Here is a 52,686-nt window from a genome sequence, read left to right on the forward strand (position 1 = left end):
GTCGATGTAACGGCGGATGAGCTCGATGGGCATGCCCACGCCCCGCAACCTGGTGCACACCTGGATCCAATGCAGCTCCGCGGCGTGATAGCGACGGCTCCCCCCGCTCGTGCGGCGCGGCGGCTTCGGCAGCATCCCGGAACGCTCGTAGTACCGCAGCGTGTAGACGGTCAGGCCGGTGCGCCGGGCGGCCTCGGCGATCGAGAGCCCTCGTTCCGGCACGGGCTGTGTGGAATCGGCGACGGACACTGCTATCCCCCGTCCTGTCCGGGTGGGACGTGATGGATTCGAGAATTACCACTTGATTTACAGCGCACTGTCAATCGTAGCGTCGATCTCATGACGAACACCGCGAGCGAACCGCTCACCTTCGAACCCCTCACGGTGGCACAGCTCAGGGACCGGGCCAAGGCACTGCGCGCCGAACTCCCGGACAGTGCCGCCGATGTCGACGCGCGCAACGTCGACGCGACGGACGGGATGCGCCGTCTCCAGGAGGCAGGCCTGTTCCGATATCACCTGCCCATCGAATACGGCGGAATCAGCGACGCCGACCCGACCAGGCACGTCGAGGACTTCTTCGAGATCATCTGCGATGTGATGGCCGGCGACTCCAGCGCGGGAATGAACTATGTCGTCCAGACGCTGGTGACGCTCCAGATCTTCGATCCCGGCAACGGTCTGCCCGAGAGCACGAGGCGCGAGATGGCCCGCCTCATCCTCGAGGACGGCGTCCGGTTGGTCGCCTCCAATTCCGAGACCGGCAGCAGGACAGGGCCGGTGACGGGACGGCCGGTGGACGGCGGCATCCTCGTGAACGGGACCAAGACGTTCAACACCAACAGCGGCGGCGGTGGCTGGGCGCTGGTCGGCCTCGCCCTGGAGGGAAAGAGGGAGCGCCGGCACGCGCTGGTACCGCTGGATCAGGACGGGGTGACCTGCCGGCACGACTGGGATGTCATGGGGCAGCGTGGAACACACAGCCAGACCATCGACTACCGCGACGTGTTCGTGCCCGACGGATACTACTTCGGCAGCGTCATGACGCCGATTCTGGTCACCTATGTCTACCTCGCGCACTCGGCGATCATGCTGGGCCCCGGTTACGGGGCGTTCGACGCGGCGGTGCAGTACGTCCGCGGCCTCGACCGGGCGAGCCTGCCGGAGTTCGCGTCCGCGACCGAGGATCCGCTGATTCGAAAGCGCATCGGCGAGTTCGCCGTTCGGCTCGACTGCGCGCGGGCGTTCCTGCTGCGCTGCGCCAAGAAATTGGAGACCTGGCAGGAGTCGTTCGGATCCGATACGGAGGCCTCGATCGAGGCGTTCTCGGTCAAGGTCGCCTGTGTGCAGGCCGCCCTCGAGGTGACCAGCGGCATCTTCGATCTGACCGGCGCACGCAGCACCTCGTCGAAGTACCGGTTCGACCGGTTCTGGCGCAATGCGCGAACCTTTTCCCTGCACGACCCGACCGATGCCAAGGACGTCTGGATCGGTGACTGGTACCTCAACGGCAAGGAACCGCCGGTCGTCGCGATGCTGCGCGTCTGACGTCCGATCACCGCGTCGGTCGCTGCCGGATCGCGCTCAGGCGTCCAGGATTTCACGCAACAGCACCTTGTCCGGCGCTCGGGTCGCGACTGTTCGCGCGAGGCGCTGCCCATGGTTCGCGCCCTACGCATCCGCTGTCGAATACGTTGCCGCTCACTCTCATCGGCGTGATGATGTGAGCGGCGGCGTTCAGTCTGCCGTGATATCGCGTAGGAGCGCTTCGCCCCGGGCCTGAGCGCGTTCGACCACACCGCGTCCCGGGGCGGAATGCACACGGCCCGCCTCGATCGCGGCGATCGCCTCCTCGGCCACCTGGCGCGGGGACAGGATGGCCTCCGGAGGTGCGAAATCCCGCATGGATCTGCCGGTGTTCGCATCGGCCCGGATCGCGCCCAGCGCAGCCGAATTCGCGCCCAGCGCGGTGTCGACCAGGCCCGGGCACAGCACCGTCGCGCCCAGTTCGGCCGACACCTGTTTCAGCTCCGCGTCCAACGTTTCGGTCAGGCCGACCACCGCGTGCATGGTGCCGGTGTACGGTGTGCGGCCGGGCAGCGGGGCCAAGCCGCCGGAGGAGGCGGTGTTGAGGATGTGCCCACTGCCCCGCGCGATCAGCAGCGGCGCAAAGGCTTTCACGCCGTGGATCACGCCGAGCAGCTTCACCGAGATCATCCGCTGCCAGGTGGCCGCGTCCTGCTCCCACATCGGGGCCGCCGGGCACACCACACCGGCGTTGTTGCAGACGATGTCGACGCGACCGTAGGCGTCGAGGGTTCGCTCGGCCAGCAGCCGAACCGAATCCTCGACGCCGACATCGGCTTTCACCGCCAGCACCTGCGCACCGCGGTCCCGCAACATGGCCTCGGCCGAGACCAGGCCATCGGCGCGGATATCGGAGAGGACCAGCCGCACATCGCGTTCGGCCAATGCCTCGGCCAACCCGTAGCCGATGCCGCTGGCACCGCCGGTGATGACCGCGACCTGTCCCTTCTCGATGTGCATGTATTGCTTCTCCCGTCGATATCCTGCACAGACTCCGTGGTTCCCACGCAGCCGCCTCGCGATTCCCACAGACCGACCGGTCATTCCCGCGCGCTCGTGGCAGGAATCCACCTGACGCACAGGCTGTTCCGGTGGATCCGGCCACAAACGCGCCGGGATGACGAGGCCGTGTACTCGGTCAGGACGCGGGTTTCACTCCGGCGGCGTGTTGCGCCTGGAGTTGGTTCCACTTCTGCGTACCCGCGACGAGACCCACCGGGATGGCCATCGCGGTGCCGACCGCGATCGCGCCGACGCCGCCGACCGCGATCGCACCCAGGGCACACCCGCCGACCATCGCGGGCACGGTCAGCGTGCCGAGCGAGACGATCGTCATCAGGGTGCCGCCGGTGACGACGCCCAACGGGCAGCCGATGACCATGCCGCCGACCGAACCGATCGCCGTGCCCGCCGCCATCGCCGCGCCCATCGGCCCGTTGGCCGCTTCGATCGACTGACTCAGGTCGGACATGGGGTCACCGCCCGCTACGGGGGCGGCGGGCGCCGGTGCGGTGGTCGCGGCTGCCGTCGCCGGAGCGATCCCACTGCTGTCCGCGGTGGCGGTTCCCGTGGCGACGGCGACCGAGGCGGCGGTCAGAACGCCCAGGGCAATGCTCTTACTGGAGAGGTTCATGGCTGGCTCCTATCGTCCCGTGGCCTGGCTCGGCACCGGGGCGGCGATGAATCCCTCGGCGTGCAACTGGGTGTACTGCTGCTGCATGGCGGTCGCTATCGCGGGTGAGCCGCTTATGATGCTGCCGACCGTGCCGCCCACGAAACCCAGTCCGGCGGCGCCGATGATGCAGCCGCCGACGATGCCGATCGGCGTCAGCGTGCCCAGGCTGGCCACCGTGGCCAGCGAACCGCCGGTCAACGCGCCCAGCGGGCAGCCGATCACCATTCCCGCGCCCGTGCCGATCACCCGACCGAGGGTCGAGTCGTTGGCGAACGCACCGGACACCGCGACGAAGGCCTGGGTGTAGGCCGTGACCGGATCCGTGGCGGCGGGCGGCGCGCTCGGCGCCGCGGCGGCAGGGGCGGGGTTCTGCTGCGGTGTGGCGGACTCGGCGGCGGCCGTACCGGCCGCCAGCGTCGTGGCCATCACGGCCATCGCGGCCACAGCGGCCGCACGGGGAAGGTGATGCATCGTTGCTGCCCTCATCACTAGAATCGGAATCTGTACATCGAGAATGATATTCTCTCGCAGTGAGAGAATAGAACGCGTCGGGGGTCGCGGCGTAGAAATTCACAAAGGGTATGCCCCCCATATCAGGGCGGCATGGATCGGCGGACCGCCCACCGACGCTACCGCGACCAGTACGCAACAGCCTTCACCCAGGCCCTCGACCAGCGACCCACGCGGGGTGTATCGTCGATCACACAGCATGAGAGTGACATTCTCGTAAATGGAGACTGCTGATCTCATGCGATCGCATACGGGCACCGCATCCGGTTCTCACGAGTAGCGAGGAGTGACGTGAACATCGATGACCTGATCCTGGTGAGCATCGACGACCATGTGGTCGAGCCGATCGACATGTTCGACGGGCGGCTGCCACAGAAGTGGGCAGACCTGGCCCCGAAGGTGATCGCCGACGAGAACGGCATCGACCGGTGGGTCTATCGCGGCAAGCCGACCGGTGTCACCGGTCTCAACGCGGTGGTCTCCTGGCCGGCCGAGGAATGGGGCTACGACCCGGCCGGATACGCCGAGATGCGCCCCGGCGTCTACGACATCCACGACCGCATCCGGGATATGAACGCCAACGGCGTGTTCTCCTCGATGTGCTTCCCCACCTTCGCCGGTTTCAGCGCCGGGCACCTGAGCCAGTTCAAGGACGAGATCACCGTCGCGATGATCCAGGCGTACAACGACTGGCATCTCGAGGGCTGGTGCGCCACCTATCCCGGCCGGTTCATTCCGAACGCCATCCTGCCACTGTGGGATCCGCAGTTGGCGGTGGCCGAGATCCAGCGCGTCGCCGAGCGGGGCTTCAAGGCGGTCACGATGGCCGAGCTGCCGCATCTGCAGGGCAGCCCCAGCTATTTCGACGAGACCTACTGGGGTCCGGTGTTCAGCGCGCTCAACGAGACCGGCCTGGTGATGAATCTGCACATCGGCACCGGATTCGCCGCGCTCAAGCTGGCGCCCGACGCACCGATCGACAACCTGATGTGCCTGGCGCCCACCGTGTCCCAGATCACCGTCCAGGATCTGCTGTGGGGCCCGGCGTTCCGCAACTACCCGAACCTGAAGGTCGCGTTGTCGGAGGGTGGCGTCGGCTGGATCCCGTTCTTCCTGGATCGCGCGGATCGCCACTACACCAATCAGCGGTGGCTCAAGCGCGATTTCGACGGCAAGATGCCCAGCGAGGTCTTCCGTGAGCATGTGATCGCCTGCTACGTCACCGATCCGACCGCGATGACCTATCGCGACAAGGTCGGCATCGACAACATCGCGTGGGAGTGCGACTACCCGCATTCGGATTCGCTGTGGCCGGACGCACCGGAATTCGTGCTGCAGGAACTGAACGCCGCCGGCGCGTCGGACGAGGAGATCGACAAGATCACCTGGCAGAACGCCGGCCGCGTCCTGAACCTCGATCTGTTCGCGCACACGCCCAAGGAGCAGGCGACCGTGGGCGCGCTGCGGGCGCTGGCGAAGGGCTGGGACATCTCGACCAAGACCCGCAAGGAATACGCCGAGGCCTACGCCGCGCGGGCGCACTGACCAGGAGTACGAGAATGCAGACACTGATGGTGATCTCCCGTCCGCTTGCCGGACGGGAGGAGGATTTCAACACCTGGTACCGGGACGTGCACGTGCCCGACATGCTGGCGATCGACGGGGTGAAATCGTGTACGCGCCAGCGCCTGCTGCTCAGCGACGGCAAACCCGCAGAGCACACCGAGTACGTTGCGCTGTACGAGATCGACGGCGACGCACAGGCAGTCATGCAGGAGATGTCGGCCCGGGTCCGGGACGGCCGGGCCACGCTCAGCGACGCCATGAACCCCGCTGGCGCCAAAGTCAGCGTCTGGGAAACGATCTGAGGGTCGTCGACCATGCCCGGGCCGCGAGGCCCGGGCACTGACGAGAAGTGTGAGTGACGAACAGCATGCTGACCATGACCGACGGAACGTCGATACCGCTGATCGACGCCAGTGTGCATGTCTTCTTCCGATCCGACAGTGATTTCCGCGGCCACCTGCGCGAGCCCTATCGCAGCCGCGGCATCCCCGATGTCGAAATGGACTGGTACGGCGCGCCCGGCGGCGAATACGCCCCGGGCACGACCGGGCCCAAAGGGCAGTACCCCGGATCGGACCCGCACCTGGTCGGACGCCATCTGTTCGAGCAGCGCGGGGTCGATATCGCGCTCCTGCATCCGATGTCGCGCGGAGTCCTGCCCGACCGGCACCTGAATTCGGCCGTCCTCGCCGCGCACAACGAGATGATGGTGAGCCGCTGGCTCGAATCAGGCCGCTACGCCGAGCGTTTCCGGGGCACCATCCGCGTCAACCCGGACGATGTGACCGGGGCGATCCGGGAAATCCGGCGCTGGCAGGGCAATTCGCAGATCGTGCAGATCGGCATCCCGCTGCAGTCACGGGAACTGTACGGGAAACCACAGTTCTGGGCGTTGTGGGAGGCCGCGCAGGAGGCGGGCTGGCCGGTCGCGGTGCACATCGAGACCGGCTCCGGCGTGGAACTTCCGCCCACGCCGTCCGGGCACACACGCACCTATGAGCAGTACGCGGCGTTCATGCCGCTCAACTACCTCTACCACCTGATGAACATGATCGCCGAGGGCGTCTTCGAACGATTCCCGGCCCTGCGGTTCGTCTGGGCCGACGGCGCGGCGGACATGCTCACTCCCTTCATGTGGCGGATGGACACCTTCGGGCGCCCGCACCTCGAGCAGACCCCGTGGGCGCCGCGCATGCCCAGCGAGTATCTGCCCGGCCACGTGTATTTCGTGCAGGGCCGCATGGACGGTCCGGGCGATACCGACTTCGCCGGGGAATGGCTGGATTTCACCGGCAAGCAGAACATGATCATGTTCGGCTCGAGCTACCCGCACTGGCAACTCGCCGACCCCTCGCGGCTTCCGGAGACATGGTCGCGCGAGCAGCGCGAGCGAATCTGCTGGCGCAACGCCGCCGAACTCTACGGCCTGGATGTCGCCGTTCCGGCGGCGGGCTGAATTCCGAACGGAGGCAACCGATGACACAGGTGAGAACCGTCGAGCGCACTCCCGCGACGGATCTGGTACCCGTCCGCGTGGTCGACTCGGACGTACACCCGGTACCCAAGCCGGGGCAGCTGCTCGAGCATCTGCCCGAGCCGTACCGCAGCAAGGTGATCTCGCACAAGGTCGGCAACATCATCACCTACGACGCACCGGATTTCGCGCACGCGTTCGCCATGCGGACCGACACGTTCGGCGCCAACGGCGAGTTCCCGGGCAGCGATCCCGAGTTGGCGTTCCAGCAGCTGATCATGGAGGCGGGCTCCGACATCGCGATCCTCGAGCCAGGATTCAAGGCCGAGCGATTGCCGGAGTGGTCGCAGGCCATCTGCGCCGCGCACAACCAGTGGCAGGCCGAGCAATGGCTCGGCCCCCGGCCCAACTGGCATCAGCGCTGGCGCGGATCCATCTGCGCGGCGGCCGAAGATCCGGCCGGGACGGTCCGCGAGATCGAGAAGTGGGCCGGACATCCGTATATGGCGCAGATCCTGATCCGGGCCGAACCGCGTCCGGCGTGGGGCGACCCGATGTACAACCCGGTCTGGGCCGCAGCGGTGAAGCACGACATCCCGGTCAGCTGTCATCTGTCGCGCGGGTTCTACGAAACACTGCCGATGCCGCCGGTCGGATTGCCCAGCTACAACCACGATTTCATGGTCACCTACTCACTCCTGGCCGCCAACCAGGTGATGAGCCTGGTGTTCGACGGCGTCTTCGACCGGTTCCCGACACTGCGAATCGTGCTGGTGGAGCACGCCTTCACCTGGATCCTGCCGCTGATGTGGCGGATGGACGCCATTTACGAGGCACGCAAATCTTGGCTGGACATCAAGCGCAAGCCGTCCGAATACGTCAAGGATCACATCAAATTCACCACCCAGCCGTTCGAAACCCCCGAGGACCGCAGCGAAGTGACCCGGGCGCTGGAATGGATGGAGTGCGAGAAGATCCTGCTGTTCTCCTCGGACTACCCGCACTGGACCTTCGACGATCCGCGCTGGCTGATCAAGCACCTGCCGCCCGCGTCACGCGAGGCGGTCATGTACCGCAACGGGATTCAGACCTACAAGCTGCCCGAGGCGGTGCCCGCGCTGCCCGGGCAGACCAAGGTCTGGTGACATGGATCTACCTCTCGGGCCGGAGGCGCCCCGGCTGGCGCCGGGCCGCGAGCACGTGGTGGCCACGGTGGACGAGATTCCGCCCGGCACACATAAACTCGTGCCGATCGGCCGCTACGGCGTGGGCGTGTACAACGCGGGCGGCGAGTTCTACGCCATCGCCAACTACTGCCCGCACGAGGGCGGGCCGCTGTGCTCCGGGCGGGTGCGCGGGCGCACGATCGTCGACGAATCCGTACCCGGCGACGCGGTCACGGTCCGCGACGACGAATTCGTCTACTGCCCGTGGCATCAGTGGGGCTTCGAATTGGCCACCGGCACCACGGCGGTGAAGCCGGAATGGAGTATCCGCACCTATCGGGTACGGGTCGACGGATCCGACATCCTGGTCACCGCCTGAGCGGCCCGAAACACCAAAGGAGCAACGATGCCCACGGTCGAAATACACGGCGGCGATATCGTCTACGAAATCCTCGGCGACGCCGGGGAATTGATCGTGCTGACCCCGGGCGGCCGGTACAGCAAGGACTTTCGCGGCGTGCGCCCGCTGGGCGAGGCCCTGGCGGCGGGCGGCCACCGGGTCCTGCTGTGGGACCGCCCCAACTGCGGCGCCTCGGACGTGCAGTTCTTCGGGCAGACCGAATCTCACATGCGCGCCGAGGTCCTGGCCGGGCTGCTGCGAACCCTGGACACCGGACCGGTGATCCTGGCCGGCGGGTCCGGCGGCGCCCGCGACTCGATGATCACCGCGATCGAATATCCCGAGCTGGTTACCCGGATGATCCTGTGGAATATCGTCGGCGGCGTCCAGGGCCTGTACAACCTCGGCTCCTACTATGTGCTGCCGAATCTGATAGCATTGCGCGGCAAGGGGATCGAGTCACTCGTCGAGCTGCCCGAGTGGCAGGAGCGGATCGCGCAGAATCCGAAGAATCGCGACCGGCTGCTGGCCCTGGACCGCGCGGAGCTGACCCGGCTCCTGCTGCGCTGGCTCGACGCCTACGTACCCAAGCCGGGCCAGACCATCCCGGGCGTGCCCGACGAGTTGTTCGCCGACATCACGATTCCCACACTCATCATCCGCGGCGGCAAGAACGATCCCGACCACCCCAAGCGCACCTCCCTCGAAATGCAATGCCTCATCGAGGGTTCCACGCTCATCGACCCGCCCTGGCCCGAGGACGCCTGGGAGCGTTCGTTCGAGGCGCGGGCCCGCGGTGAGGATGTCGGCGGCTTCGACACGTGGGTGCTGGCCGCGCCGCCGATCCTGGATTTCCTCGCACGCGAACCTGCCGCCGGGTGAACGTCACACTCGCGGTCACCCCGTCGGCGGCTCAGCTCGCGACGAGCCGAACCTCGCAGTTCAACGCCGCCTCCAACGCGGTGAGCACCCGGCTTTCGGGGATCCGCGACAACTCGTCGATCGCGACACGCACCGTGACGATGTCGAATCCGGATCCGCTGTCCGTGCGCGAAATCCGGCCGGCGAGACCGAACTGCGCCAGCACGCCGTGTGCGTCCTCGTCGGTGCCGCGGCTGAGAAAGGTGACGGACCCCAGAACCGGTGCGCTGCCGTACGCCCGCGCGCACAGCGCCGCGACGGTCTCCCGCGCCGTCGCGGCATCGGACGCGCCGACTTGCACCCGCAACTCACGTTCCGAGATGCTGGTGACGTCGATTCCGGCGCCGGCCGCCGCCGCGGCGAGGCTCGCGCCCGCCGCGCGCAACTGCTCGGCGGACAGTTGCCCGGTGGTGTCGACTGTGACTCGGATAACCGCGGTCCGCATGATCACGAGTCTACCGTGCGGTTACGATCCAGCAATACACGAATCAAGCTCTGCCCCAACATATTCGACACGATCGCAGGAGGAATTCCCATGCGTCCACCCCGCGCCCGCCGCTCCGAACTGGCGACGCCCGCGAGCAGCGCGGCCATGGCCCGCAACGCGGCCGCCTCGGACGCCGACCTGGTATTCCTCGATCTCGAGGATGCCTGCGCCCCGTCCATGAAGGAGGCCGCGCGCGATATCGTCATCGAGGCCCTCACGGAATTGGATTGGGGTCGTACCGTCCGGGCGATCCGGGTCAACGGCCTGGACACCGAGTGGTGCCACGACGACATCATCTCCGTGGTCACCGGCGCGCGCGAGGCTCTGGACGTGATCATCGTCCCCAAGGCCCGCTCGGCCCGCGACGTGTGGTGGGTCGATGTCCTGCTGACCCAGCTGGAGGCCAAGCTCGGCCTCACCCGCCCCATCGGCCTCGAGGTTCTCATCGAAGAGGCGGAGGGCCTGGCGCACGCCACCGAGATCGCCACCGCCAGTCCGCGCATGGAGGCGCTGATCTTCGGCGCGGGCGACTTGTCGGCGTCACTGCATGCCCGCGTCGACGGCAACTTCCAGCCACTGGGCGCGTACCCAGGCGACTTCTGGCACTTCGCGCGCCTACAGGTCCTCACCGCCGCCCGCACCGCGGGCATCGACGCCATCGACTCCCCCTACACCGCCTACCAGGACCCCGACGGCTACCGCACCCACGCACAGCACGCCGCCCTCCTGGGCTTCGACGGCAAATGGGCCATCCACCCGAGCCAGATCCCCCTGGCCAACGAGGTCTTCGCCCCCACCGACGCCGAGATCGCCGAGGCCCGCGCCGCGATCGCCACGTACAAGCAGGCCGAGGAGTCCGGCGTCGGCGCGATCGGCCGCGACGGCAAACTAATGGACGCCGCCCACCTGCGCCACGCCGCGAACGTCCTGGACCGCGCCGCCCTCATCGGCGTGGACAGCGCGACGGTGAGTTCGTAGTCGCGCGGCATCACTCACGTCATTCGGTCACTCGTCATCCCGGCATTCGTCATTCCGGCACGTTTTTGGCCGGAATCCATATACACCGACACCATTGGATCCCGGCCAAAGCGTGCCGGAATGACGAATGGCCGCAAGTCGGGATGCCGAGTGACCGTCGGCGGTCACCGCACCTCGTCGCCCAGCAACTCCTCTAGCAGCCCCCGCAACAAGACTGTGCGGTCGACAAGACGGTCGACCAGTACGTGCTCGTGTTCCGCATGCGCCCCGCCGCCGACGGCGCCGAGCCCGTCCAGGGTCTGCGTGCCGACACCGGCGGTGAAGTTGCCGTCGGAGCCGCCTCCGACGGCGGCGTGGGTGAGTTCGGGGAGTCCGAGTCGTCCGGCGATCTTCCGTGCGCGTTCGTACAGCGGCAGGGACGCGGATTCTGGTAGCGGCGGGCGGTTGATTCCGCCGTTCACCTGGATGCGCGCGTCCGGGAGGACGGGTCTCAGGGCGCGGATGGCCGTGTCGACTCGGTCCTGCTCCTCGGACGTCCATGCTCGGACGTCGACCGAGAACCTGGCCGACGCGGGCACCGTGTTGCGGGTGGTCCCCGCCCGGGCCGCGGTCGGGGTGACCGTCGTCCCGGCCGCCGGAGCGTCGAGCCCAGCGATGGCCAGGATCTGATGTGCCTGTTCGACGGCGGCGTTGACGCCCTTCTCGGGTTCCAGTCCGGCGTGCGCAGCGCGGCCGACGATGTCGATCTCGTAGTGCGAGGTTCCCTTGCGGGCCGTCTTCAGTGCCCCTGCCTCGGCGGAGGCCTCGAGCACCAGCGCGGCCGACGCCTGACGCGCTTCGTCCTCGATCAGCCCGCGCGAGGTGCCCGCGCCGAGTTCCTCATCGCCGGTGACCAGCAGCGTCACACCAGTGCGATCGGCGAGTCCGGCGATCGCGTGCAACGCCATCGCCAGTCCCGCGAGCATATCGAAACAGCCAGGGCCGCGGAGTATCCCGTCGGTGACGGAGAAGGGGTGCCGGGTCAGCGTTCCGATCGGCCAGACGGTGTCGTGGTGCGCCAGGACCAGCACCCGCGGTCCGCCGAAGCGCCAGCGCAGGTGGTGGACGCCGTCCAGCACGATCCGTTCCGGGGCGATGCCGAGCCGGCGCGCGCCGAGCCACGCCACCAGGTCGGCCGAACGCTCGATCGCGGCATGGTCGTCCGAGGGCGATTCACACTCCACGAGTTCTCGCAGGTCGGCCACCAGCGCGTCCAATGTGGCGGTCGACGGATCGGCGGGGCCACTCGTGGTCATGAACCACCGATCTCTCACTCGTCGAACACACTGCGGGCCTGTGATTTCCAGACCGCACAGTCCAGAGTGGCAGAAATGGGCCCTACGTGCCGAACAAGCGCACGACCACGGGGGCGAAGGCGTCGATCTGCTTCTGCTGGATGCTGATGTAGTTCGCCCCGAGCGTCTCGCGGTTCTCGTACAGCCGCTCGGCGATCTCATCGGCCGTGCCCACCAACACATTCGGGTGGTCGGCAAGCAGTTCCGGTGCGGTGCCGAGGACCTCCGCGAGGCGCGCCAGCGCGCCCGCCGAATCGTCTGTCACCTCGGTGAAAAACGGTGAGCTCTCGATGTCCAGGAGTCCGAACCGATCTCCCGCGGCCCGGCGCACGTAGTCCAGGCGTCGTGCCGCCTCCTGCCTCGGGGTGAGTCCATCGGCATTCACGGCGTCGAACGGCACGGTGTTCATGCTGACGATATCCGCCTCACGCCCCGCCAGCGACAGCACTCGGCGGCGGCCGCCGCCGATCATGATCGGGGGATGCGGCCGCTGCACCGGCTGCGGCAGGCCGGAATATCCGGTGGCCGTGACGAATTTGCCCTCGATGTCCAGCGGCTCCCCCGACCAGTGCGCCTTCACGAGCTCGATGACCTCGATCAGCTTCGAGATGCGCTCCCCCGGTGGCGCGAACTCCAGTCCCATCGCCCGGTACTCCGGCGCGCTCCAGCCCGCGCCGATACCGAATTCGAGCCGGCCGTCCGACAAAAGATCCAGCGTGGCCGCCTCCTTCGCGAGCACTCCGGGCACGTGGTAGTCCATGCAGAACACCCGGCACCCGACCCGCAGCGTGGTGGTCACCGCGGCAGCGGTCGCCATCGCCGCGATGGGCGCCAGATACTGTGGCGGATAGCCTGTTTCGCGCCCGGCCGGGCCGGGGCCGAGGTAGTGATCGGCCAGGGAGAGGGTCGAATAACCTAGATCCTCGATCCGGCAGGCCAGTTCGCGCCACTCGGTGGCAGATTTCGCCCTCGTGGCCTGAACACCGAAACGGAAGGGGCGCGTTGGCGCACCGGAAAGAGTCATTCTCGTACTCCACTGCCGAGATCATTCGGACTGTTGCGATAGATGCGTTGGGCATCTGCCCAATAAACTAGACGGACCATGAATAACACCGAGCGTCGGCACACGTCAAGGTCTGGCCGGATCCGGCGGGTCGATCGACCGGTCACCCGCCGCGGCCGCGGCGGCGTCCCCGACGCCGAGCCCGCCGAGCACGTGACCGACCCGCGACCCCGGCGCACCCTCGAAGTATCGCACCAGGTCCTCGGTGAATTCCGCCAGCTCGCGGTGCCCCAGGGTGATGCCGAGATCGGCCTCCATGATCAGGGTGCGGGCGTTGCTCGCCAGCAGCACCGAGACCAGTACGGGCGGGACGGTGTCCAGATCGACGCCCCGCGCACGCAGCACGAACGTCAACGCGGACAGCTGCCCCTCGCGAAACCGTTCACTGTATGCCGCGAGTTCATTGCGAATCTCCTTGCGATGATTGGCCAATGCCATGAATTCCAGCAGCAGGGCGGTGCCGTGCGGATCGATCGCCTGCTGCCACAGCGCGCGTACCGGCTCGTCGGACTGCATCGCCTGCCGCTGGCGCTCCAGGTTGGCCTCGGCGCCCCGCCGGAACACGGCCAGGAACAGCTCGTCCATGGTCGGGAAGTAGTAGTGCACGAGCGCGGGATTGACCCCGGCCCGGGCCGCGACCCGCCGCGAGGTGGCCGCGGCGTACCCCTCCTCGAGCATCACCGCTTCGGTGGCGGCGATGATCTGGTTCCGCGTGTCGGTATCGTCTCCGCGACGACGCCGCGGCGCGCTCGTGCCGGTCATATAGTCAATCTATCATTGGGCACTCGCTCAAATCAGTCGTGGCGTCCGACCTATGAGAATGATATTCTCCTCAATGGCGAGCGATGCTCTTGCCTGGCAATTTCACAAGATCATGGAGCGGTGGTACGCAATGGGCGGATCGGTATCGGGCAGGCTGGCCGGGAAGGTCGCCGTGATCACCGGCGCCGGTTCGGGCATAGGCCGAGCCAGCGCGTTGCTGTTCGCGGCCGAGGGCGCACGGGTCGTATGCGCGGATCTGAGCGGGCACGAGAAGGAGACCGCCGCCGAGATCGGCGACGCGGCCCTGGCCGTGCATGCGGATGTCGCGCGCGCACAAGATGTTTCGGCCATGATCGACACGGCCGTCGCACATTTCGGCCGCCTCGACATTTTGTTCAACAACGCCGGGCTCAGCGGCCGGCGCGGTCCGGCGGCCGAGCGCGACGAGGCGGATTTCGACCACGTGATCGGCGTGAACCTCAAGGGCGCGTTCCTCGGCATGAAATACGCGATCCCCGCGATGCTCACCGGCGGCGGCGGTTCGGTGATCAGCACCGCCTCGGCCGCGGGCCTGGTCGGCTGGAAGGATCTGGCGCTGTATTCGGCGGCCAAGGGCGGGGTCGTGCAGCTCACCAAATCCGTCGCCCTGGACTACGCCCGGCAGAACATCCGGGTCAACGCGATCTGCCCGGGCATGACCTGGACCGGCCTGGCCGGGGGCAACCAGAGCCCGACGCCGCCGCCCGATCTCATCCCGCCGCAGCCCGTGCACCGCTGGGGTATGCCGCACGAACTCGCCGCCGCCGCACTGTTTCTCGCCAGCGACGAGTCGTCGTTCATCACCGGCACGGCCATTCCGGTCGACGGCGGTTACGTCGCACGCTGAACGATCCAACCATTCATACAGTTCCACCATCCCGCCACCGGATACCGCCGTCGATACCGGTCGGCTGGACCGAGCCTCTCGCCTGCGGGGCGTAGCTTCCCATCGAAAGGCAGGCCCCGGATCGGGTGCCTGCCTTTCGCATGTGCCGACCGGTCCCGCGGCGCCTTCCCCGCCCATACAAGTGGCCGGGGTCCACCTGTTCCACAGGTGAACCCCGGCCACTTCGGGCGCGAGGAGACTACGTGACCGCGCCCGCGGCCTTCAGCGCGATGATCCGATCCCAGTCCAGACCCAGTTCCAGCAGTACTTCCTCGGTCTGGGCGGCGAACTCGGGTCCCGGACGCAGCTGCGGCGCCGTCACATCGAACTGCACCGGGCTGGCCACCAGTCGCAGCGAACCCGCCTGGCGCACATATTCGTTGGCGCGCACCTGCGGATCGTCGAGCACCTGCAGCGCGTCCTGCACCGGCGCCCACGGTCCGGCCAGGGTGCCGAAGCGTTCGGTCCACTCCGCGAGCGTGCGCTCGGCGATCGCCTCACGCAGGATCGCCACGCCCGCTTCGGTGTTCGCGGCGATCGCGGCGGCGTCGACGAAGCGCGGATCCTCGGCCAGTTCCGGCCGGTCGATGTGGCGGCACACATCGGCCCAGAACTTCCCCGGCTGCAACATCACGAACGACAGGTAGCGGCCGTCCTTGGTGACGTACAGACCCGACAGCGGATTGGTCAGCGCGCCGTGCGCTCCCACGGGCGGGGCCTGCAGAGCCTCTCCGACATACGCGGACAGCGCGATGGTGTGGCCCATCGACCACAGTCCGCTACTGAGCAGCGACACGTCGACGACGGACGTCTCCCCGGTGCGTTCGCGCTTGAGCAACGCCGCGGCGATGCCTCCGGCGAGATTCGTGCCGGAAATGGTGTCGCCGAACGCCGGTCCGGGCGGATTGATCACACCATCCACATTGGGCGGGGTGACCGTCGCCGCGACGCTGCCGCGGCACCAGTAGGCGGTCATGTCGTAGCCGCCCTTGTCCGCCTCCGCGCCACGCGGACCCAGCCCGCTGCCGCGCGCGTAGACGATCGACGGGTTCACCGCGCGGATATCGTCCACGTCGATGCCGAATTTGGCACGCGCGGAGGGCAGGAAGTTGGTCAGGAACACATCCGCGGTCTTGGCCAGCTCGAGGATCAGCTCACGGCCCTCGTCGACCGAGAGGTCCACCCCGACGCTGCGCTTGCCCCGGTTCGCGTGCTCCACATTGGGATTGGGGTCGCTCTCGACCTTGAACTTGCCGATCTGCCGCAGCCCGCGCTGCGGATCCCCCGTCACCGCGTGCTCGATCTTGATGACGTCCGCGCCCCAATCGGACAGCACCGCACCGGCCGAGGGCACGAAGCCGTACATCGCGACCTCGAGCACTCGAATTCCATCCAACGGCAAACTCATTGGACCACCGCCGCGGCGAACGTCTTGCACTCCAAGAACTCTTCCAAGCCGGCCACACCCATCTCACGCCCGATACCGGACTGTTTGAACCCGCCGAACGGCGCGTCGGCACTGAAGTAGTTACCGCCGTTGATGCTCATGGTTCCGGTGCGGATGCGCCGAGCCACGGCCAGCGCACGGGACTCGTCCGCGCTGAACACCCCACCGGACAAGCCGTACATCGAGTTGTTGGCGATGCGCACCGCGTCGTCCTCGTCGTCGAACGGGATCACCGCGAGCACCGGCCCGAAGACCTCCTCCTGCGCGATCTCGCTGTCCGGGTCCACATTGGCCAGGAGTGTGGGCTGGTAGAAGTATCCGGGCTCCACCTTCTGCCCGCCGAAGGCCAGGCTCGCTCCCGCGGCCACCGCACGCTGCACCATGCCGTCGACCTTGTCCCGCTGCCGCTCGCTGATCAGCGGTCCCATATAGGTTTTCGGGTCGCCCGGGTCGCCGACGCGCACCCGGCCGAAGTTCTCGGCGACCAGCGCGACGATCGCGTCGTGATCCTTGCGCGGCACCAGCAGCCGGGAGGTGAGCGCGCAGCCCTGACCGGCATGGCTGCAGATCGAGAAGGCGGCGAACATCGCGGTGCTGGCGTAGTCGGCGTCGTCCAGCAGGATCATCGCGGACTTGCCGCCGAGCTCCAGGAATACGCGCTTGAGGGTGTCGCTGGCGGCGGACATGATCTGCTTGCCGACGGCGGTCGAGCCGGTGAAGGTGACCAGGTCGACGTCCGGGTGGGTGGTCATCCGCTGCCCCACCGAGATATCCGAGGAGGTGAGCACGTTCACCACACCGGCGGGAATGTCGGTCTGCGCCAGGATCTCTCCGAGGGCCAGCGTGGACAGGGGGGTGTCCGGTGCGCCCTTGAGCACCACCGTGCACCCCGCCGCGAGCGCGGGCGACAGCTTGGCCAACGCCAGCTGGTGCGGATAGTTGTAGGCCGCGATCGCCGCGACGACGCCCGCGGGCTCCTTCTCTATCCAGCGACGGTGGGTCTGGCCGCGGATTTCGACGTCGTTCAGGGGTTCGGTGAACGAGTACTTCGGCAGTAGATCGGCGTAGTAGCGCACGATCTCGAACGGGACCTCCAGCTGATTGCCGTAGGTGGACTGCCGGGTGGCGCCGACCTCGGCGATGCTCAGCTCGCGCAGTTCTTCCACGTTGTCCCGCAGGGCTTTGTAGAACTGGTCCAGACAGTGCTCCCGCAGCGCGGCATCCCTGGACCACTCCGTGGTGTCGAACGCGCGGCGCGCGGCGGCGATGGCGGCGTCGGTCTCGGCGAGCCCGGCCTCCGGCGCGTAGCCGTAGACCTCGCCGGTGGCCGGATTGAGCGAGGGCGACCTGCCCTCGGTCTCGACCAGCTCACCGTCGATGAGTAGCCGACGCGTGACGCCGGCCACCTGTTGTTGGGTTGACATCCCATCTCCTCGCTGAGCGAAAACTTCATTCTCTCTATTGGAGAATGATACATTCACAAAGGGTGGTCAACAGTCACATTTCGCGGACCGCATCCCGTGCGACGCGCTGCGTGCCCAGGTCGGATCCGAGTAGCCCACATCATGATCAGTCCGGCTCTTGCGCGCCTATCCGGCGCGAGAGTACGGTTCTCACTAATCGCAAAGGAGATTCTTTTGCACGCTAGCGCCCAGGAGACGAGATGACGGCGGCGGTTGTCACGGGAGGCGGCTCCGGCATCGGCCAGGGCATCGTCGAGCGGCTGCGAGCGGACGGGCTGCAGGTGGCAATCCTAGACCTCGTCCCGCCCGCCGACGATAAATTGGCCTACACCGCGGACGTCTCCCGGCCCGATCAGATCGACGCGGCGATGAGTGAGATCCGCGCGGCGTTGGGACCGGTGACGGTGCTGGTCAACGCCGCGGGCATGGAGAAGTACCGTCGATTCAAGAACCTCAGCTTCGAGGAGTGGCAGCGCATCATCGATGTGAATCTGCACGGCGTCTTCCACATGACACAGGCCGTCCTGCCGGACATGCTCGAAGCCGGATGGGGCCGCATCGTCAACATCTCCTCCTCCAGCACTCATTCGGGTCAGCCGTTCATGAGCGCCTATGTGGCGGCCAAGTCCGGGCTCAACGGGTTCACCAAATCCCTTGCGCTGGAACTCGGTCCGTCCGGGATCACGGTCAACGCGATCCCACCGGGCTTCATAGACACTCCCATGCTGCGCCGCTCGGAGGAGAAGCAATTACTCGGCGGCACCATCGCCGATCACGTCCAGCGCACACCGGTGCGCCGGGTCGGCCGCCCCGCTGATATCGCCGCGACCTGCGCGTTCCTCATCTCCGAGGACGCCGGGTACATCACCGGTCAGATCATCGGCGTCAACGGCGGCAGAAATACCTGATAGTCAGTTAGGAAGGAACAGCCATGGGTCGCGTGGAGGGCAAGGTCGCCTTCGTTACCGGGGCCGCCCGAGGTCAGGGCCGCAGTCATGCGGTGCGCCTGGCCGAGGAAGGCGCGGACATCATCGCGGTGGACATCTGCCGCGACATCGAGTCCATCAAATACTCTCTGTCCCGGCCGGAGGATCTCGAGGAGACCGCGCGTCTGGTCGAGAAGACCGGTCGGCGCATCGTCGCCGAGCAGGGCGATGTGCGCGATCGCGCACAGCTGGCCGCGGTGCTCGAACGCGGTGTCGCCGAACTGGGCGGACACCTGGACATCGTCGTCGCCCAAGCCGGCATCGCCGGGATGAAGGGCGAGCCGCCGTGGCAGGCGTGGACCGACGTGATCGACACCGACCTGCTCGGAGTGATCAACGCGGTGCAGGCGTCGCTGCCGTATCTGGTGGACGGCGCCTCGGTCATCGCCACAGGCTCGACCGCGGCGCTGATGGATGTGTCCAAGGTGGACCAGGTGGGCAAGGATCCCGGAGGCGTGGCCTACATGGTCGCCAAACGCCTTCTGTCCCAATATATTCACGAGTTCGCGACGCATATCGCGCCGCGTCGCATTCGGGCCAACGTGGTGCACCCCACCAACACCAACACCAACATGCTGCAGAGTGAACCGATGTACCAGTCGTTCCGGCCGGACCTCGAGCATCCCACCCGTGCCGATGCCGAACCCGCGTTCCATGTGCAGCAGGCGATACCCGTGCCGTGGGTGGAACCGGCGGATATCAGCAATGCCGTGTTGTTCCTGGCCTCGGACGAATCCCGTTTCGTCACCGGCACACAACTGCGTGTGGACGCCGGAGGCTACCTAAAGTGGTACGACTACCACGTCTGAAAGGTTAAGTGACCGTGAAGGTTCAAGTCGACGCAGACCGATGCCAGGGCCATACGCTCTGCGCGATGATCGCACCGAAGGTGTTCGAACTCAGTGAGATCGATGGCCATTCCTCGCCGATCAGCGAAGAGGTGCCCGCCGACCAGCAGGACAACGTGCGCGAAGCGGTACGTTCGTGCCCCGAACGCGCGATCTCGATCAGCGAGTGAGGAACTCATGACCGACAGCATCACCGACGCCGAACGGCGCCAGCCGGTCTTCCACTTCGACCGGCATACCCCGCAATACCGCGAACAGTTCCTCGACATCACCACCGAGATGCAGAACGCGTGCCCGGTCGCCTGGTCCGAGACCTACGAAGGGCACTGGGTCGCGGCGGGCAACCGGGAGGTCTTCGAGCTGGCGCGCAGCCCGCACATCTCGAACGATCACGATCCGCACGGGGAACGCCGTGGCTACAAAGGGATTTCGATTCCGACGCCCAAGCGCAGCAACGGCATCCGGGGCGGAATCCTGGAGATGGATCCGCCCGAGCAGAAGGAACTGCGTTCGGTACTCAATCCGTACCTGTCCCCCGCCGCGGTGCAGCGGTGGATCCCGTTCGTGGACGAGATCGTGCGCGCGGCCATCGACGAGCAGATCGAGAGCGGCAGCATCGATTTCGTCGACGAGCTGGCCAATATCGTGCCCGCCGTGCTGACCCTGGCGATGTTGGGCATCCCGCTGCGTAAGTGGGCGATCTACAACGAGCCCGCCCACGCCTCGGTGTACACCCCGCCCGATTCGCCGGACGTCGCCCGTGTCGCCGAGATGCACCAGCAGATGGGCACGGATCTGTTCACCAACTATATGGAGATCAAGCAGGCACCGCGCCCGGGCATGATCCACGCGGTCTCGCAATCGACCTTGCTCGGCGAGCCGATCTCCGATATGGACGCGCTGGGCATGCTGGCCCTGATCATCGGCGGCGGATTCGACACCACCACCGCCCTGACCGCCCACGCGCTGGAGTGGCTGGGCGAGAATACCGATCAGCGCGAACTGCTCAGCAAGGAACGGGATCTCATCCTCGACTCGGCGACCGAGGAGTTCCTGCGCTACTTCACCCCCGCGCCCGGCGACGGCCGCACCTTCGCCGAGGACTGCGAGGTCGGGGGCAAGCGGTTCCGGGAGGGTGAGCGACTGTGGCTGTCCTGGGCCATGGCCAATCGCGACCCGCAGGTGTTCCAGGATCCGAACAACCTGGATATGGAGCGAAAGGGCAACCGGCACTACAGCTTCGGCCTGGGCATCCACCGCTGCATCGGCTCGAATATGGCGCGGATGACCTTCAAGCGAATGCTGACCGCGGTGCTGGACCGCATGCCCGACTATCGCTGTGATCCCGCGGGCACGATGCATTACGACTCCATCGGCGTCATCCAGGGCATGCGTCACCTGCCTGCCACCTTCACACCGGGTCATCGCCTGGGAGCCGGTCTGGAGGAAACGCTGGAGAAGTTGCAGCGCGCCTGTGATGATCAGCGATTGGCGGAACCGGTGACCGTGCACAAGGGCGAAGCCCAGATCTGAGAGGGAAGCGGCTATGGCCGACGAGTCGGGGCGGCCATTGCCGCTGCTCACCCTGGACAACGAGTTCTTCTGGACCTCGGGCGCGGACGGTGTACTGCGCATCCAGGAGTGCAATTCCTGTGCGGCGCTGATTCATCCGCCGCAGCCGGTGTGCCGATACTGTCGCGGACACGATATGGGTGTGCGCGAGGTATCCGGGCTCGGCACGCTGGTCGGCTTCACGATCAACCAGCGATTCAGCGGGCCGGGCCTGAAAGCGCCGTATGTGATCGCGCAGGTCGCACTCGCGGACGATCCGCGAGTGCGCCTGACCACCAACGTGATCGATGCCGATTTCGATTCGCTGGTGCTCGGCATGCGGCTGGAGGTCGTATTCCAGGCCGACGGTGACGTGTGGCTGCCGCTGTTCCGCCCGGTGGCCGAACAGCCCGAGCCCGAACCGCTTCCGGTCGACGAGATCGCCCCCGAGCGGTTCGGTGAGTATGTGCGGCCGATGATCCGGACGGACAAGTTCGAGGATCGCGCCGCGTTCACCGGGATCGGGATGTCCGATATCGGCCGTCGCCTGATGGTTCCGCCGCTGCAGCTCACCGTGCAGGCGTGCGAGCGAGCGGTCGCCGACGCCGGACTGACCATGGACGATATCGACGGTCTGGCAACGTATCCCGGCGGCGGCAACGTCGGCGGGTTCGGCGAAGGCGGTGTGACGGCGCTCGAGGCGGCGCTCGGTCTGCGTCCCACCTGGTACAACGGCGGCATGGAGACCTTCGGGCCCGGCGGCTCGGTGATCTCGGCGATGCTCGCGGTGGCGAGCGGGCTGGCCCGGCACGTCCTGTGCTTCCGGACGTTGTGGGAAGCCACGTTCAACGAGTTGATGCGCACGGGCCGGATCCAACCGTCGGGCGGGCGCACCACCAACTGGTTCTACCCGTTCGGCTCGACGTCGGCCGCGCATACGCTCGCGATCAACGCGCAGAGGCACTTTCATCGCTACGGCACCACACGCGAGACCCTCGGCTGGATCGCATTGAACCAGCGGGCCAACGCCGAGCTGAATCCGACCGCGGTGTACCGGGATCCGCTCACCATGGACGACTACCTCAACGCGCGGCCCATCACCACCCCGTTCGGACTGTACGACTGCGATGTACCCTGCGACGGCGCGGTCGCGGTGATCGTCTCCGCGGCGGATTCCACGAAAGACCTCGCCTCCCCGGCCATCCGGGTCGAGGCGGTAGGCACCCAGATCCTGGAACGCATCGAATGGGACCAGTCCACCCTCACTCACGAGCCGCAGGTCCTCGGGCCCGCCGCACATCTGTGGACGCGGACCACGTTGCGCCCCACCGACGTCGACGTCGCCGAGCTCTACGACGGCTTCACGATCAACTGCCTGTCCTGGATCGAGGCGCTGGGCTTCTGCGGGATCGGCGAGGCCAAGGACTTCCTCGACGGCGGCAAGAACATCGCCCGTGACGGCCTGCTGCCGTTGAACACTCACGGCGGGCAGCTCTCGCACGGCCGCACCCACGGCATGGGACTGCTGCACGAGGCGATCGTGCAGCTGCGCGGTGAGGCCGGGGATCGGCAGGTCGCCGATGCCCGGATCGCCGCGGTCTCCAGCGGCGGGCTCACGCCCGGCGGCGCCATGTTGCTGCGGAGCGACTCGTGATCTCCTGCGCGACGTCGCCGCACCGGATGCGAGCCGCACCGATGGCGGAGACCGCCGCATGACGCTCACCGAAACCGAACTCGCCCTCCGCGTCGACGACGAGCCGCGGCCGGTCGTGGCGGAGGTCGACGGGATCCCGATTTCGGGCCTGCTCGCGCCGGCGCGAAGCCCGCGGGGGGTCGTCGTCGCGCTGCACGGCGGCGCGACGACATCGGCGTATTTCGACTGTCCGGGGCACCCCGACCTGTCGCTGCTGCGCTTGGCGTCGGCGGCCGGATTCACGGCGCTGGCGCTGGACCGCCCCGGCTACGGCGCCTCGTACCCGTACGGGGACGACCTTGCCGATCCCCAGCGACGCGTCGACCTGATGTACGGGGCGATCGACCGGCATCTGGACGGGCTGCCGCGCGGAGCCGGGGTGTTCCTGATCGCGCATTCGGCCGGATGCGAGACCGGGGCGCGGATGGCCGCCGATCCCGAGCGCGGGCCCGGGCTGCTCGGCCTGGAACTGTGCGGCACCGGGCGACAGCAGCAGCCGCTCGCCGAGCAGATCCTGTCGGTGCGGCCGCGTCCGGACAACGCCAAGGTGGCGGAGCTGCTGTGGCAGCCCGAACGGCTGTATCCGCCCGAGCACGTCGGCGGACGCCTGGTCGGCGCCAATGGACCGCGGTTCGAGGGCCCGGTGGTGATCGACTGGCCGGGAACGAATTTCCCGCTGGTCGGGCCGCGGATCCGAATCCCGGTGCAGTTCACCGTCGCCGACCATGAGCGAGTGTGGCGCAACGACATCCCCGGCCTGCTCGAGGTCGCCGAACTGTTCGGCGCCGCACCCCGTCTCGTGCTGAACGTGCAGCGCGGTTCCGCGCACAACATCAGCGTGGGCCGCACCGCCACCGCTTACCATCTGAAGGTGCTGTCGTTCGCACAGGAGTGCATCGTCACCCGGGAGATCGGTGAATCGACCGGCCCGGCAATCCAATTCGACGGCATCGCGGCACCCGAACGCTAGGAGGCGTACCTCATATGCCCGAAACCGATACCGCCCTGCTCCTGATCCGCCTGGTCGTGGGCATCACGATAGCCGTGCACGGCGTCAACCATTGGATCGGCGGCGGCAAGATCCCCGGAACCGCCAGCTGGTTCAGCGGACTCGGATTGCGCCACGGCGTGATCCAGGCGTGGGCCAGCGTGATCACCGAGGTCGGCGCGGGAGTCCTGCTCGTCCTTGGCCTGCTCACCCCGTTCGCCTGCGCGGCCCTCATCTCGGTCATGCTGGTCGCCGGGCTGCTGGCGCACCGCTCCAACGGGTTCTTCGTGTTCAAGGATGGTTTCGAATACGTCCTGGTGCTCGCGGTCGTCGCGCTCGCGCTGGCCATGCTCGGCCCCGGCCGGGTATCCATCGACCACGCCGCGGGAATCGAGATCACCGGCTGGGCCGGTGGCGCCATCGCGCTGATCGTCGCGGTCGTCGCAGTCGCGGGCCTGATCGCCACGTTCTACCGCCCCGCGAAGCCCGTGCCGGCCGCGCCGGAGACCGCCGCAGAGAACCAGTCATGATCACGGACACGGGACGGCCCACCGCGCAACGCGGTGCGCGACAGGTGATGACAGACATGACAGCAGATCGGAGGACTCGGTGATGCGAGTCGGCTTCATCGGGCTCGGCGGCCAAGGCGCGCCGATGGCCCGCCGGATCGTCGAATCCGGATTCGAGACCACCCTGTGGGCCCGGCGCCCGGCCTCGCTCGAGGCGTTCGCCGATACCGCGGCCAAGATCGCGGCCTCGCCCGAAGAGCTGGCGGCGGCAAGCGATCTGGTGTGTATCTGCGTGGTTTCCGACGCCGATGTGCGCGAGGTGCTCACCGGTCCCGGCGGTGTGCTGGCGGGTCTGGCCGCGGGCGGAGTGATCGCGGTGCACAGCACGGTGCATCCGGACACCTGCCGCGAACTCGCGAGTGTCGCGGCCGAGCAAGGTGTTTCGCTGATCGACGCACCGGTCAGCGGAGGCGGCCCGGCCGCGGCCGAACAGCGGCTGCTGGTCATGGTCGGTGGCGATGCTGCGGTCCTGGACCGTGTGCGGCCGGTGTTCGAGACCTTTGCGAATCCGCTTGTCCACCTTGGTGATGTCGGTGCTGGTCAGGTCACCAAGCTGTTGAACAACCTGCTGTTCACCGCGAATCTGGCCACCGCCAAGAGCGCGCTCGATCTCGGAAATGCCCTGGGTGTCGACCCGTCCCGCCTCGGCGAGGTCATCTCCCGCGGCAGCGCCAACAGCTTCGGGCTGGGCCGCATCATCGACGGCGACGGCGCACTCGACCGCATGGCCGTTCACGCGGGTGAGCTGCTGCGCAAGGATGTGAGCCTGATCGCCTCCGTGGCCGACGCGCAGCACGCCACCCCGGGTGTCGTGCTGACGGCCGCCGACGCCACGCTGGCGATGATGAACCACCCACGCTGAACTCGATCCGGCCTATCGCTACATTCTGCGGGCCTGAAAGTCCGGTTTCGGATAATCGGCCCCAAGAATGTAGCGGGAGGCCGGTTCTCCCAATGGTCCGAGGTTAGCGCACACGGCTCACCCCGCATCGACGTCCGAAGGAGCACAGTTGCACATCGGATCTGCGGATGAGGGCTGTGGGTCACAGTATGCCGCACCGACCGGTCCAAGCCGAGCGCGAGCACTTCAGGAGAACGGGCGGCGCAGATCACCTGGGGCGCGGGTTGCCCACTCGATACCCCTATCGAGACAGGTGAGGAGCGCATATGCGTATCGGATTCGTAGGTACGGGCCACATTGGGTCGACCTGTGGTGCATCGATCGGTCCGAGCCTGGCACGAGGCCCTCGGGACGACAGGCGCCCTAGAGCACCCGGGCAGCGGACGAGCCGCTCGATGCCCCATTTCTAAATAGGTAAGGGAGCGCAGATGCGTATCGGATTCGTCGGGGCGGGTCGCATGGGGCGGCCCATGGTGCAGCGGTTGGTCGGGGCCGGTCATACGGTTCGTGCGGTCGGACGGTCGGACGAAACACGCCTGGCCGTTGCCGAACTCGGCGCCGAAGCCATCCAGCTCGCGGCGGTCGGCACGGACGCCGACGCGGTAGTGATCTGCGTATTCACCGATGAGCAGGTACGCGAGGTCTGCCTGGACAGCCCGCTGCTGACGACCCTTCCGGCCGGCGCGGTCATCCTCATCCACACCACCGGCTCACCGCACACCGCCGAAAACGTTGCCGCGCAGGCCGGTCCGCGCGGCATCCATGTGGTCGACGCGGCGGTGAGCGGCGGTCCCCATGACATCGCCGCCGGGCATCTCACCGTCTTCGTGGGCGGTACCGACGAGGCCGTCACTCGCGCGCGCCCGGTCCTCGAGGCCTACGCCGACCCGATCCTGCCTGTCGGCACGATCGGCGCGGGCCAGCGCGTCAAACTCGTCAACAACGCCCTGTTCGCCGCCCAGATCGGCCTGGTCGCCGAATCCGTGCGCCTGGCAACCGAACTCGGCATCGACGAGCCCACCCTGCTGACCGCCCTCCCCCACGCAAGCTCCGCCAGCCGCGCCCTGAGCGGCGTCGCGGCCAGGGGTTCGGTCACCGAATTCGCCACCTCGGTCGGCGAATTCCTCCGCAAAGACGTCGCCGCCGCCCGCGCCCTCGCCACCGAACTCGAGGCAGACCTGGGCGTCCTGTCCCCCGCGATCGACAAGCTCGCCTGAAGCGCACCCAACCACCACCGAGGCCGCCGCATCTCATCGCCCGATAAAGTCACCGTGCCGCACCAACCGGGCGACGGCCTCCCTGCCCGCCGACACGAGAACTCGACACGGACCTGAGCGTTCCGACGACGGCCATCGACAGATGCCCTCGGACTCCGCCAGCCATCGCCTGTCTGCCTCAGAACGACTTACCGTATGGCCCCACATGGTCCGGTCCGAACACAGCCAGATCAATCCGGTCACATCCGACCAGCAGCACCCGTCGCATAAGCCGTGGGCGAGCGAGAATGCCTGATATGCCTTCGAGGGGCGTCTGCCAGCCCGCCAGGCATCGTCTGTCGGCGTCGAGGGATCTTTCGAAGCGGCTTACCACACTGGCTCACACCATCCGATCCGAACCCACATCACTGGTGAGATCCGGTCGCGCCCGACCACCAGCCCCACCCTCTGCATCCCGGGTGACGAGCGAGAATTCGAGACACGCTATAGACAGGCCCCCTGGCCCGCCAAGCCCGTCGACCTCGAGCACTCCCTCGGACTGCGATCCGAACAGCATCACCAGCGAGATCGGTCCGGTCGCCAGTACCTCGCAACGCGCCCCTGGGCGGCGAGTGACAATGCGTGAGACACGTTATCGGCTCGACGAAGGTGGCCCGCCATGACCGCATCGAAGCGCGACCCCTCGCATACGCGCCCCGATATCGCCACGATGCTGCTGGATCGGCTGGGTGACGATCATCTCGGCCTGCGCACCCATCACGCGGACTGGACCTGGGACGAGGTGGTGCGTGAGTCGGCGGCGCGGGCGGAGTTGGCACGGGAAATGCGCCGGGACGGGCCGTTCCATATCGGGATTCTGCTGGACAACCTGCCGGACTTCATCTTCTGGCTCGGCGCGGCGGCGCTGGCCGGTGCCACCGTGGCGGGACTGAACCCCACCCGAGGAGATGCGCAGCTGGAGGCCGACATTCGGTACGTCGACTGCCAGCTGATCGTCACCGACACCGCCGGCATGGCCCGGCTGTCGCGGCTGGAGATCGGGCTCGAACCGGATCGCGTGCTACTGGTCGACGACCCGAAGTACGCCGAGCTGCTCGATCACCATCGCACGGCGGAGCCGACATCCGCCGGCGGTCCGGATTCGCTGATGCTACTGCTGTTCACCTCGGGCACCACGGGAGTCTCCAAGGCGGTCAAGTGCACTCAGGCCCGGCTGGCCCGGACCGCCTACGCAGCGGCTGACAAGTTCGGGCATGTGCGCGCCGACGTGGACTACTGCTGCATGCCACTGTTCCACGGCAACGCGATCATGGCGCTGTGGGCTCCGGCATTGTCGGTCGGTGCGACCGTCTGCTCGACTCCGAAATTCTCGGCGTCGCAATTCCTTCCGGACGTGCGGTATTTCGGCGCGACCTTCTTCACCCACGTCAGCAAGGCGCTGGGCTACCTGCTCGCGACCCCCGAATCCCCGACCGATTCGGACAACCAGCTGGTGCGTGGTTTCGGCACCGAGGCTTCGGCCGCGGACCAGCGAGAGTTCCACCGCCGCTTCGGTGCGCACCTGTTCGAGGGCTACGGTTCGAGCGAGGGCCCGGCGCTGGCCGCGCTGGACCCGGTCGCCCCGCCCACGGCACTGGGCCGCCCGGCTCATCCCGGCGTGGCGATCGTCGACCCGGCCACGTTGACGGACTGCGCCCGAGCCGAACTCGACGAACACGGCCGGGTCCGCAACCCCGACGCCGCGATCGGCGAGATGGTCGACAAGACGGGCGCCCGCTCGTTCGAGGGCTACTACAAGAACGACGCCGCCGACGCCGAACGCATCCGCCACGGCTGGTACTGGACCGGCGATCTGGGCTACATCGACACCGCCGGCTTCCTGTATTTCGCAGGCCGCCAAGGTGATTGGATCCGAGTGGACGGCGAGAACATCTCGGCCCTGGCCATCGAGCGGATCCTGCGCCAGTAGCCGCCGGTCATCGCGGCCGCGGTGTACGGCGTGCCCGACCCGCGCTCGGGCGACCGGGTCATGGCCGCACTGGAATTCGCCGACCCCGCCGCCTTCGACGGACCAGCGTTCGCCGAATTCCTCAGCGCGCAACCGGACCTCGGCCGCAAGGATTTCCCGCGACTACTCCGAATCTCCGCGAACCTCCCGGTCACCGGCTCCAACAAGATCCTCAAGAACCAGCTCCGCGCCGAGTCCTGGCACACCACCGATTCGATCTACCAGTGCCCAGGTCGCACCGCACCCGACTACCAGCCGATGAGCGATACACAGAAGACCGAACTGGACGCGGAATTCGCCGCTTTCGACCGGCAACGGTTCCTGTGACGCTCACCCCTGTCCGGGTTGCCCGGCGATTTCGGCGAATGTACGGTGCAGCACGAGATATTGATTCGGGGTGTCGACCGCCGCCACCAATTCGAAACGCATGCTGATCTCGCCGAGATCCTCGTGCCGGAATTGTTTTTCCTTGCGTTCGCGCACATCGATGTGATGGCTGTCCCACAGCCGCGCGAAAGCGGAACTCCGCGCGGACATCTCCGCGATCAACGCGGCCGTGGCAGGATCGTCGACCACGACGGGACCGATCATCCTGCGGATACCGCCGACGAGGAATCGCGCGAACGCCGCCCAGTCCGCCCACATCCGCTGCGCGGCCGGATCCAGAAACAACATGCGCAGGATATTGTCCGAGAATTCGAACTGCTCGAAGATCTCTTGTGCGGGCCGGTTCGCGGAGAGCACATCGCTGCGCTGATTCACGATATACGCCGGACCCCACGCCCACGACCGCACGACCAGCACCAGGAATTCGTTGAGCGCTTCCGTACCGGCCTGTGCGGCGGGCAGGCTCGGGGGCGGGGTGACCAGGCCGTGCAGATAACTGGTCTCGGCCGTCGACAATTCGAGCGCGGCGGCGAGCGCGTCGAGCACCTGCGGGGACGGGTGTCGTTCTCGGCCCTGCTCGAGCCGGGTGTAGTAGTCGGTGCTGATGGCCGCCCGCGCGGCCACCTCCTCGCGGCGCAGTCCGGGAGTGCGGCGGCGCTGGTGCGGTGGCCGGTCACGCGCGGCCGTCGCGGCCTCACGACGGGCGCGCAGGAACTCTCCCAACCTGGTGTCAGCCACCCCGCCATGGTAGGACCGGGCCGGCGCCCAGCCGACGGGTCGGTCGCCGGGGCGGGCGAGGCTGGGTGACATGCACCCTGGCAAGCGTCGACCGCAGGGGCGATTCTGGGAGATGTAAGGAATCCAGCGACACGCCAAAGACGAAGCGCGCGTGTGGAAATGAGAGGACCGAGATCATGGGTGAAATGAACGTCGCGATCATCGGGGCCGGAATCGGCGGGCTCACTGCGGCCATCGCGCTGCATCAGCGGGGAGTGGACGTCGCGGTCTACGAGAAGGCCCGTGAGCTACGGGAATTGGGGGCGGGCGTGGTCATCGGCGCGAACGGAGCGCGCGTCTACGAGCGGCTGGGCCTGCTGGACTCCCTGGGCGCGATCGCCGGAAAGCTCTCGGACGCGACCATGCAGACCTGGCAGGGCGTGCCGCTGCCCGGCTACAGGTGGGTGTATCCACTGGGGCGCACGTTTCCGATGCACCGGGCGGAATTCCAGAACCTGCTCGTCTCCGCCCTGCCACCCGGCACGGTGCGCCTGGGGCACGAGTTCACGGGCGCGGCCCAAGACGCCGGCGGTGTGCGGATCGACTTCGCCGACGGCTCACACGCGCGGACGGACGCACTGGTCGGCGCCGACGGCATCCATTCGGCCGTCCAGCCACTGGTGGGCCCGAAGTCAGCGCCGGTCAGCGAGGGGATCATGGCCTATCGGGGTCTCATCCCGGCCGACCGCCTGGCCGGAATATACGACGTCGGCGCCCTGTCGATGTGGGTCGGCCCGCGACAGAGTTTCCTGGTGTTCCCGGTATCCGACGGGGCGCTGCTGAACGTCGTCGCATTCGTCCCGACGAACCTGGACGTCGAGGAGTCCTGGAGCGCCCCCGGCCAGGTCAGCGACCTGGCCGCCGCCTACGACGGCTGGGACACCCCGGTGCGCGGGATCATCGGAGCCATGGACCACACATTCCGGTGGGGCATCTACGACCGCGCCCCCATGCCGACCTGGTCCACCGACCGCATCACCCTGCTGGGCGACGCGGCGCACGCGGTGACCCCCCATTTGGGCCAGGGCGCCAACCAGTCGGTCGAGGACGCCATCACCCTGGCCGTCCTGCTGCGCGACGCCCGCGCCGCCGATATCCCAGCCAGGCTGCGGCGATACGAAGGCCTCCGCATCGAGCGCAACCGCCAGGTCCGCGAGGGCGCCCGCGAGGCCGGGAAACTGTACCGCTCGACCGGTCTGTCCCCCGCCCGGCAGGCCGAACGCATCATGGCCACCTACGACAGCCTGGAACTGAACACCTATGACCCCGAACACATCGCCGACACAGCCCTGGCGACCCTGTGACGTAACACCCCGAGCGATGCGCGCAATAGGACTTTCGTCTCCGAATCCCACTGATCAGAACAAATTCTCACAATGATTCGCGGCATGTTCGCTCGAGGCAATCACGGCGTTACATCTGATTTCGATGAAACTCCGCAAGATTCCCCGACAATCCGAAACTCGGTGACTCCGAACACATTCGACCTGACACATTTGCGCCAATACACAGCTCACCCTACCGCGCACCGCGAATGCCAGAAAACTCTTAGTGAATCGAAACAACACAGTTGCTACGTTGGTAATCGCGGCCGGATTTCTTGTCGGGGAGAACCGCTCGCTCACCGTATCCCCCTCGGTGACAGTGTAATTCAAAGAAAGGCACAACCCATGTTCCCCCATCCTCACCACGGCTTCGGTTTCCCCGGCGGCGGTTTCCACGGCGACGGCTTCGGTTTCCCGCACCCGCCCTTCTGGTCCGGCAGCGCCGGCTTCGGCAGCTTCTGACGTAACCCTGCCAGCCCGGCGGCCACCCGGGCTCCCCAGGGCGCGGGACCGGGCCTCGAGTCCGGTCCCGCGCCGTTACGGTACGACCGTCCAAGCCGTCATCTCGGTAATCACGGGGTGCGCCACCGGCCCGAATCAGTAGTCCGCACCGCGTACGGCGGCATCCATCTGCGCGTACGCGCCGGCCGCGAGCCGTTGCAGCAGTGCCAGTTTCAGGTGCGGCGCCTGCTCGGTGAGCCGGTCGAACCGGGCCGGGCTCAGCACCGCGACGCGCACCCCGGTCTCGGCGCGCACCTCGTTGGCGAAGGGCTCGCCGATCAGCATGGGAATCTCGCCGAAGGACATGCCCGCGGACAACGTCACCAGTCGATGGTTGCGGCCGTCCGCCGCCTCGAAACCGATGCGCACCCGGCCCTCGAGAATCAGATACAGACCGGATCGCGCGCTGCCGCGTTCGGCGACGACCTCACCCCTGGCAATGGTGCACACCTCGAATTCCTTTGCCAGCCTCGAACATTCGCTCGGATCCAGGGACGCGAAGGCGGGATGGTCCTCGACGGTCAGCGAGGTGCAGACAGGCACGTCGGACGGACGGTACTCGGCGAGCACGATGTTCTCGCACCACTCGGTCGAGGTGTCGCGATCGACGAACACCCGCCCGCGCGGATCGGACGGATCCAGGCTCGACACCGTGTGCCCGAGCTTGGCATCCGGATCGACGATGGCCACCTGACAGCCGGTGACGGTCAGTTCCGCAGCCAGCTCATCGAGCATGCGCACCGCGATCGCACTCACCTCGCCCACCCGATGCAGGTCGATCACCAGCGCCGCGAGCTCACCCGCCTGCTCCTCGATGATCCGCACGGCTCGCTCGGCGCCCGCGAACTGCAGGTCACCGTGCAGTTCGTAGACTCGGGCCCGATGCCCGTGCTCGGCCAGCACCGCCATCTCGTCGGTGTTGCGGCGCAACCGCGAGGGCGCCTCGGCCACCGTGTACTCCGAGCGGATCGCCGCTTGCGCCGCCCTGGTGACGTGCAGGAAGTGCAGTTCGAGCCGTTTGGACAGTTCCCGGCAGGCTGCCACGCCGCGCACGCTGTTGCCGTGCGCGTCCAGGCGCGGAGAGTAGACGGCGATGCCGATCTGTCCCGGCAGCACCGCCAGAATGCCGCCGCCGACACCGCTTTTCGCGGGCAGGCCGACGGTACTGACCCAGTCGCCCGCGGCGTTGTACATACCGCAGGTGGTCATCACGCTCAGCACCTGTTCGGTCAGTGCGGGTGAGAGCGCGCGTTCCCGGCTGACCGGATTCATGCCGTTGTTGGCCAGCGTGGCGGCCATCACCGCCAGATCCCGGCAGGTGACATCGACCGAGCACTGACGGAAGTAGCGGTCGACGGCCTCGTCCGGATCGGAGTCGATGATGCCGAACGAGCGCAGCATGTAGCCGATGGCGCGGTTGCGGTATCCGGTGCTCGCCTCGGAGGCGTAGACCGCCTCGTTCATGGTGAGATCCCGGCCCGCGAAGCGGGAGTAGCAGCGCAGGGTACGTTCGAGACGATCGGCCGGGTCGCGGCCGTCGATCAGTGAGGCCGCGGTGATGGCGCCGGCGTTGATCATCGGGTTGCGCGGTCGTTCGGTGATCGGGTCCAGGCTGATCTCGTTGAACGGTTCACCGGAGGGTTCCACGTCGATCCGGGCGGCGACGGCGGCCGGGCCACGATCGGCCAGCGCGAGGGCGTAGGTGAACGGCTTGGAGATCGACTGGATGGTGAACGTGGTGGTGGCGTCGCCGATCGCGTAGATCTTGCCGTCCGCTGTCGCTAGACACAGTGCGAAGGAATCTGGTTGGACCGCGGCAAGTTCCGGAATGTAATCGGCCAGCTCGCCGGATCGCTCCGTAGCGCAGAGTTCGTAGACATCGGCGACGATCCCGGCCACGACGCCGGGCTGGGGAACCGCTGCTAGGGGCGCAACCACACGATCACTCTATGCGGCCCCGATACTTGCCGGCTTGTCCTCGCCCATGAGCCGTGTTTCCTGGTCCGGCCGCCGAATGCTCTGCAGACTGGGTGCTGGTACGGCGAGCGGCAATGGGCGCGCATTGACGCCATTCGTATCACCCAGACGCCGGCCGTTACCATCGAGCTTCGGCGGATTCTCGTGTAGCCCGCAAGCCGACGCCGCAGGCGTCAGCTCACCTGTCGTCACCCGGTGTGCAACGGAGAGCAGGGCGGTCACATCACTCGTCGAAACTTCTGCGGATTCCGTATAGCTGACGGACAGCGCCGCGGGCGGTGTCGGTCAGCTGTCGTCACCCGGTGCACAACGGGAGCGCAGGACGGTCACGTCGAGGTTGTCGGCCTTGCGCAGTAAGTAACGTTGCTCGGGAAGGCTGGCGGTTTGCTTGGCCGCCGTTCGATAGGAACTCGCCGCGGCCTCCGGTGAGCCCGACATATCCAGTAGGTGCGCGCGCACGGCTTCGAAGCGATGGGTGCGCCGGATCGGCGAGTCGGCCGGCAGGTCGTCCAGCAGCCGCAGCCCCTCCAGGGGTGTGGTGCTCATCGCGATCGCCACCGCGCGGTTCAAGGCGACCACCGGGTTGTCGTCCATGGTCTGCAGGATCGAATAGAGCGCGGCGATCTGCGGCCAGTCGGTGTGTTCGATATCGGGCGCGGTGCAATGCAGGGCCGCGATCGCCGCCTGGATTTGATAGGGGCCGGGGGCGGTCGACCGCATGGCGTGTGTGATCAGTCGCTCACCCTCCACTATGGCATCGGCGTTCCAGCGGGTGCGGTCCTGCTCGGCCAGCGGAATCAGCGCGCCGTCGGGGCCGGTTCGCGCCTCGCGCCGGGCGTCGGCGAACAGCATCAGGGCCAGCAGACCCAGCACCTCACCGTTGTTGTGTAACCGGTCACTCACTTTTCTGGTCAGACGGATCGCCTCGGCGGCGAGGCTCGGTCGTTGCAGGTCGGCGCCCGAGGTGGCGGTATAGCCCTCGTTGAAGATCAGGTACAGCACCTGCAGCACGACGGGCAGCCGTGCCATCGACTCCTGCGCCGAGGGAGTCTCGAACCTCGCGCCTGCCGCCTTGATCTGCGCCTTGGCCCGGCTGATCCGCGGTCCCATGGTGGCCACCGGAAGCAGGAACGCGGCCGCGATCTCCTCGGTGGTCAGGCCGCCGACCGCACGGAGCGTCAGTGCGACCTGCGACGCGGGAGTGACCGCCGGGTGGCAGCACAGGAACAGCAGGTCGAGCGTGTCGTCGGTCTCAGGGGCCGAGGAACTCTCCGGCGGTACACCCGCCAACGCCGCCGCGGTCTCCTCCCGACGGCGGCGAGCCGAATCCGCCCGTATCTCGTCCACCAACCGCCGCCCGGCCACCTGGAACAGCCACGCCTTGGGATTGGCCGGCAGTGCGGCGGGCGACCACTGCGCCGCGGCGGTGATCAGCGCCTCCTGCACCGCGTCCTCGCAGGCATCGAACTGCCCATAGCGGCGCACGAGCCCGGCGAGGACCTGCGGCGCGAGGTCGCGCAGCAGATCCTCCACCGGCTCACTCACAGATCCAGTCCCGCTTCGAACATCACCTGACGAACCTCGACGCCCATGCCATCGATGCTCGCGTCCGGTATCCGCGCGGCCAACTCCAGCGCACGCTCCCGGTCGGGAACATCGATCATGTAGAACCCGCCGAGAAACTCCTTGCTCTCCAGGTAGGGACCGTCGGTCACGGCAGGCCTGCCGTTGCGTACCCGGACGACCGCACTGGTCGACGGGTCGCTCAACGCCTGGGTGACCACGAGCTCGCCGGATTCCTGGGTGGCCTTGATGAACTGGTTGTGCCCATCCTCCAGGGCCTTGCGCCCCGCGTCGTCCAGGGCATCGAGCGCGACGGGGTTGTTGTGCAGCATCAGCAGAAACTTCATGGCGGATCGTCCTTTCCAGACTCCCGATCGTGGATGTTCGCCTGGTAGTCGGATCAGATCACAGAATTTTGCGCCGCGCCCCGAATCCCGTCGCAAGATCGCGCCGCAACGGCACGAGCAGGTACCGAGACCTACCGCGAACGAGGCATGTCGGCCATCGGCGCAGGCAAAGCATGCCGTCCATCGCCGCGCCCGAAGCGATTCCGGCTCCGGTAACCGAACCGGATCAACCAGCCCGTCGAACCACTCCGAGCTCATCATCGGTGATCGGCGCATCCGACCCGGTCAAGTACCCGGCCAGAGTGCTGCGATCATCGAGAACCAGCCAACGAACCTGATCGGTGAGCTCGGAACGCCGAGCCCGGATGGTAACGCCCACCCCGGCACCGTGACGCGGCTCCACACACGTCGACTGCACCACGGTCGCGCCGATCTTGGCGATAGCCCAGCGAGTAACAGCCCGCTCGAGCCGCGGCAGCCCAGCCGTCGCGACAACCACCCCGGGCCCCCCACCGAGCCGCAACAACATCCGCGCGATGCGGTTGGACCATCGATCCAGCTCGTCATAATCGGGCGCGTCCACCTCGGCAACAACCAAGCGACGAACATTGCTGCACGGCACCGGAATCGACAAGGGACGACGGGCATCGGCAACGACAGCCGATCGGATCAGCTCAAACATCGGTACAGCTCCTGTTGACTTCGAACTAACGCTGCTGCGCTGACTCAAACCTCGTCCTCCGCACGGTGATCCACCAGAAACCCCAGTACTGACAGAGCCGCCCACAGGGGTGGAGGGTTTCCACCCCTGGGTGATTGCGCCGCCCGCAACCAACAAGGCGATCCCCCACACAAGCCGCCGCCACCAGCCACCCCACAACACGAACCCCCGGCTATGGTGCCGATTTGGTCCAACCGGGGGGTCGTGGGGTAATCTCGTCCAGCACCGCGAAAGCGGAAGCCACGGGCTGTGGCGCAGCTTGGTAGCGCACCTGACTGGGGGTCAGGTGGTCGCAGGTTCAAATCCTGTCAGCCCGACCAGAGCGGCTTTACCTGAACCAGTGACCGAAAGGGCACTGGCAAAGGTAGGGCCGCTTTCTCCGTTTCCGGCTACTTCCGATGAGTCCGGGCGCTTGCGCTTCTTCGATCCGTTCGAGTGCCGGTTTCGTCCCGCCGCCAGCTCGATGCCCTCGGGGGCAATCGCCTCGTGGCCACGGTATGCCCGATGGGCGTCGTGCAGTTCGACGAAGAGCGGAACGGGCCGGAAATGATTTCCCATGCGCTGCAACAGTTTTGCGCTGACAAGGTCGGCATCGTCTACATTCCGCCGGGCACGCCCTGGAACAACGGGTTCGTCGAATCGTTCAACCGGCGGCTGCGGGCGGAGTGCTTGAACCGCAACCACTGGACCAGTCTGCTCGAGGCCCGGGTCGTGATCGGCAACTTCAAGACCGAGCACAACCGGCGGCACCGGCATTCGGCGCTGGGTTACCGGACCCCAGCAGAGTACGCTGCGGCTTGCACCCACACCCACCACTCGATGGGTTGCGACATAAACTGAATCCGAACGAAATCACCGGACTCTGATCCTGGGTGGTCACGTTATCGGGGACCGGTCAGGTCGTCCGCCCTGGTTCACCTGCTGTCCGGGCGGTATCTCGTGGATGGTAGCGAGTCGAATGCTAGTCGCGTCAAAGATACCGACTGCCAGGTAACAATCTCTGTAGTTGGGTCAAGTTCGATGTTCGCTGCGCTGTCGCTACCCTTGTCCTCGCGAATAGTGCTGACTTCCACCAACAGGACGTGTCTCCATGTTCATCGAGAGTGTCACGCTGGACAACTTCCAGTGCTTCGGACCCGGTCGGACTACCGTTCAATTCGATGATGGTCTAACCGCGTTCGTCGGTCCCAACGGATCCGGCAAGACTGCCACCTGCCAGGCACTTCTGCGGTTATTTGGTATCACGGCACAGGAGAGAACTGTACGAGTTGATGATTTTCACGTGTCGGTCAGTGAGGTCGCAGCTCCGACAACGCGGCAGCTGACGGTTGAGGTAGTACTTGCGTTCCCTGAGCTTGATACCGAGGAGCCGGACAACGATGACGATCAATCAACTAGCTCGGCGCTGACAGTAGCGAGCCGAGCTGTTCCAGAGTTTTTCCAGCGCATGGCTGCTACAGATGAGTCGGACCTCAAGGTCAGGATTGTTCTGGACGCCGAATGGGTGGACGACGGCACCGTGGACGGCGCGATAACCGACACGCGCAGGGTCGTTAGCACTTTCGCTGAGAAGTATGGCGAGGATAGTTGGGTACCGCTCACTCCTGCGGAACGAAGCCGAATTCAGATGGTATACATTCCAGCTTCGCGAGACGGGGCCCGTCAGGTCACAACGTTCTTGCGCAGTCGCCTTTGGCGGGCTGCCCAATGGTCCACTGAACTTCGCGATTTGGTCAGCGGCAGCGCGTCTGAAGTAGCTGGCAAGTTCATGAAAGAGCCGGTCGTCGAAGCAGTCGAAACTGCTTTAACCAACCGATGGAAAGAGCTGCACGATGCAGGCACGAGCGCATCACCCAGACTTCGACTGCTTGACGGTGAACTGAACCAGCTGGTTCGCAACTCTGAACTGGTTTTCGAGCCCGATCCTACGGGCTCGCCAAGACCGGCGCGGCTGCTGAGCGATGGTCAGCGATCACTTCTGTATCTCGCGCTCACAGCAGCGACTCTCGATGTCGAAGCCGCAGTAGTGAATGGTGATCATGACGATGAGTTCACTCTGGAGCCTGCCCGTCTTCCGAATCTTACTCTGATAGCTGTTGAGGAGCCGGAGAACAGCCTGTCTCCGTTCTTCTTGTCTCGCATCGTAAATCAGTTGCAGGACCTGAGCGATGAGGGCGCAACGCAGGTAATTCTGTCCAGCCACTCTGCGAGTGTCTTTACCCGCATCCGTCCTGAAGTTGTGCGCCATTTCCGTCTTAGCTCTGATAGCGCAACTGCTGCCGTCCACGAGATTATTCTGCCGACCGACGATACCGAGGCTGGAAAATTTTTGCGGGAGGCAGTACACGCATATCCGGAGTTGTACTTTGCCAAGTTCGTTGTGCTCGGTGAAGGTGACTCAGAGCAAATCGTGATCCCCCGCGTTGCTACGGCTTTGGGGGTGTCGCTCGACTCGTCGTTCGTAGCAGTAGTCCCACTCGGCGGTCGACACACGAACCACATGTGGAAGCTGCTCAACGACCTTAAGATTCCTCACGCGACGCTGCTCGACCTCGACTACGGTCGTGATGGTGCTGGACCCGCACGGCTTCGCGACGCTTGCAACCGTTTGATCGCAAATGGTATCGATCCATTAGCCGACCTTGAAGGCTACGACGACATCGCAGCTATTGGTGACGAGTTGGAACTCGATGCCTTGCAGCAGATCCTTATGCATCTGCGCAAGTTCGGCATTTTCTTTGGTGCCCCCCTTGATCTCGACTATCTCATGCTGCGGCGTTACCCCGATGCCTATACGAAGCTTGAAGCCGACGAGATCGGTCCGCACCAGTCCGACGCCACCGATGTCGTAATAGGAAAGTCACCGACCCAACCAGCCTACTGGAGTCACCCCAAGCGGGCCGAACGACTTCGCTGGTACCGGTATCTTTTTACCAACCGATCCAAACCCAGTAGCCACCTACGGGCCCTCGGTCGTCTGACCGACGACGAGTTGCAGAAGAGTGCACCGGAGGTAGTGGTGGCGCTTGTGAACCACATCCGACGTGAGGTCGGGATATGACACATGTCAATGTATCTCCAGCTCAGCATTTACGTGCCCCGAACTCAAGTCGCTTGGTTCCGACCGCGGATTGGCGACCGATCGAAATTGATGATCTAGAGCCTACGGCTTGGGATGCTTTGCGGGACTGTGGAAACGTCGCAGTCGTAGCTGGTCCCGGCGCGGGCAAGACTGAATTTCTGGCACAACGGGCTGCATACCTGCTGCAAACTGGAATTTGCCCCTGGCCGCATCGAATTCTGGCAATCTCATTCAAACGGGATGCGGCCGCTAATCTCCGGCGCAGAGTGACCACCCGAGTCCCCGACCACGCCGAACGCTTTGTATCGATGACCTTCGATGCTTTCACGAAGGGGTTGTTAGACCGATTTTCTCCTGCACTCCCTGCCGATTGGCGGAAGAAGGAAGACTACGAGATCCGATACGCCACGGACTCAGATGTCAGCAGGTTCCTCAACGATACGGCTACTGTAGCGCCAGTAGCGCTGCGCTATCATATTGCCGCACTTCAGTCGGCGAAATTCCTGGCGAATATTGTCGGTGGGCACGAATTACCAAAGTCGGCTTGGGCTGAAGATCCTGCGGATCCGGTTGAATATGCGGTTCGTGCATGGTGGAGCGCGAGATATCTCCGCGAGGGTAGCGCGTACGTCGATTTCGTCATGATCAATAGGCTATCAGAATTGATCGTACGCTCCGCACCTCAGCTCAGACGTGCCTTGAGGGTCACATATCCTTTCGTTTTCATCGATGAATTCCAAGACACGACAAGCGCTCAGTTCAGTTTTGTGGAGTCAGTCTTTGGCAATGGCAATGGCCCCACTGTGACAGCGGTTGGCGACAGTAAGCAGCGAATTATGGGCTGGGCTGGCGCTCTACCTCGCGCAGTTGAACGTTTCACTACCACATTTGCGGCCACATCCTACCCACTTGCGTGGAACTTTCGCTCCAGTGACGAACTGGTCCAGCTGCAGCACGTTGTGGCGAGTGCACTGGATACGCAGAGCCTGCCCGCGATCTCGAAAGCGATCGCTGAAGTCGGACACGATCCGGCTGTGATATGGCAGTTCCCGAATGCCAGCCGCGAAGCTACTTTCATAGCCGACTGGATAGCTCGGGACATTGCTGCATCGGGACGCGTACCGGCTGACTTCGCTCTGCTCGCCCGACAGAAGATCGCCGAATTTGAGCCGCTATTCCGTGCCGGTCTTGCACTCCACGGCATAGGCGTTCGCAATGACGATGAAGCGGTTGGGAAGATGAGGTTGCAGGATCTCCTGAAGCATGACGCAACTCGCTTGCTTTTGGGATTGTTCCGTCTAGCCGCCGAGCCGAGGGGTCTGGCAACAGTATGGCGTGAAGTCTCGGCAATATTGACCCGTATTGACGGAGCTATGGATGACGACCTAGCCCTCCGTCAAGTCGGCGAGAAGTTGGCTGAGATCACAAATTCGCTGCGTAGCTGGCTTAAACTGAATCCCCCGACCAAAGACTCCGTAGAAGAAGCTGTTTGCTACCTACTTGACCTTATAGACCGAGAAGCGTTGCATCGTTATGTGAAGGCAGTGACACCTGGAGAGGAGCTCGATGTTGTTATTGATGCCTTCAACGCACGCATAGCAAACGTAGCAGAGGCTGGAGGATTGTGGGCTGAAGTTTTCGAACGCTTTGAAGCATCCCAAGCAGTCGTGCTACTTACGGCTCACCGTAGCAAGAGCCTCGAATACCATACAGTCTTCTTTCTGGGATTAGATGACCAACAATGGTGGAGTCACGAGCGCAATCGAAGCGAATCGATATCTACATTCTTCGTAGGTCTATCTCGGGCCGCTCATCGGCTGATCTTCACAACCACGACCACACTTGCTCGTACTGGCAAGATTGCTGACTTGTTTAAGATGTTGGACGCGGCAGGCGTACCTGAAATAGTCCATAAATAGAGTTGTCAGAATAATGCGCACAGGTGCGGTTGGGATCCTCGTGATAAACTGTGAACTGACGGCTGAAATCCTGGTGTCATTCACAGTCCGGTCGACTTATTGCTGCCCATCTCGCAGAAGTCGAAAGTGATCCATGGGTTATCTAGTGAATGGTCGCATAACTATATCTCGTACGTTCAACGCCTTCCAGACGCTACCCTTCGCCTTGCGGAGCTGTCGCGCCACAGCATTCAGCGATTTTCCCTCGCTGTAAAGCCGTACCGCCCAGTCGATCTCTTCCTCGGTCATCGGCTGGTTCCGCATCTGCACCCGGTGCTCCTGAAGGATTTTCAGGAGCCCGCCCTTGGACAGCCCGTACTGCTCGCACAGCAGATTCGTCGATGCGCCACCCCGATACCCCTCAACCACCTCGGTGATGGTGGCGGGTGACAGCCGTCAATCCAACCGCCGCGGTCGAACCGTGCCGCTGTCTGCCGCGGCCTCCTCGATCTTATGGACTACCTTGGCCAGCCAGTCCGGTTCCCACTGTTTCAGATACCGTCCGCTTACCCCGACAGTGATGGGGGACAGTGGACGGTTGGACCCTCAACGGACAAGTCTTCAGCCTGCGCTTATGGGGTGTCCTTCTAGTCGTTACCCCCTGCTGTCGTCGCTGGCGTATCTGGCGGGTGGTCTGACGACACGCAGCCAGCCCGGCGCGCGCATTACGTCGAAATGCCATCTCGGCGCAGCGAAATGGCGCGCATAGCCGCAGGTAGAGCACTATTTTGGTCAAGATGACCTGACGATGAACGGGCGCACTTGCACACCCCTCAGCGTGGGTGAGAAGCGTCCTGCGCGGTAGGCAGTTGCGTAGAGTTCTGAATACGTTCAGAATGGGATCATGGCAACCGAGGTTCAGTGGAGCGAGCTGCAGCGCGATCCCAGGGGTGTGGCCGCTTTGGCCGACAAGGGCGATGTGCGCGTTCGTAGACGCGATGGCGCCTCCCTGCTGTTGATCCGCGAAGACAGGGCACAGACGCAGTCTGAGGGGTCCATCATTGCTGCACGCGCCCTTCGCAACATTGCGGTTCATCTGTCGCCGGAAGTGGCGGTTGGTGGCGTCCTCGATGAGTTTCCTTGGGTTGAGTGCCTCCCTAAATCTGAACAGCGGCAGTTTGTAGTCGACTTCGTCCGAGCGTTCCAGGCATCTGCTGAGCTTGGGCAATGGGACGTTTTGGCTCAGACAATTACCGAGTGGCGCAGTACCGCCGCGATTTATGCAGATCCGGCTTTGGCGAAGATGTTGACCGGACCGATTGACGGTGATTTTGGGCCTGTTCCCGCGCCCATGGAGAGCTGAGCATGCCAGCTAGACGCAACGATCGGGTTGCCCCACCGCAGCAGCCGGGGAACTGGGGAGCGCGATTCGCCACGTCAGAGGCTGCCAAGGGGTGGGAAGACCTTTGTCGCGTGGCGCAGTCCAGTACATGGGAAGCCTGGATCGTTTTAACGGAACGTCCCACCGCGCCTGAAAATCGGTCGCGGCAGCACCGACTAAGGGCTGAATTCAGTGCCCGAGAGATCAACGGCAAAAAGCTCGATCAGTGGCAGTACGAAGTTACGGGTGGAGGGCGCATCTGGTACTGCCCGGATTCGGAAAGCCGCACCGTGTGGCTCACGTTTGCGGGTACCGGACACCCGAAGGGAACTGAGTAAGGCCTCGGGGGTGTGACGCACGAGCATCACCCCCCGGTCGGTTCACCACTTGCGCAGCCCGGCGTACTTGTTCCGGGTGCCGATGGCCTGCCGGAGCACCACGTCGACGAGCTTCGGGCGGCTGAGGTTGTCGACCCGTGTCCGGCCCAGAGCCGCCGCATCGTGGTACCTGCACGCGGTGGAAGGCCGCGACCGCGAGATTGCCAAGCGCCTGAGCGAGTTGGCCGGGCACGGCGATGCGGCACGCCTGCCGCGTGTGATCTACATGCAGTGACCCCGACGAGGGACACGACCGATGTGTAAACCGTCTTTCGAATGGGGAAATCAGCCCGATTTGGGAGCGGAGGGTCGCAGGTTCAAATCCTGTCACCCCCGACTCGACAGCAAAAACCCTCTCCGATCTGCCCCGGAGAGGGTTTCTCATTTTCCACGACTCGCAGTTGGGGACCATTTGGGGACCGCTGCGGCGCTCGCAGATGGACCGTGAGCAGGTTGCCGTCGTTCTGGAGCGCCTCGATATCCGGATGCAGGTACCGCTGCGTGATCCAGGGATCGGTGTGTCCGGCGATCTGATGCAGGCGGTGCAGCGGGACGCCGGCATCGGCGAACCAGGTGAGTCCGGTGTGCCCCAGATCATGACGCCGCAGATGCTCGTAGCCGAGTTTCGCCACGACCTCGTGCCAGTACGTTGCCATGCGCAGGACACCGGTTTGGATCCGGCCCCCGCGCGGACCGACGAACAAACGCGCCCCCGGTCGACCATTGGCGGCCTGAATCCGCTCGAGTACCGACGGTCTCAGGTCTTCGATGATCGGAATCTTCCGGGAAACGTTTGCCGACGCAGCCGCCAGACCCACTCCGCGGCATCGATGTCACCGACCCGGCACCCCGACTCCCGATGCGGACCGCCGTACACGCCGCCCGGACGACACGCCCGACGGCGTAGCCGCCGTTTCGATGGTGTTCGCTGGGGCTTGGGCCACGTTGCCCGCCGAGTCCCGCATCGGCTACGACGACGCGGGCGAGCCCCTGGTCAACCAGCTATCCGGCATCGTGATGCTGGTCGATGAGTTCGAAGAGATCCTCGATACTGGCCTGCTCCACTTCGGTCCGGACGGCCGATTCCACCCGCGCCTGCGCCAGGAGTTCCCGCAGCCCTTCGGTGAGGCGATCCCGTTCGGTGTTCGAAGAGGGGCTCGCCAGCAGTTCGCGGAGCGTGGCCAAGTGCCGGTCGACCACCGAATCGACCGGAGCGGCCGGGACCTGCGAGAGCAGGAACCCGGCCACGGCGGCCGGTGTCGGATGGTCGAAGACCAGCGTCGCGGGCAATCGCATACCCGTGGCCGTGGCCAGACGATTCCGGAGTTCGATGGCGCCGAGCGAATCGAGCCCCAGCTCACTGAGCGCGGTGTCCGGATCGACATCGTGCGCCGAGGAACGGCCCAGGACCACCGCCAGATGTTCGCGGGCCGCCTCCAGTGCCAGCGACTCCCGTTTGTCCTCGGGCGCGGCGGCGAGCGCGCTCAGCAGATCGCCACCGGTGCCGGCGGTCGGTGTGCTCGCGCGCCGGGTTCGGGCCGGTACCAGGGAGGTGAGCAGGTCGGGGAGAATCCCGGCAGCGGCCTGGCCGGCCAGCGTCGCGGCGTCGAACTCGGCTCCGATGACCACCGGCTCGTCCATGCCGAGGGCCGCGTCGAACAGCGCCAGCCCGGCGTCCTCGCCGAGTATCCGTATACCCGTTCGCTCCATGCGCGCGATCGCGGTGTGGTCCAGACCGCCGGTTATCCCGATGTCCTGGTTCCACACGCCCCAGACCAGCGACAACGCCGCGAGCCCGCGAGCCCGGCGGTTCCGGGCCAGCGCGTCCATGAAGGAGTTCGCCGCCGAGTAGTTGCCCTGTCCCGGCGAACCGATGGTCGCCGCGACCGAGGAGAACAGGATGAACGCCGAGAGCTCGAGGTCCATGGTGAGGTCGTGCAGGTTCTGGGCACCGGCCACCTTGGGCGCGAGAACGCGGTCGATACGGTCCGCGGTCAGCGACTCGATGGTGCCGTCGTCGATGATGCCGGCAGAGTGAATCACCGCGGTGAGCGGGTGATCATCCGCTATCTCAGCGAGCAGGGCGGCCACCGACTCCCGGTCCGCGACGTCACAGGCGACGATGCGAGGCGCAGCGCCCAGTTCGGCCAATTCGGCCGCCAGGGCCTCGGCCCCGTCGGTGGCCGCCCCACGCCGAGAGGCCAGTACGAGGTGGCGGACCTGGTGGACACGGGCCAGATGACGGGCGATGAGAGCGCCGATGCCGGTGGTTCCACCGGTGATCAGAACGGCGCCGTCCCCGAACGGCCCGGTCGGTGCGGTGGACACCGGTGCGCACCGGCGGGCCGCAGGCGGCAGCGAAGCATCACCACGTAGGCCCTCGGAAGCACCGGAAATAGACACCGGAGCCGGGCTTCCCGGGATCAGGCGCGGCACGAATACGCGGGAATCGCGCACCATGGTCTGCGGCTGATTCGAAGCAAGCAGGTCGCGCACGAGATCAGCGGAGAGTTCGCCGTCATGGTCGATCAGGACGATCCGATTCGGGAATTCCGCGTGGGCGCTGCGAGCCAGGCCCATGACCGCCGCGGCGGCCGCATCCACGGGTTCATCGGCTCGGCCGACCGCCCGCCGGGTGGCTATCACCAAGCGGGTATCGGCCGCACGCTGCGCCGCCAGCCACGACCGGAGTGTGTCCCACGCGGTGTGGACCGCATCCCGAGCCGTGACAGTCTCCGTGTCGACGGACCACACGATCACATCGGGCATCGTCTCGGCGGTGGTGAGTTCACCGACGGTGGCGTGGCGCCGGTCGACACCGGGAATTCGAGCCGTGCCCAGAGAGGCGAATATCACTGCCGCAGTGGACGATTCAACATCATCACTGGGCTGCCACCGGAGCACCAGCGGCGTATGGTCACCGGCCGCGCGCAGCCGCGCCGGGTCCATGCTCCGGAACGTGACCGTGTCGATGCTCAGCACCGGTCCGCCCGCGGAGTCCACGAGTTCGATACCCACCCGGCCACTGCCCTGCCGCCGCGCTCGCGTGCGGCCCGCCGACGCGCCGCGACGCCGGAGCCGGACTCCCGCGAACGAGAACGGCAGCGGCACCTGCCCCGGCGCCAGATCCTCGGGCAGGACATCGGCGCCGGCGTGCAGGCAGGCATCCAGGAGAGCCGGATGAATGCCGAACTCCGATGCGTCACCGACGGTCTCGTCGAGGCGGACCTCGGCGAACGCTTGCTCACCCCGGGTCCACAGGGCCCGCACGCCCTGGAAGGCCGGACCGTAGCCGAAGCCCTGAAGCGACAGGCGCTCGTACAGGGACCCGGCATCCACGGGCCGCGCGTCAGCGGGCGGCCAGACCGGTTCGTCCCAGGCCGCCGCCGGTGTCGCGGCGGTCGTGAAGATGCCGGTGGCATGCGTCGTCCACCGGATCTGCGCATCCGAGGTCGCCGCACCCGCCGCCCGAGAATAGATGGTGAACCCGCGGCGGCCCGAGTCGTCCGGCGCCGCGACGCTGATCTGCAGATCCACCCCGGACTGCTCGGGCAGGACGAGTGGAGTCTCGAGGATCAATTCTTCGATGACGTCGATCCCGAGCCGATCCCCCGCGGCCAGGGCCAGTTCGGCGAATCCGGCGCCGGGGAACAGGATCGAACCGGCGACCGCATGATCGGCCAGCCACGGGTGGGTGCGCACCGCGATACGGCCGGTGAACAGCCACCCCTGGGTACCGGCGAGCGGCACCGAAGCCGTCAGCAGCGGGTGACCGGACGAGTCACTCGCACCGGGAGCCGCCGCCTGCAGCCAATACCGCTTGTGCTGGAAAGCGTACGTGGGCAACGAAATCCGTTCCGCATGGCGGTCCGCGAGCAGCGCGTCCCAGTGCACCGGCAGACCCGACGCGTATGCCTGCCCCAGCGCCGAGATGAACGGGGTCACCTCATCGGCCGAACGCCGGGTGGACGAAGCCACCACCAGCGCTGCGCGCTCGATCTCCGGCCGCTCCTCCAGGAGGCCGCGGATCATCACCGTGAGCACCTCATCGGGACACACTTCGATGAATCGACGCGCACCGGAATCGATCGCGGTCGCCACCGCGGGCGCGAATCGCACCGCCGAACGCAGCTCGCGCACCCAGTACTCGGGATCGGTCAACTCGTCCCGGGCCCATCCGCCGGTCACCGTGGAGACGATCGGCAGCAAAGGCTCATGATACGTCAATGTTCTTGCCACCGAACGGAACTCGTCCAGAATCGGGTCCATGAGCGCCGAGTGGGACGCGAGGTTGACCCGCACGCGAGTGGTCTGCACTCCGGCCTCGCCCAGGTGACGTTCGATCGCGCCGATACCCTCGACATCCCCGGACAGCACCGTCGAGGCGGGACCGTTCAGCGCCGCGACGCACACCCCGTCACCGAAGGCGCCGATCAGTTCGATCGCCCGCGGCTCCGCGATCGCCGCCACCAGCATCGCCCCGCCGGCCGGCAGCGCGCCCATCAGCCGCCCACGAGCCAGCACCAGCGCGCACGCGTCGGCCAGCGACCACACCCCGGCCGCATAGGCCGCGGCCAGCTCCCCCATCGAATGCCCGATCAGCAGGTCCGCGGTGACGCCCAACGATTCCCACAACCGGAACATCGCCACCTCGAAGGCGAACAGGGCCGGCTGGGTCCATTCGGTGCGGTCCAGCACACCCGCCGAATCCGCCGCGAACATCACCTCTTTCAGGGACGGCGCGCCTCGACGGCTGCCGATCTGGCGATCCAGCTCAGCACTGATCTCGTCCATTGCCGCGGCGAAAACGGGGAACGCCTCGTACAGCTCACAGCCCATGCGCGCACGCTGCGGTCCCTGGCCGGTGAACAGGAACGCCGTCTTCCCATGCACCGGTTCGACCGAAACCACATTCGGCGCAGGCGATCCCGATTCCAACGCCGCCAAACCGGCGATCACCTCCTGGTGATCACGGCCCGTCACCACCCCCGACCGATCCAGCAGCGCCCGTGAATCCAGCAACGTGCGCGCCACCGCCCGCAGGTCGGTGGCGGGATGCGCGATCAGCCACTCCCGGAGCCGGCCGGCCTGATCGCGCAGCGCCGACGGCGACTTCGCGGACACCACCACCGGAACCACCCCATGCCCGGTAACCGCCTCGGCCGCGGTGGCACGGTTGCCCACCGGCCGCGACGACGCCGCGATCGCGGGAGCCTCCTCGATGATCACGTGCGCGTTGGTCCCGCTGATCCCGAACGCGGACACCCCTGCCCGGCGGACCCTGCGACCGGTGGCCGGCCATGCCTGGGCCGTGCTCAGCACCCGCACCGTGCCCAACGACCAGTCCACATGCGGGCTCAGCTCGTCGGCGTGCAGCGTCCTGGGCAGCATCTCGTGACGAAGCGCCTGAACCATCTTGATCAGGCCACCGACACCGGCCGCGGCGACCGTATGGCCGATATTGGATTTCAACGATCCGATCCCCAACGGTTCGCCGTCCCGGTCGCGCCCGTAGGCGGCGATCAACGCGTTCGCCTCGATCGGATCACCCAGGGTGGTGCCGGTGCCGTGGGCCTCCACCGCATCCACATCCTGCGGCGCCACACCGGCGTCGGCCAGCGCGGCGGCGATGACCCGCTCCTGGGCGAGGCCGTTGGGCGCGCTCAGGCCGTTGCTCGCGCCGTCCTGGTTGATCGCGCTGCCGCGGACTATGGCCAGCACCTCGTGACCGAGGCGCCGGGCGTCGGAAAGTCGTTCCAGCACAACGACACCGACGCCTTCGGAGAAGCTGGCTCCGTCGGCTCCGGCGGCGAAGGGCTTGCAGCGGCCGTCGGGCGCCAGACCGCGCTGGCGAGCGAGACCGAGCTGCAGATAGGGGCTCGCCGCGACGGTGACCCCGCCGGCCAATGCCAGCGAGGTCTCCCCGTCACGCAGCGCCCGGCAGGCCTGATGCAGTGCGACCAGCGAGGACGAGCAGGCGGTGTCCACCGTCACCGCCGGACCCTCCAGGCCGAGGGTGTAGGCGACCCGGCCGGAGATTACGCTCGGCGAGATACCGGTGAGCCAGAAGCTCTCGAGTTCCCCACCGGTCGCTCCCTCGGAGTAGCCCGACTTGCAGGCGCCGGCGAACACACTGGTCGCACTGCCGCGCAACACCTGTGGATTGATGCCGGCGTTCTCCAGCGCTTCCCAGGACGCCTCCAGGAACAGGCGCTGCTGCGGATCCATCGACATCGCCTCCATCGGGCCTATGCCGAAGAACGGCGCGTCGAAATCGCCGGGGTTGCTCAGGAATCCGGCGCGCCGGGCATAGAGCGTGCCCGGGGTGTCGGGATCGGGATCGAACAGCCGCTCCAGGTCCCACCCGCGGTCCGCCGGGAATTCACCGGTCATATCGGCGCCCTCGGCGAGAGCCCGCCACAGATCGTCCGGCGATTCGATACCACCGGGGTATCGGCAGCTCATACCCACGATGACGATCGGATCGTCGGCTACCGCGAGCGGCGAGCGCCGGGCCGGGCGCGCAGTCACCTCCTGCGATGCGGCCGGTGCGGTCAGCGACAGCAGATGGCCCGCCAGGTCCGCCACCGTCGGATGGTCGAAAACCACTGTCGTGGGCAGGGACAGGCCGGTGGCCTTCACCAAGCGGTTGCGGAATTCCATGACACCCAGGGAATTGAGCCCGATGTCCTTGAAAGGCTTGTCGACGGAGACGAATTCGGCATCGTCATGACCCAGGACCGCCGCAGCGTGCACGCGAACCAACGAGAAGACGGCCTCCTCTCGTTCCGCGGGAGGGCGGCCCGCCAGTCGCGCCGCCAGATCCGAGGATCCGTCCGTCGCGGCGCCGGCCCGCCGCCGCGACGGACGGGCCAGACCACGCATGATCGGGAGCACATCCGCCGGGTCCGCCGCATCGAGTCCGGCGCGATCGAGCCGGACCGTGACCGGGACCGGAGCACCGCCGGCGAATGCCGCGTCGAACAGCTCCATACCGTCCGATTCCCCTACCGGGAGAAAGCCCATTCGCCGCACCCGGGCCAGATCGGCCGCTTCCAGATCGCCGGTCATCCCGGTGCCCTGCTCCCACAGTCCCCACGCCATGGAGGTCGCGGGCAGACCGATGAGATCGCGCTGCCGGGCCACAGCGTCCAGGAAGGCATTGGCCGACGCGTAATTCGCCTGGCCGGGACCACCGACCACCGCGGCGAGCGAGGAGTAGAGAACGAAGAAGGACAGGTCTAGGCCCGCGGTGGCCTCGTGCAGGTTCCATGCGGCATCGACCTTGGGGCGCAGCACGGCGGCGAGCCGGTCGGGAGTCATCTCGATGAACAGGCCGTCGGCCAGCAGGCCGGCCGCGTGCACCACACCGGTGAGCGGGTGCTCGGCCGGAATCGCCGCGAGTACCCGGTCGAGCGCGTCCCGGTCGGCGGCATCGCACGCCACGATCTCGACCCGAGCACCGAGTTCGGCGAGTGCGTCGCGCAGTTCCGCCGCTCCCGGAGCGTCCGGGCCACGGCGGCCGGCCAGAACAAGGTGGCGCACACCGTATTCGGTGACGAGATGGCGGGAGAGTATCGCGGCCAGACCGCCCGTTCCACCGGTGATCAGTACCGTCCCCGCCGGATTCGGCGGCGGCGGTACGGTGAGCACGTTCTTGCCGATATGGCGGGCCTGACCGAAGTACCGGAACAGCTCCGGCGCCCGGCGCACGTCGTGGGCGGTGATCGGAACGGGTGTCAGCACTCCGGTCTCGAAGAGTCCGGCGAGGGTGGTCAGGATTTCACCCAGCCGCTGCGGGCGCACATCGAGCAGGACGAAGGTGTGGTACTCCACACCCGGATGCCGATCGGCCACCTCGACGGGGTCGCGTTCATCGGTATGCCCCAGTTCGATGAAGCGACCACCACGTGGCAGCAGCCGTAGTGAAGCGTCCACGAACGCACCGGTCAACGAGTTCAGGACGATGTCCGCGCCCGCGCCGCCGGTCGCCGCCGAGAATCGGCTCTCGAAGCCCGGAGCACGGGAGTCGGCAATGATCTCATCGTCGAATCCCAAGTCCCGCAGGATATTCCATTTTCCCCGACTGGCGGTGACCAACAGCCGCAGCCCCAGGTGCCTGGCCAGCTGAATGGTCGCCATGCCGACCCCGCCGGTCGCGGCGTGCAGCAGCACGGTCTCGCCCGCGCGCGCCGCGGCCAGGTCGACCAGACTGTAGTAGGCCGTACCGAAGATGGCCGGGACCGATGCCGCTGCGGCGAAGGTCCACCCGCCGGGCATCTGGGCCAGCAGCCGCCGATCGGCCACCACTACCGAGCCGACCCCGGAGGTGAAGCCGAAAACCCGGTCACCCGGCGCGAATTCGGTCACATCGGGCGCAACGTCCAGCACGACACCGGCGCTTTCCGAACCGATACCGGCATTACCGGCCCGGCCGTCGGAGAACTGATTCAGGGTCATGAGGACATCGCGGAAATTCAGCCCGACCGCCCGCACGCTCACCCGGACCTGTCCCGGTTCCAGCGGCGCCGCCGCAGCCGGATTCTCGGTGAAGACGAAATTGTCGTCGGCCGCAGTTCCGGCGCCGCGGGTAGTCAGTTCCCAGTCCGCACCGGTGTGCACTCGCTCGCTTCCCGCCACCGGATCCGCGCTGTGCGCCAGCCGCGGCGTATACGAGACCGGGCCTCGCACCGCCAGCTGCGGTTCGCCCTCGGTCACCAGCGCCGCCGCGACATCGTGCGCGATGGTCGACCAATCCTCGACGTCGACCGCGAGTATCCGGCCGGGATGTTCGCTCTGGGCGCTGCGCAGCATCCCCCACGCCGCGGCCGCGGCCGGGTCCACCACCGCACCGAGACCCACCGCCACCGCACACCGGGTAACCACGACGATCGTCGGATCCTCGCCGAGCAATCGCTGCAGGCGGGTCATGAGTGTGGTGACCATCTCCCGGGTCGCCGTCGGCAGGTCCCGATCGGACGGCCGCTCCTCGAGGCGTACCACAGCCACCGTCCGGTCGGCGAAGGTGACGGTTTCCGCGCCGTCCACCCGCTCCCACCTTCCGGTATCGGTGACCTGCGGGGTGGGCGATGCGACCCAGTCCACCACCCGATACCCCGCGCCGCCCGCTCGCCGCATCGGCGCGGCCAGCGCCGAGCGCTCCAACGCTTGCAGGCGCACGGCGGCTACCTCGGCGACCGGCGCACCCGACGGATCGGCCAGAGTCACCGCGAGCGACCCGTCGGCCGCACGGCGCACGCGCACGCGCACGCTGGTCGCTCCGGCCGCGGACAGCACGACACTCTCCCACGAGAAGGGCACCGCGATCTGCCCGTCCTCGACGGCCGGGGCCGCGCCGCCCAGGGCAATGGTGTGCAGGGCGGCATCCAGCAGGGCCGGATGGATACCGAACTGCCCGGCTCGCGCGCGAACCGATTCCGGGAGTGTGACCTCGGCGAAGATGTCGTCATCGCGCCGCCACAGTGCGGTCAGTCCCCGGAAGGCCGGCCCGTACTCGTAGCCGGCCGCCGCCAGACCGGCATAGGCGTCCGTCATGTCCACCGCGGCGGCGTCGGCGGGTGGCCAGGTCACCAAATCCTGGTCCGCCGTTACCGTTTCGTCGTCGATGACCACGGTGGCGACCGAATGACGAATCCAGGTCCGCTCGCCGGCGACGGCATGGTCGTCGGCGGGACGCGAATATACCGATACCACTCGTGCACCGCCCGGATCCGGCTCCGCCGCCACCACCCGCAGCTCCGTCGCCCCCACCGGGGGCACGACCAACGGCGCTTCGCTCACCAACTCCCCCAGCCGCGCGCACCCCAGGAC

General features: G+C 66.4%; 40 protein-coding genes, 1 tRNA gene and 2 pseudogenes (1 of these 43 only partly in view). 26 read left to right on the plus strand and 17 right to left on the minus strand.

Annotated features, from left to right (window positions below; all coding sequences use genetic code 11):
- Positions 1–249: the 5' portion of a MerR family transcriptional regulator gene (locus tag JZ791_RS05375; RefSeq protein ID WP_216893034.1), read on the minus strand. Its footprint begins 216 nt before the window's first position; 249 of the gene's 465 nt are visible here — the first part of the coding sequence; its start codon is at positions 247–249; the stop codon falls past the left edge of the window.
- Positions 250–339: 90 nt separating this feature from the next.
- Between JZ791_RS05375 and JZ791_RS05380 the strand changes: the two genes are divergently transcribed.
- The gene (locus JZ791_RS05380) at positions 340–1,548 is read left to right on the plus strand and encodes an acyl-CoA dehydrogenase family protein (RefSeq protein WP_216893035.1); all 1,209 of its coding nucleotides are present in this window, start codon (positions 340–342) and stop codon (positions 1,546–1,548) included.
- A 189-nt stretch (positions 1,549–1,737) separates the two neighbouring features.
- Here JZ791_RS05380 and JZ791_RS05385 read toward each other — a convergent pair whose 3' ends face one another.
- The 3 genes from JZ791_RS05385 to JZ791_RS05395 all read right to left on the minus strand — a co-directional run bounded on the left by JZ791_RS05385 (position 1,738) and on the right by JZ791_RS05395 (position 3,748).
- A complete protein-coding gene (locus JZ791_RS05385; protein WP_216893036.1) occupies positions 1,738–2,547 on the minus strand; it encodes an SDR family NAD(P)-dependent oxidoreductase in 810 nt (269 codons plus the stop codon).
- 178 nt (positions 2,548–2,725) lie between these two features.
- Positions 2,726–3,220, minus strand: coding sequence for a hypothetical protein (locus tag JZ791_RS05390; protein ID WP_216893037.1), 495 nt, complete (start codon positions 3,218–3,220; stop codon positions 2,726–2,728).
- 9 nt (positions 3,221–3,229) lie between these two features.
- Positions 3,230–3,748, minus strand: a complete 519-nt coding sequence (locus JZ791_RS05395; RefSeq protein ID WP_216893038.1) for a hypothetical protein — start codon at positions 3,746–3,748, stop codon at positions 3,230–3,232.
- A gap of 315 nt (positions 3,749–4,063) precedes the next feature.
- On the opposite strand from JZ791_RS05395, the gene JZ791_RS05400 reads away from it, so the two are divergent.
- From JZ791_RS05400 to JZ791_RS05425, 6 genes are all read left to right on the plus strand, one after another.
- A complete protein-coding gene (locus JZ791_RS05400) occupies positions 4,064–5,317 on the plus strand; it encodes an amidohydrolase family protein (RefSeq protein WP_216893039.1) in 1,254 nt (417 codons plus the stop codon).
- A gap of 14 nt (positions 5,318–5,331) precedes the next feature.
- Positions 5,332–5,640 carry a DUF4286 family protein gene (locus JZ791_RS05405; protein WP_216893040.1) on the plus strand — a complete coding sequence of 103 codons (309 nt, stop codon included), beginning with the start codon at positions 5,332–5,334 and terminating at the stop codon, positions 5,638–5,640.
- A 65-nt stretch (positions 5,641–5,705) separates the two neighbouring features.
- The gene (locus JZ791_RS05410) at positions 5,706–6,794 is read left to right on the plus strand and encodes an amidohydrolase family protein (RefSeq protein ID WP_216893077.1); all 1,089 of its coding nucleotides are present in this window, start codon (positions 5,706–5,708) and stop codon (positions 6,792–6,794) included.
- 20 nt (positions 6,795–6,814) lie between these two features.
- Positions 6,815–7,957 carry an amidohydrolase family protein gene (locus JZ791_RS05415; protein WP_216893041.1) on the plus strand — a complete coding sequence of 381 codons (1,143 nt, stop codon included), beginning with the start codon at positions 6,815–6,817 and terminating at the stop codon, positions 7,955–7,957.
- Position 7,958: 1 nt separating this feature from the next.
- Positions 7,959–8,357, plus strand: a complete 399-nt coding sequence (locus JZ791_RS05420; protein WP_216893042.1) for a Rieske (2Fe-2S) protein — start codon at positions 7,959–7,961, stop codon at positions 8,355–8,357.
- A 27-nt stretch (positions 8,358–8,384) separates the two neighbouring features.
- The gene (locus JZ791_RS05425) at positions 8,385–9,260 is read left to right on the plus strand and encodes an alpha/beta fold hydrolase (RefSeq protein WP_216893043.1); all 876 of its coding nucleotides are present in this window, start codon (positions 8,385–8,387) and stop codon (positions 9,258–9,260) included.
- A gap of 31 nt (positions 9,261–9,291) precedes the next feature.
- Here JZ791_RS05425 and JZ791_RS05430 read toward each other — a convergent pair whose 3' ends face one another.
- On the minus strand, positions 9,292–9,744 hold the full coding sequence (locus JZ791_RS05430) for a hypothetical protein (RefSeq protein ID WP_216893044.1): 453 nt from the start codon (positions 9,742–9,744) through the stop codon (positions 9,292–9,294).
- 90 nt (positions 9,745–9,834) lie between these two features.
- On the opposite strand from JZ791_RS05430, the gene JZ791_RS05435 reads away from it, so the two are divergent.
- Entirely contained in the window at positions 9,835–10,764 is a 930-nt protein-coding gene (locus JZ791_RS05435) for an HpcH/HpaI aldolase/citrate lyase family protein (protein WP_216893045.1), read from the plus strand.
- Positions 10,765–10,928: 164 nt separating this feature from the next.
- Here the strand turns inward: JZ791_RS05435 and JZ791_RS05440 are convergent, their stop codons facing one another.
- From JZ791_RS05440 to JZ791_RS05450, 3 genes are all read right to left on the minus strand, one after another.
- Positions 10,929–12,059, minus strand: a complete 1,131-nt coding sequence (locus JZ791_RS05440; protein WP_254205250.1) for a M20 family metallopeptidase — start codon at positions 12,057–12,059, stop codon at positions 10,929–10,931.
- Between the two features lie 82 nt (positions 12,060–12,141).
- Positions 12,142–13,122 carry a TIGR03621 family F420-dependent LLM class oxidoreductase gene (locus JZ791_RS05445; RefSeq protein ID WP_216893046.1) on the minus strand — a complete coding sequence of 327 codons (981 nt, stop codon included), beginning with the start codon at positions 13,120–13,122 and terminating at the stop codon, positions 12,142–12,144.
- Positions 13,123–13,227: 105 nt separating this feature from the next.
- Positions 13,228–13,923: a TetR/AcrR family transcriptional regulator gene (locus JZ791_RS05450; RefSeq protein ID WP_216893047.1), complete on the minus strand. Its 696-nt coding sequence runs from the start codon at positions 13,921–13,923 to the stop codon at positions 13,228–13,230.
- 130 nt (positions 13,924–14,053) lie between these two features.
- Here JZ791_RS05450 and JZ791_RS05455 point away from each other — a divergent pair, with 130 nt between their 5' ends.
- On the plus strand, positions 14,054–14,809 hold the full coding sequence (locus tag JZ791_RS05455; RefSeq protein ID WP_216893080.1) for an SDR family NAD(P)-dependent oxidoreductase: 756 nt from the start codon (positions 14,054–14,056) through the stop codon (positions 14,807–14,809).
- A 238-nt stretch (positions 14,810–15,047) separates the two neighbouring features.
- Here JZ791_RS05455 and JZ791_RS05460 read toward each other — a convergent pair whose 3' ends face one another.
- Positions 15,048–16,256, minus strand: coding sequence for a CaiB/BaiF CoA transferase family protein (locus tag JZ791_RS05460; RefSeq protein WP_216893048.1), 1,209 nt, complete (start codon positions 16,254–16,256; stop codon positions 15,048–15,050).
- A complete protein-coding gene (locus tag JZ791_RS05465) occupies positions 16,253–17,719 on the minus strand; it encodes an aldehyde dehydrogenase family protein (RefSeq protein ID WP_216893049.1) in 1,467 nt (488 codons plus the stop codon). Before JZ791_RS05465 ends, JZ791_RS05460 begins: the two co-directional genes overlap by 4 nt.
- A 239-nt stretch (positions 17,720–17,958) precedes the next feature.
- Here JZ791_RS05465 and JZ791_RS05470 point away from each other — a divergent pair, with 239 nt between their 5' ends.
- The 10 genes and pseudogenes from JZ791_RS05470 (at position 17,959) to casI (ending at position 28,846) form a co-directional block, all read left to right on the plus strand.
- A complete protein-coding gene (locus JZ791_RS05470; protein WP_216893050.1) occupies positions 17,959–18,666 on the plus strand; it encodes an SDR family NAD(P)-dependent oxidoreductase in 708 nt (235 codons plus the stop codon).
- Between the two features lie 23 nt (positions 18,667–18,689).
- Positions 18,690–19,553: a mycofactocin-coupled SDR family oxidoreductase gene (locus JZ791_RS05475; RefSeq protein WP_216893051.1), complete on the plus strand. Its 864-nt coding sequence runs from the start codon at positions 18,690–18,692 to the stop codon at positions 19,551–19,553.
- A 14-nt stretch (positions 19,554–19,567) separates the two neighbouring features.
- Positions 19,568–19,762, plus strand: a complete 195-nt coding sequence (locus JZ791_RS05480) for a ferredoxin (RefSeq protein WP_216893081.1) — start codon at positions 19,568–19,570, stop codon at positions 19,760–19,762.
- Positions 19,763–19,769: 7 nt separating this feature from the next.
- Positions 19,770–21,125, plus strand: a complete 1,356-nt coding sequence (locus JZ791_RS05485) for a cytochrome P450 (protein WP_216893052.1) — start codon at positions 19,770–19,772, stop codon at positions 21,123–21,125.
- Between the two features lie 13 nt (positions 21,126–21,138).
- Positions 21,139–22,797: a thiolase C-terminal domain-containing protein gene (locus tag JZ791_RS05490; RefSeq protein WP_216893053.1), complete on the plus strand. Its 1,659-nt coding sequence runs from the start codon at positions 21,139–21,141 to the stop codon at positions 22,795–22,797.
- Positions 22,798–22,855: 58 nt separating this feature from the next.
- Positions 22,856–23,806, plus strand: coding sequence for an alpha/beta hydrolase (locus tag JZ791_RS05495; protein WP_216893054.1), 951 nt, complete (start codon positions 22,856–22,858; stop codon positions 23,804–23,806).
- Between the two features lie 14 nt (positions 23,807–23,820).
- On the plus strand, positions 23,821–24,354 hold the full coding sequence (locus tag JZ791_RS05500; RefSeq protein WP_216893055.1) for a DoxX family protein: 534 nt from the start codon (positions 23,821–23,823) through the stop codon (positions 24,352–24,354).
- Positions 24,355–24,418: 64 nt separating this feature from the next.
- Positions 24,419–25,255, plus strand: a pseudogene (locus JZ791_RS05505) (NAD(P)-dependent oxidoreductase); the annotation flags it as partial.
- A 467-nt stretch (positions 25,256–25,722) separates the two neighbouring features.
- Positions 25,723–26,511 (plus strand): NAD(P)-dependent oxidoreductase, encoded by a 789-nt coding sequence (locus JZ791_RS05510; RefSeq protein WP_216893058.1) that lies wholly within the window; start codon positions 25,723–25,725, stop codon positions 26,509–26,511.
- Between the two features lie 658 nt (positions 26,512–27,169).
- A pseudogene (gene casI / locus JZ791_RS05515) lies at positions 27,170–28,846 on the plus strand (steroid-22-oyl-CoA synthetase).
- A gap of 3 nt (positions 28,847–28,849) precedes the next feature.
- Here casI and JZ791_RS05520 read toward each other — a convergent pair.
- Complete coding sequence (locus tag JZ791_RS05520) at positions 28,850–29,644, minus strand: helix-turn-helix transcriptional regulator (protein WP_216893059.1); 795 nt, start codon at positions 29,642–29,644, stop codon at positions 28,850–28,852.
- A gap of 176 nt (positions 29,645–29,820) precedes the next feature.
- Here JZ791_RS05520 and JZ791_RS05525 point away from each other — a divergent pair, with 176 nt between their 5' ends.
- On the plus strand, positions 29,821–30,987 hold the full coding sequence (locus tag JZ791_RS05525) for an FAD-dependent monooxygenase (RefSeq protein WP_216893060.1): 1,167 nt from the start codon (positions 29,821–29,823) through the stop codon (positions 30,985–30,987).
- A 618-nt stretch (positions 30,988–31,605) separates the two neighbouring features.
- Here JZ791_RS05525 and glsA read toward each other — a convergent pair.
- The 4 genes from glsA to JZ791_RS05545 form a co-directional block, all read right to left on the minus strand.
- Positions 31,606–33,447 (minus strand): glutaminase A, encoded by a 1,842-nt coding sequence (glsA, locus tag JZ791_RS05530; protein WP_438804480.1) that lies wholly within the window; start codon positions 33,445–33,447, stop codon positions 31,606–31,608.
- Positions 33,448–33,771: 324 nt separating this feature from the next.
- Positions 33,772–35,031 (minus strand): RNA polymerase sigma factor, encoded by a 1,260-nt coding sequence (locus tag JZ791_RS05535; RefSeq protein WP_216893061.1) that lies wholly within the window; start codon positions 35,029–35,031, stop codon positions 33,772–33,774.
- Entirely contained in the window at positions 35,028–35,396 is a 369-nt protein-coding gene (locus JZ791_RS05540) for a YciI family protein (RefSeq protein ID WP_216893062.1), read from the minus strand. Before JZ791_RS05540 ends, JZ791_RS05535 begins: the two co-directional genes overlap by 4 nt.
- Positions 35,397–35,622: 226 nt before the next feature.
- Positions 35,623–36,126: a hypothetical protein gene (locus JZ791_RS05545; protein ID WP_216893064.1), complete on the minus strand. Its 504-nt coding sequence runs from the start codon at positions 36,124–36,126 to the stop codon at positions 35,623–35,625.
- Positions 36,127–36,360: 234 nt separating this feature from the next.
- Here JZ791_RS05545 and JZ791_RS05550 point away from each other — a divergent pair.
- From JZ791_RS05550 to JZ791_RS05575, 6 genes are all read left to right on the plus strand, one after another.
- Positions 36,361–36,437: transfer RNA gene (locus JZ791_RS05550), tRNA-Pro, on the plus strand.
- Between the two features lie 184 nt (positions 36,438–36,621).
- On the plus strand, positions 36,622–36,957 hold the full coding sequence (locus JZ791_RS05555) for an integrase core domain-containing protein (RefSeq protein ID WP_216893065.1): 336 nt from the start codon (positions 36,622–36,624) through the stop codon (positions 36,955–36,957).
- 250 nt (positions 36,958–37,207) lie between these two features.
- Positions 37,208–39,178 (plus strand): ATP-dependent nuclease, encoded by a 1,971-nt coding sequence (locus JZ791_RS05560; protein ID WP_216893066.1) that lies wholly within the window; start codon positions 37,208–37,210, stop codon positions 39,176–39,178.
- On the plus strand, positions 39,175–41,118 hold the full coding sequence (locus JZ791_RS05565; protein ID WP_216893067.1) for a UvrD-helicase domain-containing protein: 1,944 nt from the start codon (positions 39,175–39,177) through the stop codon (positions 41,116–41,118). The genes JZ791_RS05560 and JZ791_RS05565 overlap by 4 nt, the downstream gene beginning before the upstream one ends.
- Positions 41,119–42,001: 883 nt before the next feature.
- On the plus strand, positions 42,002–42,460 hold the full coding sequence (locus tag JZ791_RS05570; RefSeq protein WP_216893068.1) for a hypothetical protein: 459 nt from the start codon (positions 42,002–42,004) through the stop codon (positions 42,458–42,460).
- 405 nt (positions 42,461–42,865) lie between these two features.
- The gene (locus tag JZ791_RS05575) at positions 42,866–43,090 is read left to right on the plus strand and encodes a hypothetical protein (protein WP_216893069.1); all 225 of its coding nucleotides are present in this window, start codon (positions 42,866–42,868) and stop codon (positions 43,088–43,090) included.
- Positions 43,091–43,172: 82 nt separating this feature from the next.
- Here the strand turns inward: JZ791_RS05575 and JZ791_RS44720 are convergent, their stop codons facing one another.
- On the minus strand, positions 43,173–43,673 hold the full coding sequence (locus JZ791_RS44720) for a tyrosine-type recombinase/integrase (protein ID WP_308162788.1): 501 nt from the start codon (positions 43,671–43,673) through the stop codon (positions 43,173–43,175).
- A gap of 184 nt (positions 43,674–43,857) precedes the next feature.
- On the minus strand, positions 43,858–52,656 hold the full coding sequence (locus JZ791_RS05585) for a type I polyketide synthase (protein ID WP_216893070.1): 8,799 nt from the start codon (positions 52,654–52,656) through the stop codon (positions 43,858–43,860).
- Between the last annotated feature and the right edge of the window lie 30 nt (positions 52,657–52,686).

The organism is Nocardia alni (assembly GCF_019038435.1).
Classification (GTDB): Bacteria; Actinomycetota; Actinomycetes; order Mycobacteriales; family Mycobacteriaceae; genus Nocardia; species Nocardia alni.

Coding starts and splice junctions, on each gene's coding strand:
- JZ791_RS05395 (WP_216893038.1), bottom strand. CDS start 3,748: ATGAGGGCAGCAACGATGCATCACCTTCCCCGTGCGGCCGCTGTGGCC.
- JZ791_RS05495 (WP_216893054.1), top strand. CDS start 22,856: ATGACGCTCACCGAAACCGAACTCGCCCTCCGCGTCGACGACGAGCCG.
- JZ791_RS05405 (WP_216893040.1), top strand. CDS start 5,332: ATGCAGACACTGATGGTGATCTCCCGTCCGCTTGCCGGACGGGAGGAG.
- JZ791_RS05500 (WP_216893055.1), top strand. CDS start 23,821: ATGCCCGAAACCGATACCGCCCTGCTCCTGATCCGCCTGGTCGTGGGC.
- JZ791_RS05540 (WP_216893062.1), bottom strand. CDS start 35,396: ATGAAGTTTCTGCTGATGCTGCACAACAACCCCGTCGCGCTCGATGCC.
- JZ791_RS05430 (WP_216893044.1), bottom strand. CDS start 9,744: ATGCGGACCGCGGTTATCCGAGTCACAGTCGACACCACCGGGCAACTG.
- JZ791_RS05555 (WP_216893065.1), top strand. CDS start 36,622: ATGGGCGTCGTGCAGTTCGACGAAGAGCGGAACGGGCCGGAAATGATT.
- JZ791_RS05385 (WP_216893036.1), bottom strand. CDS start 2,547: ATGCACATCGAGAAGGGACAGGTCGCGGTCATCACCGGCGGTGCCAGC.
- JZ791_RS05490 (WP_216893053.1), top strand. CDS start 21,139: ATGGCCGACGAGTCGGGGCGGCCATTGCCGCTGCTCACCCTGGACAAC.
- JZ791_RS05380 (WP_216893035.1), top strand. CDS start 340: ATGACGAACACCGCGAGCGAACCGCTCACCTTCGAACCCCTCACGGTG.
- JZ791_RS05470 (WP_216893050.1), top strand. CDS start 17,959: ATGACGGCGGCGGTTGTCACGGGAGGCGGCTCCGGCATCGGCCAGGGC.
- JZ791_RS05450 (WP_216893047.1), bottom strand. CDS start 13,923: ATGACCGGCACGAGCGCGCCGCGGCGTCGTCGCGGAGACGATACCGAC.
- JZ791_RS05410 (WP_216893077.1), top strand. CDS start 5,706: ATGCTGACCATGACCGACGGAACGTCGATACCGCTGATCGACGCCAGT.
- JZ791_RS05460 (WP_216893048.1), bottom strand. CDS start 16,256: ATGAGTTTGCCGTTGGATGGAATTCGAGTGCTCGAGGTCGCGATGTAC.
- JZ791_RS05475 (WP_216893051.1), top strand. CDS start 18,690: ATGGGTCGCGTGGAGGGCAAGGTCGCCTTCGTTACCGGGGCCGCCCGA.
- JZ791_RS05425 (WP_216893043.1), top strand. CDS start 8,385: ATGCCCACGGTCGAAATACACGGCGGCGATATCGTCTACGAAATCCTC.
- JZ791_RS05510 (WP_216893058.1), top strand. CDS start 25,723: ATGCGTATCGGATTCGTCGGGGCGGGTCGCATGGGGCGGCCCATGGTG.
- JZ791_RS05420 (WP_216893042.1), top strand. CDS start 7,959: ATGGATCTACCTCTCGGGCCGGAGGCGCCCCGGCTGGCGCCGGGCCGC.
- JZ791_RS05570 (WP_216893068.1), top strand. CDS start 42,002: ATGGCAACCGAGGTTCAGTGGAGCGAGCTGCAGCGCGATCCCAGGGGT.
- JZ791_RS05465 (WP_216893049.1), bottom strand. CDS start 17,719: ATGTCAACCCAACAACAGGTGGCCGGCGTCACGCGTCGGCTACTCATC.
- JZ791_RS05440 (WP_254205250.1), bottom strand. CDS start 12,059: ATGACCACGAGTGGCCCCGCCGATCCGTCGACCGCCACATTGGACGCG.
- JZ791_RS05435 (WP_216893045.1), top strand. CDS start 9,835: ATGCGTCCACCCCGCGCCCGCCGCTCCGAACTGGCGACGCCCGCGAGC.
- JZ791_RS05445 (WP_216893046.1), bottom strand. CDS start 13,122: ATGACTCTTTCCGGTGCGCCAACGCGCCCCTTCCGTTTCGGTGTTCAG.
- JZ791_RS05415 (WP_216893041.1), top strand. CDS start 6,815: ATGACACAGGTGAGAACCGTCGAGCGCACTCCCGCGACGGATCTGGTA.
- JZ791_RS05390 (WP_216893037.1), bottom strand. CDS start 3,220: ATGAACCTCTCCAGTAAGAGCATTGCCCTGGGCGTTCTGACCGCCGCC.
- JZ791_RS05560 (WP_216893066.1), top strand. CDS start 37,208: ATGTTCATCGAGAGTGTCACGCTGGACAACTTCCAGTGCTTCGGACCC.
- JZ791_RS05565 (WP_216893067.1), top strand. CDS start 39,175: ATGACACATGTCAATGTATCTCCAGCTCAGCATTTACGTGCCCCGAAC.
- JZ791_RS05525 (WP_216893060.1), top strand. CDS start 29,821: ATGGGTGAAATGAACGTCGCGATCATCGGGGCCGGAATCGGCGGGCTC.
- JZ791_RS05455 (WP_216893080.1), top strand. CDS start 14,054: ATGGGCGGATCGGTATCGGGCAGGCTGGCCGGGAAGGTCGCCGTGATC.
- JZ791_RS05485 (WP_216893052.1), top strand. CDS start 19,770: ATGACCGACAGCATCACCGACGCCGAACGGCGCCAGCCGGTCTTCCAC.